The organism is Maritimibacter harenae (assembly GCF_009882975.1).
In the GTDB taxonomy this organism is placed as follows: domain Bacteria; phylum Pseudomonadota; class Alphaproteobacteria; order Rhodobacterales; family Rhodobacteraceae; genus Maritimibacter; species Maritimibacter harenae.
In genome coordinates this window covers 1-53,899 of the sequence record NZ_WTUX01000011.1, presented here as the reverse complement: position 1 = coordinate 53,899, position 53,899 = coordinate 1, and the positions used below count along the sequence as shown (strand labels likewise).

Here is a 53,899-nt window from a genome sequence, read left to right as displayed (position 1 = left end):
GAAAGCGCCCTCGTCGCGCACAGCAAGGTGGCCGAGGCCGCCGTCGTCGGCTTCCCGCACGACATCAAGGGCCAGGGCATCTATTGCTACGTGACCCTGATGGAAGGCGAGGAATACACCGACGAGCTCAAGACCGAGCTGCGAAACTGGGTGCGCCAGGAGATCGGGCCGATCGCATCGCCGGATTACATCCAGTGGGCCCCGGGCCTGCCCAAGACCCGGTCGGGCAAGATCATGCGCCGCATCCTGCGCAAGATCGCGGAAAACGACTACGGCGCCCTCGGCGACACCTCGACGCTCGCGGACCCGTCGGTGGTGGACGATCTGATCGCGAACCGAAAACAGGACTGACCCTCTCCCCGAGCGCCCTGCTCCGGCAGGGTCTCACCTTAGGGCCGGCGCCTTCGTGTGCCGGCCCTTTTTTGTGCGCAGTCGGCGGACACCCGCGCAACATTCGGCCGGATCGAGTCAATGTTACCGCGCAACTATCTGTTTTTTATGGATTTTCCAAATACCCGTCGGATCTGCATCTTTCGGGAACAATTCCGGCAAGGTCGGCATTGGTCGGTCAAGGCGCCGTGACGGCGCACCCAGACAAAGGAGATCCGAATATGAAACCGCTCAACAAGACCCTGATGACCTCTGCCGCCGCGCTCATGCTGGTGGCCGGTTCCGCCTTCGCGCAGGACACCTCGATCGAGAGCGACACCGACGTGTCTGGCGACCTGGCGACGGAAAGCACGACGATGAATTCCGACACTTCGTCGAGCACCGACATGGAGACGGACGACGAGGAGCTGACGGCGCAGAGCGAGACGGAAACCGAGACGGAACTCGAAACCGACCTCGAAACCGCGGCCGATGAAACCGGCGAAGCGATCGAGGACACCGCCGAAGACGTCGCCGACGCGACCGAAGACGCCGCCGAGGACATGGAAGAAGGCGCCGAGGAAATGACCGCGGAAGCCGAAGCCGAGATCGAAGGCGAAATGGAAAGCGCCTCGATCGACAGCGACCTGGAAGCCGCGGCCGACCTGGAAATCGCGTCGCTGATCGGCACCCCGGTCATTTCGCAGGAAGGCAATGACGTGGGCGAAGTCGACAACTTCGTCGAGATGGACAGCAAGATCTGGGCCGTCATCGGCGTCGGTGGCTTCCTCGGGATCGGCGAACAAGACGTCGCCGTGGACCTCGAGCACCTCGCCGTCGGCGAAACCGACGACGAAGGCAACGTCACCGAGTTCATGCTGACCGGCTACAGCGAAGCCGATCTGGAGCAGATGGAAGAGTTCGACGCCGAGACCGCGACGGTCATCGACACGAGCTCGAGCCTGCGGGCCGAGATGGGCTCGTAAGCCGGACCTGATCCGACCATGGGGCCGGTGCGCGTGGCGCGCCGGCCCTTTTCATGCGCGCTCACTTCCTGGCGTCGCGCGTGGCCAGCATCAGCTCGACACGGCGCAATTCGCGCAGGACACGGTCGGCCTGGATCTGCGGCATCAGGCTGAGTTTCAGGACGATCGCCATCAGCGCCAGCGTCGCCGCGCTGAGGCCCCATTTGAGCGCCACGAGCACGTCGGTCGCGGTATAGAATTCGTAGCCGCACCAGACGGCCAGCCCGAACATCACGGTCTGGACGATCATCACGACCCAGGTCACCCAGCCCAGCTTGCCGCGGAACTGGTCCAGGCCGAGCGCGAACCATCCGCGCTCCGCCGTGGCCTCCCGGATCATCCGGTCCTCCTCGGTCAGCGCTTCTTCGATCAAACGATCAAGTCTATCGGTCATCGTCGTCTCCTTCCAAGACAGAACGCAGCTTGCGCCGCGCATGCATGAGGCGGGTCTTCACGGTTCCCACGGGCACGTCGAGCGCCGTGGACACCTCGCCCACCGACATATCCTCAAGGTAGAAAAGCGCGATGGTCGCCGCCTGGTCGCGCGGCAGCGTCGCGATCGCGGCGCGCACGCGCGCCCCGTCGCTGGCCGCCGGACCCGCCTCGTCCACCGATGTCTCGGCCTCTTCGGCCCAGGCATCGGCAAGCCGCCGCCCCGATTGGCGCCGGCGGATGTCGCGTGCCACCCGCCGGGTGACGATCCGGAGCGCCCAGGGCAGGAAGGCGTGGTCGTCGCGCAGGTTGCCGAGACCGCGCAGGATCTCGACCCAGGCGTCCTGCACCACGTCGCGCGCGCCTTCACGGTCGCCCAGGAGCCGCACGGCATGCGCCCTAAGCCTGTCGCCGCGCAGGTCCACGAGCCGTCCCATCGCGCCCCGATCCCCGGTGCGCGCGGCGGCGACAAGATAGGCTTCGAGCGCCCTGATCCGGCTGTCCATCGCCACGTTTTCCCCTTTCAAGGTATCAGGTGCGCGGCGATGGGTTTTCGGTTCAATCCGTCACTGCGCGGTCCAGCCGCCATCGACCGGGATGGTGACGCCGGTCAGGTTGTGCGCGGCGGGCGAACACAGGAACGCGGCCAGCGCGCCCAGGTCCGAGGTCTGCGTCATGCGCAGCGACGGCTGCTTTTCCGAGAGAAGATCGGCAATGCCCGCGTCCCGGTCACCGCCGTGCTGATCGGCGCGCGCCTGGATCTGGCTTTCGATGAGCGCGGTCTCGGTGAAGCCCGGTCCGATGCAGTTCACCGTGACGCCGCCCTTCTTGGGATCGCCCTTCGAGGCATATTCCAGCGCCACGACCTTGGACAGGCCCACGAGCCCGTGTTTGGCCGCCACGTAGGGCGTCTTTTCCTTCGAGGCGACGAGCCCGTGCACGGACGCGATGTTGACGACCCGGCCATAGCCGCGCTCGGCCATCTTCGGCAGGGCGAATTTCATGGTGTGGAAACAGGCCGAAAGCATGATCGAGATGATCGCGTCCCACTTGTCGTCCGGCATGTCCTCGATCGGGGCCGTGTGCTGGATACCGGCGTTGTTCACCAGGATGTCGATCGGTCCCCAGGCCTCGACCTCGGCCATCAGGTCGCGCACGTTGTCCGCTTTCGACACGTCGGCGCCGAAGAATTTGACCTCGGGCGCGCCGGCCGCCTTCACCTGCGCAGCCGCGTCATCGGCGGCCTTGTCGCCGGGCAGCGAGTGAAGCGCCACGCGCGCGCCGCCGCGGGCCAGTTCCAGCGCGATCCCCAGCCCGATGCCGGAGGTCGAGCCGGTGATCAGGGCGGTTTTACCAGTCAGTGAAGTCATCCATCCATCTCCTTGAGCCGCTCGCGCAGCTCGGTTTTCAGAACCTTGCCGTAGTTGTTTTTCGGCAAGTCTTGGGTGAAAAAATACGCCTTCGGGCGTTTGAAACGTGCGATTTGTGCAAGAACATGCGCGTCCAGCGTCGCCGCGCCGACCCCGTCCGCGACGACGAAGGCCACCACGTCCTCGCCCCATTCGGCCGACGGGCGCCCGATCACGGAGACTTCGCGCACGTTCGGATGCGTGAGCAGGACTTCCTCGACCTCGCGCGGGTAGATGTTCGTCCCACCCGAGATGATCACGTCCTTCGAGCGGTCCTTCATCGTCAGGTAGCCGTCCGCGTCGAGCGCCCCCATGTCGCCGGTCATGAGCCAACCGTCACGGATCGTCTTGGTGGTGGCGGCTTCGTTGCGCCAGTAGCCCGGCATCACGGTGAGGCCGCGCACCATGATCTCGCCGGTCTCGCCGGGGGCGAGCAGCGTGCCGTCCGCGTCCCCGATGGCGACCTCGACCACGGACTGCGCGCGCCCCACGCCGGCCAGGCGCTCACGCCAGCGCGGGTGGCTGCGGTCCGCGACCTCGTCGCGCGACAGGGCGGTGATCGACATGGGACATTCGCCCTGCCCGTAGATCTGCACGAACTTCGGCCCGAACCAGTCGACCGCGTCCTCGATGTCGGCCACGTACATCGGCCCGCCGCCGTAGACGATGGTCTTGATCCCCGGGGCCCGGTCCCCCGCCGCGCGCGCCGCGTCGGTGATCCGGCGCACCATCGTGGGGGCCATGAACATGGACAGCGGCCCCTGCGCCTCGGCGGCCGCCAGCAGTTCGGCGGCGTCGAACCCGCCCGAGGCGGGGCAGACGTGGCGCGCGCCCTTGAGCACGTGGACCAGCGCGTAGAGCCCGGCCCCGTGACTCATCGGCGCCATGTAGAAGGCCCCGTCGTCGGGCGACACCTCGTCCACATCGGCGAGATAGGCCAGCGACATCGCCATCAGCATCCCGTGGGTGATGACCACGCCCTTGGGCCGGCCGGTGGTGCCGGAGGTGTAGAAGAGCCACGCCATGTCCTCGGGCGCGCGCGGCGTGACGGCCATCGGGGACGTGCGGGCCATCTCCTGCACCGCGGCGGGATCGAGGATCGGCACATCGGTCGCATCCGCGAGGTCGCCGGCCAGCCCGTCCGTCGCGAAGACCAGCACGGCGCCGGAATCCTCGAGGATGAAGGCCGCCTCGCGCGGGTGAAGCTTGGCGTTGATCGGCACCGCCGCGGCCCCCGCGATCCAGATGCCGTAAAGCGCGACGAGGTAGTCGGGCACGTTCTTCATGAAGATCGCGACGCGGTCCCCCGGCCCCACGCCGCGCGCGGCAAGCGCCGCGCCCACGCCCGCCGCCGCGCGCCCGAAGGCGGCGTAATCGGCCACCTGCGTGTCGCCGCGAAAGAGCGCCGGGCGCTCCGGGCTCACCGCCGCCGTCCGCTCCAGCCAATGTGCCAGGTTCATCTCGTGTGTCCTCCCGGCGCGCAGGTTAGGACCTGGGCGCGGGGGGCGCCAGTCCGTAAAGACCCGTAGTTGTTGAACACTTGGTCAAATCCGTGCAAATGTGAGCTTCCGGTCGCAGAAGGGACATCGGCATGACAGGGGCGAAGCCAGCCACGCGCATCCAGCGGCGCAACCGCGAAACCATTCGCGAGGCCGCGCTGGACGTGTTCTCCCAGCACGGGTTCCGGGGGGCGACGCTGGACCAGATCGCGCAGGCCGCGGGGCTCTCGAAGCCCAACCTGCTCTACTATTTTCCCTCCAAGGAAGCCATCCACGTGGAGCTTCTGGGGCACTTGATGACCGACTGGCTTGAGCCCCTGCGCGCGCTGGACGAGAACGGCGAGCCGGTCGAGGAGATCGTGGGCTACGTGCAGCGCAAGCTCGACATGGCGCGCGAACTGCCGCGCGAAAGCCGCCTATTCGCCAACGAGATCGTGCAGGGCGCGCCGCGCATCATGGAGATGATCACGGGCGAGTTGCGCGAGCTGGTGGAAGAGAAGGCGCAGGTGATCTCGGCCTGGAGCGCGACCGGGCAGATCGCCCGGGTCGATCCCTACCACCTGATCTTCTCGATCTGGGCCACGACCCAGCATTACGCGGATTTCGACGTGCAGGTGCGGGGCATCCTGAACCCCACCGGAAACGAGCATTTCGAGGATGCGCGCGTCTTCCTGACCCATCTCTACACCTCCGCCCTGACCCCGACGCAGTAAGACCGCGTTAACCACCGCACCCGATTTGCGTGGACAGAACCGGGGATCGTCGGGAATCCTTTTGCGCAGGAAAGCGATGGGGGCATCGCAGTTGGAGCATGGATATGGAGATTTCCGGACCAGCCCCTTTGGGCACGCGACCCGCGCTTGCGGTCGCGGTGCAGACCGACACGGCACCTGACACCCGGCCGGTCGAACCCGCGCCGGCCAGCGTGGACGCGGGGGCCGGCGCGCGCACCGACGCCCGCCAACATTCGGACCAGGCCGCGCAGGCTGCCGCATCGCGCGACATCCGGGAACTGCGCCGGGCCGTGGCCCAGGGCACCCATGCCGCCGGCCCGCCGCCTTCGTTCGAGGTGAGCCTTCTGGAGGTCGAGAGCGACCTTCAACAGAAGCTCGCCCGCATGGAAGCCGAGCGCAGCCAGGCGCGCGATGGGCACGCCGTCACGGGCGCCGAAGACTCCCGCGACACGGCACCGGACCCCGCGCCGGTACCGGCCGGCGTCACCGGCGACGGGCCCGCCCCGGACGCTGCCTGATCCCGGGCCGCGCCAGCACGGGACAGGGCCGACCTGCCCGCCCGCACCTCCACCGACCTGCCCGCTTCCCCCCGCCGAATCTGCCAAAATCGCAATGGGGCGCTTTTCTCGCCCCGCCTGCCGCTCTATAAGCGGGGAAATGACATGACCCCGCGCGAGACGGGGGATCTGGCTCGAGGACGGTATGACCAAGAAAACCCATGACAGCGACGTGGCCTTCATCCAGGCCCTGGCCGAGCTTCTGCGTGAAAACGATCTCACGGAGCTCGAGGTCAAACGGGAATACGGCGAAGCAGACCAGCTGAACGTGCGCGTGTCGCGTGCCACCACCGTGGTGACGCACGCGCAGCCCGCCCCGGCAGCACCCGCACCGGCCCCCGCCCCGGCGGCGAGCCCCGCGCCCACCGCAGGCGCGGCCCCGGCCCCCGCCGCCGACGACGATCCCGCCAGCCATCCGGGCGCCGTGACCTCGCCGATGGTGGGCACCGCCTACCTCCAGGCCGAACCGGGTTCGCCCGCCTTCGTGAAGACCGGCGACAAGGTGGCCGAAGGCGACACGCTGCTGATCGTCGAAGCGATGAAAACGATGAACCACATCCCGGCCCCACGTGCGGGCACGGTGAAGCGCATCCTCGTCGAAGACGGCTCGCCCGTCGAGTTCGGCGCGCCGCTGATGATCATCGAGTAAGGGGCCAGGATGTTCGACAAGATCCTGATCGCGAACCGGGGCGAAATCGCCCTGCGGGTCATCCGCGCGGCACGCGAAATGGGCATCGCCTCCGTCGCGGTCCATTCCACGGCCGATGCCGATGCCATGCACGTGCGTATGGCCGACGAAAGCGTCTGCATCGGGCCGCCCTCGGGCACGCAGAGCTACCTGCACATCCCCGCGATCATCGCGGCCTGCGAGGTGACGGGCGCCCAGGCGATTCACCCCGGCTATGGTTTCCTGTCGGAAAACGCGAATTTCGTGCAGATCGTCGAGGATCACGACCTGACCTTCATCGGCCCCTCGGCGGCGCATATCCGCATGATGGGCGACAAGATCACCGCCAAGGAAACCGCCGAGAAGCTGGGCATCCCGGTCGTGCCGGGCTCCCCCGGCGGCGTGCCGGACGTGGAGAGCGCGCGCAAGATCGCGGGCGACATGGGCTACCCGGTCATCATCAAGGCGACCGCCGGCGGCGGTGGGCGCGGCATGAAGGTGGCCGAGAACGAGGCAAAGCTGGAAAACGCGTTCCGCACCGCCCGCTCGGAAGCCAAGGCCGCCTTCGGCAACGACGAAGTCTACATCGAGAAATACCTCCAGAAGCCGCGCCACATCGAGGTGCAGGTCTTCGGCGACGGCCAGGGCAACGGTGTCCACCTTGCCGAGCGTGACTGTTCGCTCCAGCGTCGCCACCAGAAGGTCTTCGAAGAGGCCCCCGGCCCCGCCATCACCCCCGAGGAGCGCGCCCGCATCGGCAGCGTCTGCGCCAAGGCGATCGGGGAAATGGGGTATGCCGGCGCGGGCACGATCGAGTTCCTCTACGAGGACGGCGAGTTCTATTTCATCGAGATGAACACCCGCCTCCAGGTCGAGCACCCGGTGACCGAAGGCATCTTCGGCGTCGACCTCGTGCGCGAACAGATCCGGGTGGCCGAGGGGCTGCCCCTGTCCTTCACGCAGGACGACCTGACGATCAACGGGCATGCGATCGAGATCCGCATCAACGCCGAGAAGCTTCCCAACTTCTCGCCCTCGCCCGGGAAGATCACGCAATACCACGCGCCCGGCGGGCTCGGCGTGCGGATGGACAGCGCGCTCTACGACGGCTATTCCATCCCGCCCTATTACGACAGCCTGATCGGCAAGCTCATCGTGCACGGCCGCGACCGGCCCGAAGCGCTGGCGCGCCTGCGCCGCGCGCTGGGTGAGCTGGTGATCGACGGGATCGACACCACCATTCCGCTGTTCCACGCCCTGCTGTCGGAGGAGGACATCCTCACCGGCAAGTACGACATCCACTGGCTGGAACACTGGCTGGCCGAAAACATGGGCTGATGCGATGCCCGATGCGCCGGACAGGCTGACCCCGGAAATCCTGCTCCACGCCTACGCATCGGGCATCTTCCCCATGGCCGAAGAGGCCGGGGAAACCGGTGTCTTCTGGATCGACCCCAAGTTTCGCGGGATCCTGCCGCTCGACGGGTTCCACCTGTCGCGCTCGCTGGCCCGCACGATCCGCAACACCCGCATGCGTGTCACGCTGGACACCGATTTCACCGGCGTCGTCGACGGCTGCGCGGATCGCGATACCACCTGGATCAACAACCAGATCTTCGACGGCTACATGAAGCTGTACCAGTTGGGCTATGCCCATTCGATCGAGGTCTGGGACGGGGACGCGCTGGTGGGCGGCGTCTACGGCGTGACGCTGGGCCGGGCCTTCTTCGGCGAAAGCATGTTCTCGCGCCGCCGGGATGCCTCGAAGATCGCGCTGGCCACGCTGGTCGCGCATCTCGGGCTGTGCGGCTACGAGCTCTTCGACACGCAGTTCATCACGGGCCACCTGAGCTCTCTCGGCGGGGTCGAGGTGCCGCGGGCAGAGTATCACCGGATGCTCGAGGCGGCGCTTGCAGGACGGGCCGCGGACATCCGGTCACGCCCCCTGCCCGACCCTCACTCGGTCGTGCAGCGGATCACCCAGACATCGAAACGGGAATGATCCAGCGCCATCAGCGCCGGGGATGAGGCGATCATCCAGCCGTCGAAAAGCGGCTCTTCGGCGTCGCGGTCGCGGATCACCAGATGGGCGAAGGCATCGCCCTGCGGGTTCTCGATCGGGTAGCGGCATTCGGCCAGCGTGACCTGCAGCCACCCCAGCTCGCCCGTCTCGCCCTTGGCCAGCGTCAGGTCGATCGGTTCGCCCGCGAGCTTGTCGAGCCCGCGCAGGACGGCCCCGTTGCCCTGCTCGACCTCCGGGCCGGTCTGGACGGTCGTGACCGTGTCGCCCTCACCCTCGCGCAGCGGCGCGTTGGGGTCCTCGGGCAGCGGCTCTTCGGTGATCGGGTTGCCGTATTCGTCGAACGGCGCGTCCTCGTCGTAGACCTGGTCCTCGGGCGTGTCGATCGGCCCCTCGATGATGTCGAGCGGTTCGAACTGCCCGTCCTGGGCAAGCGCGGGGGCCGCGGCTGCCAGCGCTGCGGCGACGAGAGCGGGGATCAGGCGCATCAACGGCCCCCGTTCAGTTGATCTATCAGGAAATCGACAAGGCTGGTGTCCGGCGCCGCCGTGCGGAAACGCCCCCCGGCCTCGAGCGGAAAGGAGGAGCTGCCCGGCACGATCTCGACGTAACTGCCGCCCAGAAGGCCTTCGGACGACACGATCGCGAGGCTATCCTGCGGGAAGGCATAGTCGGGGTCGACCGACAGCTCGGTCTCGGCCGCGAAGGTTTCCGGGTTGAGCGAGAGCCAGCTCACGCGGCCCACCTTCACGCCCGCCACGCGCACGTCGGAGCCGACCGAAACGCCGCCGGCCGAAACCAGCGACACGCGGTATTCGCGGTTGTCCGCGCTGCCGCCGAACCACCCGATAGTGCCGCCGGCGTAGATGAGGAACCACGCGGCCACGGCCAGAACGACCGCGCCGGTGACGACCTCGGCAATCTCGCTGCGGCTGATCATGGGCGACCTCCCAGAGGCAGGCTCACTCCGGCTGCCAGGCCTCGTAGTCCGAGCGCTCCACCGGCTGCTCGCGGCGGATCGACCCGGCCGGGACATAGGCCATCGCGGTGCCGGTCAGGTTGTCGACATGCGGCTTTTCCCAGTCCTTGTGGGACAGCGGCTGGGACGCCGGGTTGTCGTCGAAGGTGCGGTGCAGCCAGCCGTGCCAGTCGGCGGAAATCCGGCTCGCTTCCGGTTCGCCCGCGTAGCAGACCCAGCGCTTCGTATCGTCCTTGTTGCGATAGAACTCGTTGCCTTGCGCGTCCTCGCCCACCTTGACGCCCTTGCGCCAGGTGTAGAGCCGGGTGCCGAGAGTTTCTTCATGCCACCAGGTCAGAAGGGACAGAATGAACCGCATGGGTGCCTCCGATTTTGTCCGTTCCCGTATGGCGCAACAGGGCGCGAAGGTCCAGCCCGATTGGCGGCGATGTGCCGAACCGGGCGGGCCCGGCCGCCCCTTCGGCGCGCGGTTTGCCGCCGGTCGGAGGCGCTCAGCCGGGCTGGCGTGCGACCACCTCGATCTCGATCTTCATCTCGGGGGTCATCAGCCGCGCTTCGAACATGGTGGCCGCGGGGCGCGCCGTGGCGAAGGCCGCCGACAGGACGGGCCAGCAGGCCTCGAAATCCGCGCGGTCGGGCAGGATGTAGCGCGCCTGCACCACGTCGTCGAGCGTGGCCCCCGCTTCGGCCAGCGCGCGCCCTATGGTGGCGAGCGTGTTGGCGCGTTGGGTGGCCACGTCATCGGGCATGGTCATCGTCTCGTAGTCGTAGCCCGTGGTCCCAGCCACGAAGATCCAGCCGTCGACCACCACCGCGCGGGAGTAGCCGATCTGCGTCTCGAAGGGCGAGCCCGAGGAAATATGCCTGCGGTCCATGTCCGTTCTCCCATGAAAAAGGCCACCCCGCGGGGTGGCCTGATCCTGTCACAACCTGTCGCGCGGCTCAGCCGGCGCTGGCGCCTTCGGCCCGGTCCTCGGCGTAGATGACCAGCGGCTTGGCGTCGGTGTTCGCGGCCTCCTCGTTCACGACGACCTCGTCCACGCCCTCGAGCGCGGGCAGGTCGAACATGGTGTCGAGCAGGATGTCTTCCATGATCGAACGCAGGCCACGGGCACCGGTCTTGCGCGCGATGGCCTTCTTCGCGATGGCCAGCAGCGCATCGTCGGTGAAGGTCAGCGTCGCATCCTCGATCTCGAACAGGCGCTGGTACTGCTTGACCAGGGCGTTCTTGGGCTGCGTGAGGATGGTGACGAGCGCTTCCTCGTCCAGGTCCTCGAGCGTTGCGATGACCGGCAGACGGCCCACGAATTCCGGGATCAGGCCGAACTTCAGCAGGTCTTCCGGCTCCAGCTCCTGGAACACTTCGCCGATCTTGCGCGCCTCTTCATCCTTCACGTCGGCGCCGAAGCCGATGGCCGACCCCTTGCCACGCTGGGCGATGATGCGGTCGAGACCGGCGAAGGCACCGCCGCAGATGAACAGGATGTTGGTCGTGTCCACCTGCAGGAATTCCTGCTGCGGATGCTTGCGCCCGCCCTGCGGGGGAACGCTCGCGACCGTGCCTTCCATTATCTTGAGAAGCGCCTGCTGCACGCCCTCGCCCGACACGTCGCGCGTTATGGACGGGTTGTCGGACTTGCGCGTGATCTTGTCGACCTCGTCGATGTAGACGATGCCGCGCTGCGCCCGCTCGACGTTGTATTCCGACGCCTGCAGGAGCTTCAGGATGATGTTCTCGACATCCTCGCCCACGTAACCGGCTTCGGTCAGCGTGGTCGCGTCCGCCATCGTGAACGGCACGTCTAGAATCCGTGCGAGCGTCTGGGCGAGCAGTGTCTTGCCGCAGCCCGTGGGCCCGATCAGCAGGATGTTGGATTTCGCCAGCTCGATCTCGTCGCCATGCTTGGCGGCGTGATTGAGACGCTTGTAGTGGTTGTGCACGGCGACCGAGAGAACCCGCTTGGCGTGGGCCTGTCCGATCACGTAGTCGTCCAGCACCTCGCAGATTTCCTGCGGGGTTGGAACGCCATCGGTGGACTTGAGCCCGGAGCCCTTGGTCTCTTCCCGGATGATGTCCATGCAGAGCTCGACGCATTCATCGCAGATGAACACGGTCGGCCCGGCGATCAGCTTTCGCACCTCGTGCTGGCTCTTTCCGCAGAACGAGCAGTAGAGGGTATTCTTGCTGTCACCACCGGAGGAATTGTTCGCCATATCGCCTTTCGGGGGCTGTCGCCCCGCTCCTTGCTGCCCCGCCCGGGGCATATCCGTCCGTCATTTCACCCAAGCTTAGGGCAGCCACTTGCCCCCCGCAATGTGATTCTGATCACGCCTGCGGGGGCGTGGCGGGCTTACTCTCCTTCGCCCACGCGGGACTCGAGAATCTCGTCGATCAGGCCCCAGTCCTTGGCCTGCTCCGGGTCCATGAAGTTGTCGCGCTCCAGCGCGTCCACGACCGCCTTAAGCTTCTGACCGGTGTGCTTGACGTAGATCTGGTTCAGCCGGTCCTTGAGCTTCTGGGTCTCCTGCGCGTGGATCATGATGTCCGTCGCCTGCCCCTGGTAGCCGCCCGAGGGCTGGTGGACCATGATGCGCGAGTTGGGCAGCGAGAAGCGCATGCCCGGCGCACCGGCGGTCAGCAGGAGCGAGCCCATCGAGGCCGCCTGGCCGATCACCAGGGTCGAGACCTTCGGCTTGATGTACTGCATCGTGTCGTAGATCGACAGGCCGCTGGTCACCACGCCGCCCGGCGAGTTGATGTACATCGCGATTTCCTTCGACGGGTTGTCCGCCTCCAGGAAAAGCAGCTGCGCACAGATCAGCGACGACATGCCGTCGTGCACCGGCCCGTTCAGGAAGATGATCCGTTCCTTGAGCAGGCGCGAGAAGATGTCATATGCCCGCTCCCCCCGGCTGGTCTGTTCAACGACCATCGGAACGAGGGTGTTCATGTAGGTTTCCATCGGGTCTTTCATTGTCGCCTGCCTCTGACTGTTCCGTGGGCCGGATGGCCCGTCGTGCAGAGCCTAGTCATGGTTCAGGGGGGCTTCAAGGGCTCCACCGCCGACGTTCGCCCCGGCATGCCCCGGAAAGGTTAACATTTCGTGCACAACGCGTGATCGGCAGCGCTCAGCTCACCTTGCGCACGAGGCCGGCCAGCATGTCGAGACAGGCCGAGATCTGGTCGAGCGAGACGAATTCGTCGGGCTTGTGCGCCTGCGCGATCGAGCCGGGGCCGCAAACCACCGCGCTCATCCCCATGCGCTGGAAAAGCCCCGCCTCGGTCGCGAAGGACACGAGACCGGCCGTGTTGGCCCCCGTCAGCTCGGCCACCAGCCGGCGCGCCTCGTTCTCGTCCATCGGCTCGAGCCCCGCCACCTCGCCGATCACCTCGGTCTCGATGCGCGCCTCGGGCTCGACCTTCTGCATCGCGGGCAGAAGCACGTCGCGGGCGTAGCGGTCCATCTCGGCCTTCACGAAGGTCATGTCGTCCTCGACCACCGGGCGAAATTCCCATTCGACTTCGGCCTTGCCGACGATCACGTTGTGCGCGACGCCCCCGTGCAGGCGGCCCACGTTGAGCGTGGTCCAGGGCGGCTCGAAGGCGCTGCCCTCCGGCACGCGGGTCTTGAGCTCTTCGCGCAGCTCCATCAGGCGGCTGACATAGCGCACGGCGTATTCTGCCGCGTTCACGCCCACGTCGGGGTCGGAGCCGTGGCCCTCGAGCCCGGTGAACCGGGTGGTGTATTCGCAGCAACCCTTGTGACCCTCGATGATGCGCATCTCGGTGGGCTCGCCGATGATCGCCATCGCGGGCTTGATCCCCCGCCCCTCGAGCGCGACCACCAGGTCGGCCGCGCCCAGGCAGCCGATTTCCTCGTCATGTGTGAAGGCGAAGTGAATCGGGCGCTTTAGCTCGGCATGGGCGAACTCCGGCGCCATCGCCAGAACGCAGGCGATGAACCCCTTCATGTCGCAGGCCCCGCGCCCGTAGAGCTTGCCGTCCGACTCGCGCATCTCGAACGGGTCGGAGGACCAGTCCTGGTCCTCGACCGGCACCACGTCGGAATGGCCCGACAGCACGATGCCGCCGTCCCCTTCGGGCCCGAGCGTGGCAAACAGGTTGGCCTTGCTCCCGGTCGCGTCGCGCAGCACCTCGACCCGCGCGCCCAGCCCATCGAGATAGCCCGCGATCCAGTCGATCAGGTCCAGGTTGCTCTCCGAGGACACGGTCGGGTAGGCGATCAGCCGGGACAGGATGTGGCGGGTATTGTCGAGCTTGGTCATGGCGCGACATTGCCACGCTCGCGCGGCCTTGCCCAGTGGCCCCGAACCCGCACGGGTCGTTGATGCCCCAAGGCTTCCCGGCTAACGTCGCGCCATGGCGAACAGGGTCCCCCACACGCACCGTTCCACCGCCCGCCGAACCGGCGGTCGCACCCCGCGCCGGGCATGAACGGGAGCGCCTGGCCCCTGATCCGCACCGTCGGGATCGACGGGATGCTCGTGAGCTTCGGCGACCGGCTGAGCGAACCGGCCAACCGCGCCGCGCTGGCCTTGCGCGATGCGCTGGAACGCGCGGCGCCCGACGGGGTCGAGGAGACCTCGACCTCACTCGTCTCCACCTACCTGCGCTTCGATCCGCTGCGTGTCCCGCACGAGACGATGCGCGCAGCGCTCGAGGACCTGCTGGCCACGCGCGACTGGTTCGACGCGGAGCTGCCCCACGGGCGGCGGCTCTGGCGCATCCCCACCGTCTTCGGCACCGAGCTCGCCCCGCAGCTGGAGGAGGCCGCGCAGGCCGCCGGCCTCTCCGCCGACGAGGCGATCCGCTCGATCTCCGAGGCGCAGGTGCGCGTGCAGACCATCGGGTTCGCCCCCGGCCAGCCCTACCTGGGCGAATTGCCCGAGGCGTGGGACATCCCCCGCCAGACCGATCTCACCCCGCGTGTGCCGGTGGGCGCGCTCACGGTCGCCATCCGCCAGCTCGTGCTCTTCTCCGTCTCCACGCCCACCGGCTGGCGCCACGTCGGGCAGACCGCGTTCCGGCTGTTCCGGCCCGAGGACGAGGCGCCCTTCCTCCTGCGCCCCGGCGACGAGGTGCGCTTCGACCCGGTCGCGCGCGAGACCTACGAGCGGCTGAAGGACGACCCGGACGGCGGCGCGACGTCGGAGCGGCTGGCATGAGCGCTGAACTCATTGTCCACCGGGCGGGCCCCGGTGTCAGCGTCCAGGACACGGGCCGGCCGGGCTTCCTGGGCTTCGGCCTGTCGCGCGGGGGCGCGGTCGACCCCTTGGCGCTGGCCGAGGGTGCGGCTTTGCTGGGCCAGCCCGGCGACTGCGCGGCGCTGGAACTTGCCGGCATGGGCGGCGAATTCGAGGCGACGGCAGACATCCGCATCGCGCTCACCGGCGCGCCGATGGCGGCGAGGCTGGACGGTGCCCGGCTGGCCTGGAACGCAAGCCACGACGTGCCCGCGGGGAGCCGCCTTTCGATCGGAGCGGTCGAGGCGGGCTACTATGGCTATCTCCACGTGGGCGGCGGCATCGACACGCCGGAGCGGCTGGGCGCGCGCGGCGTGCATCTGGCGGCCGGGATCGGGGACGTCATCGCGGCGGGCACGCGCCTTCCGCTGGGGGATGACGCGCGCCCGGAGCGCACCGGGCTCACCTTCGATCCCGCGCCGCGCTTTGCCGGCGGCGAGGTGCGGATCGTGGAAAGCCTGCAGACGGATTTCTTCACGAACGAAGAACGTGCCCGCTTCGAGGCGACGACTTTCCACCGCGATGCCCGGGGCAACCGCATGGGCGTGGCCGCCCGGCCCGAGGGCGAGGGCTTCCACAGCACCGAGGGGCTATCGGTCCTCTCCGAGGTCATCACGCCGGGCGACATCCAGGTCACCGGCGACGGCACGCCTTTCGTACTGCTGGCCGAATGCCAGACGACCGGGGGCTATCCCCGGATCGGCACCGTGATCCCGGCCGACCTGCCCATCGTGGCGCAGGCCCCGGCGGGCGCGGCGCTCAGGTTCCGGTTTGTGTCGCTCGCGGCGGCGGTCGAGGCCGAGGGCAAGGCCCGGGCGGCAAGGGACGCCCTGCCCCGGTCCCTGCGCCCCCTCGTGCGGCGCCCGGAAGACATTCCCGATCTTCTCGCCTATCAACTGATCAGCGGCGTCACCGACGGGCGCCCCGAGACCGGAGACGACACATGACACTGAGTGTGGACCTGAACGCGGACATGGGCGAAGGGTTCGGCCCCTGGCGCACGGGCGACGACGACGCATTGTTGGAGGTCGTGACGTCAGCCAACATCGCCTGCGGCTTCCACGCCGGCGACTGGGACGTGATGGCCAGCACCATGGCGTCGGCGGCCCGGCGCGGGGTCGGCATCGGGGCGCATCCCGGCCTGCCGGACCTTCAGGGTTTCGGCCGGCGGCGCATGGCGATCGGACCGGAGAGCGCGGGCAACCTCGTGCGCTACCAGCTGGGCGCGGCGCAGGCGATGGCGGCGGGCGTGGGCGCCGAGGTGCGCCACCTCAAGCTTCACGGCGCGCTTTACAACATGGCGGCCGATGACGAGACGCTGGCGCGCGCCTGTTTCGAGGCCGCGCTCTCGGTCGCGCCGGACATCACGCTCTTCGTCCTGCCCGCCACGGCACAGGAACGGGCGGCCCGCGACCTTGGCGCGCGCATCGCCTGCGAGGTCTTCGCGGACCGCGCCTACGGCGACGACGGCAGGCTCATGGACCGGGCCCGGCCCGGCGCGGTGCTCCACGATCCCGAGGACATCGCGGCGCGCGCGGTCGAGATGGTCACCAATGGCGCGATCACCGCCGCCTCCGGCAAGGTGCTGGAGACGCCGGTCGACACGATCTGCCTGCATGGCGACAGCCCCGAGGCGGTCACGGCCGCGCGCGCCGTGCGCGCGGCGCTGGAGGGCGCAGGCGTCACGTTGAGCCGGGTCTAGCCGCCGGTCTCGCGCGCTTCGACCAGCACCCCGTCCGAGACCCGGTCGCTGGGATGGGTGATGACCACCGCCCCCGGCTCCAGCCCCGACAGGACCTGCGCCTCGTCCGTGTTGCGCTGGCCGATCTCGATCGTGCGCAGTTCGGCCACACCGTCTTCGACCACGAAGACGGCCCAGGTCGACCCTTCCCGAAAGAGCGCCGAAATCGGCACGCGCAGCGCATCCTCCGCGGCCCATTCCACGATCCGCGCGTAGACACGGAAGTTGTGGCCCAGAGTGGGCACGTCCTCGCCCTCCGCGAATTCTAGCACCACGCGCACGCGCTGCTCCTCGATCCCGAGGGCGGAGATCTTGGTGAAGGCGGCCGGCTCGATCTCGCGCACGACCGCGGAGAGCGCCCGGTTCCCGCCCCAGCGCTCGATATGCGCCCGCGCCCCGGGCTCCAGGCGCACGGCGTCGGTGGACAGGAGCTCGACCACGATCTCCAGGTCGTCGGTCGGGCCGATGCTCAGAAGCGTGGTGCCGGCCGCGACCGGCCGCTCGGAGACCGAGGCGACCGAAAGCACCGTGCCGGAGACCGGGGCGTGAAGGCGGATGCAGCAGGCCTCCCCGTCGAGCGTTTCGCCCTCGCTGGGCTGGGTCAGCACCGCCTTGGCGGCCGCCAGTTCGCTTTCGCGCATGTCGAAGGTCGCGAACGCGCTGTCGAGCCGCGCGGCGGCGATGTTCACCGTCGTCTCCGCCTCTTCGACCTGCGCCACGGGCACCGTGCCGCGTTCGTGCAGGTCGAGGACGCGGTTCAGCACGCGCTGCGCGTTGGTCAGGTCGGCCTCGGCCACGGTGATCTGCGTCTGGGCGAGCGCCATCGCCGCCTCGGCCTGCGCAACCGCCGCCTCGGCCTGCTTGCGGGCGCGCTCGTCGAGAAAGGCGGGCTCGCCGGGTTCGATCCGCGCGATCACGGTTTCGCCTACGACGACCGGGTCTCCCACGTGCACCGGCGCGCGCAGGACCTTGCCCGACACCGGGGCCGCGACCTCGTAGACGTCGCGCACGCGGGTGGTGCCGTCAGCGTTCACCGTGACCTCCATCGGGCCGGACGTGACCTCGTCCATGTCGACCGGCACCACCTCCGGCTGCATCGAGACCCAGACCGCCCCGCCGATGGCAAGGATCGCCACCGCGCCGATCACGACGTTTCTCACTTTCATGGGTTACTCCCTTGTTTTCATGACGGCGACCAGGTCCATCCGGTCGATCCGGCGGCGCACGATCAGCGCCGAGACGACCGTGGCCCCGGCCACGACGCCGGCAGCCCGCCAGTAGGTTGTGTCGGTGACGATCAGCGGCAGCGCGTAGAGGTCCGACTTGAAGCTCTCGACCATCGCCGCGGCCATGCCGTAGCCCATGACGAGTCCGACGGGGATCGCCACGAGCGTGAGAATGAAAAGCTCGCCCAGGAGGATGTAGCTGACCTCGCCGCGCGTGAAGCCCAGGATGCGCAGGCTCGCAAGCTCGCGGGCGCGCTCGGACAACTGGATGCGGGCGGAGTTGTAGACCACGCCGATGGCGATCAGGGCCGCCATGAAGGTGTAGATCGTGAGCGTGATCCCCGCGCTTTCGGCAATGGTTTCGTCGAACCCTTCGCGCACTTCGGACATGTAGGTGATGCCCGAGATCGCGGGGCTGGCCTTGACCGCTTCGAACAGGTCCGCGCGTTGCGCGTCGTCGATCACCACGTTGGACAGGGTCACGCGCGGCGCCTGGCCCAGAAGGCGGCTTGCCGTCTCCAGGTCCATGTAGGCCGAGAGACCGAAGAACTGCGCCACGGTGCCCGTGACCGGCACGCGATAGCGCGTGTCGCCCTCCTGCAGGAACTCGATCTCGACCATGTCGCCCACGCCCACGTCGAGATGCCCGGCCAGGCGCTTGGCCAGCACGATCCCGTGTTCCGGGGCCACCTCGACCCGGTCGTCGCCGTCGAAGACCCGAACGAGGTCGTTGTCCGGCCGCGCGGCCTCGATCCCGATGGTGCGCGTGTAATGCCCGTGGTGGAGCCGCGCCGGGATCGACAGGCTGCCCTCGGCCACGAGGATGCCGGGCAGATCCTCGATCGCGTCCAGCACCTCCTCGGGCCGCTCGAGGGCGAACTCGAGGATCGCGTCCTGCCGGTTGGCCTGCACGAAGGCCACGTCGAGAAGCTCGTCGAAGCTGTCGAACATGAAGAGCCCCGCGACGATGATCGCCGCCGAGATCGAGATCCCGAAGCTGGTGAGCGCGGCGCGCAGAGGCCAACGGCCGATGGCGCGCATGATCATCATCGTGGGCTGCTCGGGTCGGAAGACGCGGATCAGCCGGTCGAAGAGCCCGCGGCGAAAGCGCGTGGGTGCCGGTGGCGACATGGCGACCGCGGGCGACAGCCCCACCACCCGGCGCACGGCCATCAAGGCGCCCGCGAGCGCCGCGATCAGCCCGGCCGCCGCGCCGATCACGTAGACCGACGGGCGCTGCACGAAGACGAGATAGGGGAAGTGGAAATATTCCACGTAGACCGAGGCCATCGCCTGTGACGCGATCAGCCCCATGAGCCAGCCCAGCGCGACGCCGAGCGCCCCGATCCCGAGCGACAGCTTGAGGTAATGCGCGGCGATCTCGCCGGTGGAATAACCCAGCGCCTTGAGAAGCCCGATCTGCTCGCGTTCGAGCTGGATCAGGCGGCCCAGCACCATGTTGACCAGGAAGGCGCTCACAACGAGGAAGATCGGCGGCACGATCCGCGCCATCACGTCGAGCTGCTCGAGCTCGCCGTCGAGAAAGGCGTTTGAGATCTGCTGTTCCCGGTCGTATGGCCCGGTCCCGCCGTAAGGTTTGAGCAGCGTCTCCAGTGCATCCTTGACCGGGGCAAGATCGGTGCCGCGCGTGACCGACAGGGTGACCGAGTTGAACGCCCCCGACAGGTTGAAGGCGGCCGCCAGAACGTCCTCGGCCATCCAGAGTATGCCGAACCGTTCGTCGTCGGGCATGATCGAGCCGGGGCCGATCGTGTAGATGAACTCGGGGCTCAGGACGACGCCCACGATGCGCACGTCGCGCTTCTGCCCGTTGAGCGTGACCGAGAGCGCGTCGCCCGGACCGTAGTCATGGGCCAGCGCGAAGGCTTCGTTGACGACCACTTCGTCACGTCGCCCGAAACCGGGGAGCCGGCCTTCCTTCACGATGAGCGCGTTCATCGCGGGTTCGCCCGAGGCGGGGATCGAAAGGATCTGGGCCATCGCCGGATCGTCCATGTCCGGCAGGTCCATCACGGCGTACTGGCTGATGCGCGGCTCGACACGCGCGACCCCGGGGATGGCGGCGATCTCTTCGACCAGCGTCTTGGGCGCCCGGGCCGCCTGGGACCAGATGTCCGCGAAGCGCGCCCGGTCGTAGAACGTATCGCGCGTCTCTGTCAGCGAACGCTGGGTGCCGAAAGCCATGACCATGATCATCACGCCAACAGACAGGACCGCCGCGATCGCCAGCGACTGCGCCCAGAGGCGGCGGATGTCACGGAAGAGCTTGCGGTCCAGCGCGCGCATGGTCACCACACGATCTCGGAGGCCGCGACGCGCGTGTCGTTGGTCGTCACCTCGGCGATGTTGCCGTCGGCAAAATGCACGACCCGGTGCGCCATCGCGCGGATGCCCGCGTTATGCGTGATGACGATGGTCGAGGTGCCGAGCTCGGCGTTGATCCTCTCGAGCGCGTCGAGCACCTGCACGCCCGTGCGGCTGTCGAGCGCCCCTGTGGGCTCGTCGCACAAAAGCACCTCGGGCCGCTTGGCGATGGCGCGCGCGATGGCCACGCGCTGCTGTTCGCCACCCGACATCTCTGCCGGAAAATGGTCGAGCCGGTGGGTCAGCCCCACACGCTCCAGCGCCTCTTCCGGTTTCATCGGCTGTTTCGCGATCTCTGTCACCAGCGCCACGTTCTCGCGCGCCGTGAGCGATGGGACGAGGTTGTAGAACTGGAACACGAAGCCCACGTGGTCGCGCCGGTAGCGCGTGAGCTCGCGTTCGGACATGGCGGTGAGCTCCATGTCGCGAAACCACGCCTCCCCCGCCGTCGCGTGATCGAGCCCGCCGAGAATGTTGAGAAGCGTCGACTTCCCGGACCCCGACGCGCCGAGCAGCACCGTGAATTCGCCGGCGTAAAGCTCGGCATCCACGCCACGCAGCGCATGCACCTCCACCTCGCCGGTGCGGTAGACCTTGGTTATGCCGGTCGTGTGAAAGACCTTGTCCATCCTGTTCGCCATGCGTTGACCTTACAGGAAAAGTGCCCGGTCACTTTGATCTGGTTCAACTGAAATCGGAATGGTGCGCGATCTGCGGGTCGCAGATGTGGACGTGGCGCACGGCGAACGAAAAACGCCGCCCCCGATGGGGACGGCGCAAGCTTCGCGTGCAGGCGTCGGGCGCCTGCGCCGGGGGTGGTCGCTCAGAGCGCGCCCACCTCTTCGTAGTAGCGGCGGGCACCGGGGTGGAGCGGCATGCCGAGGTCCTGCACCGCCGTCTCGATCGAGATCGCCTTGGCCCAGGGGGCTTCGGAGGTGATGCTCTGGAGGTTCTCCCAGAACGCCTTGGTGATCCGGTAGACGGTGTCCTCGTCCAGGTCCATGCGCACGCCGATGCCCACGTTGGTGTCGTGCGACATCACCGGCTCTTCGTTCACCTGGCCGTCATAGGCGCCCGGCTTCACCTCGGCGAGGTTGCGGAACTTGCCCAGGAACTTGTCGACGGCCTCGCCCGACCAGTCCTCGGGTCCGATGAAGCGGATGTCCTCGGTTTCGGTGATCTGCAGGAACTGCTGGCACGGGTCGAGGCAGCCGTTCACGTAGACGTCGATCTTGCCGTCGAGGAACGACTGGAAGCCGGTCGCCCAGTTGGCCGTGATCGCCTCGTAATCCTCGCCGGCGACAAGCCCGGTCGTCGCCTCGATCCAGCCCTTCGCGGTGGCATAGGCGCCGCCGCCGGCCGGGCCGATGAAGGCGGTCGCACCCTCGATGTCGTCCAGCGTCTCGATGCCGCTGTCGGGGCGCACCGTGTAGTGGTACTGGCCGTAGGGGAACCACATCAGGAGACCGAGGTTCTCCGACAGCTCCGGCGCCTCCGGCTCGTTGGCGTACATCGCGATGCCCTTCTGCATCAGCGGGTAGATCGACGGCGAGGTCATCGACATGTCGAGGTTGCCGCGCGCCACTTCGACCATGTGAAGCGTCGCCGCACCGCCGCCCGCGACCTCGATCTCGACGTCGTCGAGCTCGTCGTTCACGAGGTTGGCGAAGGTCGACATCACGATGGCCGGGCCCAGGCTGGGCTCGATCGTGGCCATCGTGAGCGTCTGGGCCGGGGCGGCGGCCCCGGCGAGCATGAGCGCGGAAGCGCCTGCGATGACGTGGTGTTTCATGGTTTTCCTCCCTTGGTATGCCCGTCAGGTCGCTGCCTTGACGGGGTTTCGTTGCGCGATGCGTTCGCGCGCGATGAGCAGCAGGCCCACGGCCACGGCGGGCCCTGCGATCATGAAGTTCGGCACCAGCGCGACCAGCCCGGCCACGACGCGCAGCGCACGCTCGACCGGCACGAGCCGCGCCCGGTCGAAGCCCGCGAGCCCCGAGGCAAGGAGCCACATGGCCAGCGTGAAGACCGCGACGATCCAGCCCAGGTCACCCCAGGTGACCGTGGTGATGTCGATCATCGCGCGGCTGGAGACGGGCTCCTCTCCGAACCACTCGAACAGCGTCTGCAGCTTGTAGAGGACCGCCGGGTGATAGACGAAGACGAACGGGATCAGGAAGCCCGCGAGCGCGATCTTGGCGGCCTCGAAGCCGGTGCGGATCGGGTTCGCCCCCGCGATGGGTGCCGCCGCGAAGGCGGCGAGCGCCACGGGTGGTGTCACCGTCGACATCATGGCGAAGACCACGACGAACAGGTGCAGCGTCAGCGGCGCGAGGCCCACGGTGTCGATGCCCGAGCTCAGGGCGATCACGATGATGAAGTAGGTGGCCCCCGGCGGCAGGCCCATGCCGAGGATGATCGACCCGAAGGCGACCACGAGCAGCACGATGGGCAGCGGCCCGTTGGCGACTTGCGCGAGCAGCAGCGACAGGCGCCCGGAGAAGCCCGACGACTGGATCAGCCCAACGATCAGGCCGATCGCGGTCACGACGACGATGATCGAGGCGCACATCCGGCCCGCGTCCACGAGCGCGCCCCAGACCTTGCGCACCGAGCGGAACTCGGGAAACAGGACCAGCGCGGCGCCCAGGGCGGCGATGATGCCGTAGAAGCCGGCCTTGGGCACCGAGGGCTGCGAGAACAGGAAGTAGCTCAGCGTGCCCAGCGGGACCACGAAGACGAGGCACTTGACCCATTCGGGCCGCGTGAGTGGTGGCCGCGCCTCGCGGGGAAGGCCGCCGACGCCAAGCCGGCGCGCCTCGAAGTAGACGGCAAGAAAGGTGCCGAGGTAATAGAAGACCGCCGGAACGATGGCCGCGACGACGATGTAGCGGTACTCGAGCCCGATCTGGCCCGCGACGAAGAAGGCGACGACGCCCATGACCGGCGGCATGATCTGCCCGCCGGTGGACGCGGCGGCCTCGACGGCGCCGGCGAAGGCGGGCTTGAAGCCCGAACGCTTGATCACCGGAATGGTCATGACGCCCGTCGAGACGACGTTGGAAATCGCCGCCCCCGACAACGTGCCGAAGAGCGCCGAGGAGGCGACCGAGGCATGCGCCGCGCCGCCGGTGAACCCGCCGGAGATGCGGTTGGCGATCTTCATCAGGAGATCCCCGGCGCCCGAGGCCATGAGGATCGCCCCGAAGACGATGAAGACGAGCACGTTCGCGGTCACGACCTGCACGGGCTGGCCGAACATGCCGCCAGTCTGGGCCCAGAAGTTCAGGATCATCGCGCGCAGGTTCTGCGTCACGGTGTTTTCCGATCCCGCGAGGATGCCGGTCCACTCGGGCAGCCAGCCGCGCACGAAGAAATAGACAACCCAGAACAGGCAGAAGCCCACGATGAAGCCGCCGAACATCCGGTAGGTCATGTAGAGCGTGAGCACAACGGCCACCGGGAAGGCGATGTAGTCGATCCCGCCGATCGAGGGCAGCATGCCGCCGTCCATCGCGAAGATCTTGACGATCCACACGGTGAAGGCGGCGATCGAGGCGAGCGCCATCAGCCAGTTCAGCCAGCGCAGGTTCTCCGACTGGTGGATCTTCAGCGCGGAGACCACGAAGGACAGGATGATCGGCAGGCCGATGATCAGCCCGGTGGGCCGCAGGAAGCCCTGTTCGAAGGCGCGGTGCGCCGCGCCCAGCCAGTGCTCGCGCATGTACATGCGCTGGTCACGGCGCGACATCTCTTCCCAGCCGTCGGCGGTGTTCTCGATGATCCAGGTCACCAGATCGTTGAGCGGCCCCGAGGCGGCATAGATCGTGGCCACCAGCGCAAGCGCGACGGCGACCACGTTGGCGACCTTGCGGTCGATCGGGTGTCCGGCGGTCTCAGCCATTTTCCGGGGCCTCCTGCTTGACGTGGATCTGGCGGGCGCGGCCACGGTACTTCTCGGTCCAGGCCTCGGGCACCTCGGAGCCGTCCACGAGGAACGGCAGGATGCCCTTGCGCGCCGAGGCGCCGCGCATCGCGTCGATGTCGGCGTCCGACCGCGTGACGCGCTGCGCGTTGCGCCGGCCCCATTCGGCCAGGTGGTCGTACATCCGTGCGATCACGTCGCGATAGGCGGGGTCGTCACCGCGGTCATGGAATTCGTCCGGGTCGGTTTCGGTGTCGAAGAGCATCGGCCGGAAGCCGCCCTCGGCGTGCATCAGCTTGTAGCGCCCGTCATAGACCATGAAGAGGCGCGCATCGTCCGCGCTCACGCCCAGCGTCTCGCGCATCGGGGTGACGGAGTAATCGTATTCGCTGATCACGTAGTCGCGCCAGGTCCCGGGCGTCTCGCCGCGCAGGAAGGGCATCAGTGAGCGGCCCTCGATGATGTGGCCGGGTACCTCGCCGCCGGCGGCCTCCACGAAGGTGGCGGCCAGGTCGATCTGCTCGACCAGCGCGTCGCAGGTGGTGCCGCGCGTCGCGTCGGCCTCGGCCCGGGGGTCGTAGATGATCATCGGCACCTTGACCGAGGGCTCGTGGAACAGGTCCTTCTCGCCCATCCAGTGATCGCCCAGGTAATCGCCGTGGTCCGAGGTCAGCACGATCATCGTGTCGGCCATCCTGCCCGTCGCCTCGAGATGATCGAGGAGCCGGCCGAGCTGGTCGTCGCATTGCTTGATCAGGCCCATGTAGGCCGGGATCACCTTCTCGCGCACCTCGTCGCGCTGGAACGCCGAGGCGATCCGGTTCGACATGTAGGCGGCATAGACCGGGTGCGGGTCTTCACGCTCCGCCGGGTGGCGCTTGGCGCCGGGAACGTGGTTGGCGCCGAACATGTCGTGGTAGGGCGCGGGCACGATGTAGGGCCAGTGCGGCTTGATGAAGCTCACGTGCGCCAGCCAGGGCCCCTCGGCCTCGTCCACGAAGCGTATCGTCTCGGAGGTGAGCCAGGGCGTTTCGCTGTCCTCCTCGCGGATGTTGGCCGGCTTGTCGGCATTCATGAACATCCAGCCGGAGGCAATGTTGCCATCGTCATCGACGCCCGCGTTGGCATAGTCGGCCCAGGGATTCTCGCCGTCGTAGCCCTTGGATTTCAGGTATTCGTTGTAGGGCGAACGCTTGCGGTCGTAGAACCCGTCCGGCCCCTGCCCCCACAGCCCGTCATCGCGCACCCAGGCGTCGAAGCCGCATTCGGCCTGGCGCGCGCCGATCACGCTGTCGGGGGCGAGCCCGAGGCGCTTCATGCCCTCGGCGTCCACGTTCATGTGGGTCTTGCCCAGCAGGTAGGCATTCATCCCGAGCTTGCGCAGGTGGTCGCCCAGCGTCACCTCGCCCACGCGCAGGGGAAAGCCGTTCCATTGTGCGCCGTGCGACGACGGGTAGCGCCCCGTGTAGGTCGACATGCGGCTGGACCCGCAGACCGGCGACTGGACATAGGCTTCGGTGAAGCGCACCCCCATCGCCGCGACGCGGTCGAAGTTGGGCGTGTGAAGATGCGGATGCCCCGCACAGCTCAGGTAATCGAACCGGAGCTGATCGTACATGACGAACAGAATGTTCACAGTGTCCTCCCCTGCCGGACCTCCATCCGGCACCGACGATCATAGGCGGGCACGAGATAACCTGTAAGAGAAAAATCTTCACTGATATGAATATTGGTTATGCGTCGCGCAGTTTCAGACGCTCCGCCTGGATCGTGACCGCGTCGCAGAACGCGCGTCCCGCGGGCGTCAGGGGCCTGTCCGAGCGCGTCATCAGCCCGATTTCGACCGGCGTCACCTCGTCCTCGAGCGGCAGGCGCGCCAGCTGCCAGCGCGGGGCGATTTCGTCCAGCAGGAAAGACGGGAACGAGCACAACCGGTCGCTCCCCTCGATCATGGCGAGCAGGCTGGTGATCGAATCCGAGGTCGTCACGGGCTCGGGCGGGACCAGCCCGAGTCGCCGGAAATCCTGACCGATGCCGAAGACGCGCTTGCGCGGTCCGATCATCACCCACTCCGCGTCGCACAGATCGGCGAGCCGCGTCTTGTCGCGCAGGCGCGATCGCCTGCCGGTGATCACCGAGATCGGCGACAGGAAAAGGCTGCGCACCTGGAGCCCCCCGCGATCCTCCAAAGCGGGCACCGGGCCGATGACGATGTCGGTGTCGCCCGACCGCAGCGTGGCCATCGTCGAGGGCGGATGACCGCCCGCGATCTGCACCTGCACGCCCGGAAAGCGCCGGCGGAACCGGTCGAGCGCGCGCGGCACGATGCGCACGGCGGCCAGCGGCGAGACGGTGATGTTGAGGTTGCCCGAACGCGCGCCCTGGATCTGGCGGACCTCTTCGTCGAGCTTGCGGAACTCGGTCTGGATGACGCGGGCGCGCGCGATGACCGCACGACCGATCTCGGTCGGCTCCACGCCGCGCGCCGCGCGCGTGAAGATCCGTGCCCCCAGGTCGTCCTCGGCCTGCTTGAGCGCCTTGGTGAGCGCGGGCTGGGTCTTGCCCAGCACTTCGGCAGCCGCCCGCAGGCTCCCCGCGTCGGCGATGGCCACGATGGTTTCGACATGTGCAGGTTTCACCGCGTCCTCCCTCGGCACGCACCGCGCCCGTCCATGAGACCCGCGATCAAGCCCGGGTGCAAGCCACGGCAGGCCGCGCGCTCAGAAGGAGCCTTGCGAAAACGGGTTCAGGAACATGCCACCGCCGTCCCCGTGGCGCGCGTATCGGGACCGGGGAAAGAGCGGCTCGGATTTCGCACCGGGCAGCCGGTAGGTCACCGCCATCGAGAGCGTCGCGAAATGAGAGCCCGCGGGGTTCGGGATGTAGCGCCCGGCCGCCGACACCGTGAGGTCCGTGCCCGGCAGGTCGTAGAGCACGCCCGCGCGCAGCATGCCCGCCGCCCGGAACGGGCCGTAGAGTTGTTCGCCGGGCGTCTGGCCCTGGTAGCCGTGCACGAACCCCAGGTCGACGCCGGCCAGAAGACCGAAGTCGCCCAGGAATTCCGGCCGGTACTGAAGCTCGAAATCCACCCCCAAGCTGAAGGACGGGACATCGAAGGAATTGACGAAGGACATGACCCCGAACCCGCCCGACAGTCTCAGAGACGGTGATATGTCGTAGAGGTTGCGGCAGGCGAAGGTGCGGCCGTGCTGCTGTTCGTTGAACTGCGGGTTGCCCTTGTTGAAGAAGTGGAAGCTCTGGTTGAACACGCCGACCGTGAAGCTGTCGCAGAAGATCGGCTCCTCGGCCTGGGCCTCGCCCGGCGCGGTCGCGAGGGTGCCCAGCGCAAGTGCGACGGTCAGCGCGCGGCCAAGCCGGCGCCCGCAAGCCCGCACAACGCGTGCGGCCGTCGACTGACGGACCCGTTCCGACTTTCCGATGCCCGTTCCATGCAATGGGGAACGTGGACAGCCCCGCTGTCCCTCGCCGGATCCCTGTCGCGCGCGCACGGCTCAGAACCGCGTGTTGGCGTAGCGGTTCGCCATGTTCGCCGGGATCGGCCCGCTCTTGCTCGAGAACAGCGGACGGCGGACGAGCGGCGTGATCTCGGCCGCTTCGAACTGGTAGGTCATGCCGACCGACACCGTCCCGAAGCTCGCCCCGAAGGGGCTCGGGATGAAGCGGAAGGCGGTGTGCGCCGAAATGTTGGTATCGGGAATGTCCCACAGCGCGCCGACGCGCATCATGCCGGCCGCGCGGAACGGCCCCCACAGCCAGGCTTGCGGCACGTGCCCCTGGTATCCCGTCATGAACCCGGCATCGCCGCCCAGGAAGACGCCGAAATTGCCCAGGAACTCGGGCCGGTACTGAAGCTCGAAATCCACGCCCGCGCCGAAGGAGCGGTCGTAGTGACTGTTCCTGAACGTCATCGCGCCGTAGCCCGCGAGGAGCCTGAGCGACGGGGTGATCGTGTAGACCTGGTCACAGGCGAGCACGAGTCCGGCCTGGTCGTTGTTGAAGGTTCCCTTCGGGAACGAGCCTGCGTGAAAGCTCTTGTGGAACACCTCGGCCCGGACCACGTCGCAGACCGGGGCGGCCTGCGCGGCGGGCGCGGAGAAGACGGTGGCGCCGACGGCAAGGCTCAGCGCGGCGACCGCGTTGCGCGCGCGCCGGGCCACGCCAAATTCAAGACTGGCACCCCGACGGCGCCGACCACCCAGCCAGGTCTGGATCATGCGGTTCGTTCCCTCGCTTCCCGCCCCGGCGATCGTCGCCGCGGCCCCCGTGTTGGCGTCAGCCATCGTTGCGCTGGCCGACCCCCACCCGGGTGCATGGCCGCACAGGCTGCGCCTGCCATCGCTTTTGCCCGAGCGCTTTCGGGCAATCAAGCCGATGACACGGCATTATTACCAAAGATGTTGTGGCGACACACCGTGAAGCCTCAATAGAGGGTACTGGCCCTCATGCCACGGGCTTGCTGATGCGTTTCACTTCGCAGACCGAGGCAAGCCGCCAGCTGCGCTCGGGCTTGCCCGGCCACAGTTCGTCCATCGAGGGCGTCCCGCTCAACCTGTCGACCTCGGCGAAGATGTAGCGCCCGCTTTCGCGCAAGCGCACCTCACCGGCCCCGTAGCTGTCCTTGAGGTGATCTTCCAGCGCGCGCGCGTCGTCGGCCATTTCGTTGGTGTCGAGCTTGCGCGGAACGCCGTCCACCAGCTCTGCCGTGGCGATGGCGAAGGTCTTGCGCCCGTCGTTGATGATGTCGAGCGAGATGACGAGCGCGGCGACCGAATCCGCCCACCACCAGCCCATGCCGACGCCGATCACGCCGAAGGCGCCGGCCAGCCCGGTCATCCAGTCGGCCTTCTGCATCAGCGCGTCGGTGAAAAGGACCTTGTCCTGGAGCCGCTCGGCCAAAGGTTTCTTGATCCGTCCAAGAATGACCGGCGGCACGACAGAATAGGCAAGGACGGCGACCATCACCCAGCCCATCCAGAGATCGGGCCCGACGAAGGGCGCCGGTCCGATCGTCGGATGCTCCATGTTGATGAGCTTCATCGACGAATCGTAGACGAGGAAAAGGCCCATCGCGAGCAGCGCGGAGGCCGCGATCAGGAAGGCGAAACTGTCGAGACGCGCGAAGCCGAAAGGGAAGCGTTCCGTCGGGTTCTTCTGCTCGAAGCGCAGTGCGATGAGGAACGTGGCGGCGGGCAGAAGCCCTAGGAAATCCTCGATCCAGGCCGACTTCATCGCCTGGCTCGATCCCATCGCGAAGAACATCACCGCCACGATGGTCGACTGCCAGAAGAGCGTCCACCATTCCAGCTTGCGCGCGCGGCGCAGGTCATCGCGGATCTCTTCAGGCACGTGCTTCACGGTCATGCTCCTTCGATCGCGCGCTCGATGGACAGCAGCCAGCGGTTCTCGCCAAGATGGACGGCCCCGCGCAGCACCGGCAGCTCCTTCTCAGGTTCGGCGGTCGCGAAGGCGCTGGTGAAGGCCGCTTGCTCGGCCCACGGCGAGGCCTTGGGAAAGACGCCGATGACCAGGTCGAGGTTCTCGCTCTCGAGCGCGCGCAGAAGCGACCCGGCGGCCCCCTCGGTGGCCTCGACCTCGACCCCGTGCGCCTCGGCGACACGGGCCGCGAAGCGTTCCATCTGCGCGGGATCGACGTCCTCCTCGGCCGAGACGAAGCCCACCTTCACGACGCCCGCCTCCTCGACCTTCCTGGTGGTCTCGAGGGGATCGGACGGGATCTCGTCGCAGGCGACGAGCAGAAGCGGCAAGAGGGTGGCCGTCATGAGCTTGAGAGGCCGTATCATGAAGCCGGAACGTGGCATGGCGCAGGGTCGTTCCGCGTCACGTCCGAAATAGCTGGTACCCGCGGCCGGACTCGAACCGGCACGGCATTCCTGCCTAGGGATTTTAAGTCCCCTGTGTCTACCATTCCACCACGCGGGCCAGCGCGGCGGACACTACAAGCGACGCGCGGCGAGGGAAACGGGAAACCGACGTGGCCGGGCCGCTTGACGGCCCTGCCCGCATCGGCTCCTGTGGCCCACATGTTCCCGATCCGCGATCACAACCCGTCCGAGCGCACGCCCTACGTCACCTACGTGCTCGTGGCGATCAACGTGCTGGTCTTCCTGGGCCAGATGTCGCTGGGCGAGCGCGCGCTGGCCGAGTTCTTCTATTACTGGGGCGTGGTGCCGGAACGGATCATGGCCGGCTACGGGTTCGAGACGCTGGCGACCTCGATGTTCATCCACTCTGGCTTCATGCACATCCTGGGCAACATGCTGTTTTTGTGGATCTTCGGCGACAACCTCGAGGACGAACTGGGCCACGGGGGCTTCCTGCTCTTCTACCTGGTCGCGGGGCTGGGCGCGGCGGCGGCGCAGATCCTGGCCAATCCCGCCTCCGGCATCCCGATGGTCGGCGCGTCGGGCGCGATCGCCGGGGTGATGGGGGGCTACCTGCTGTTCTTTCCCAAGGCGCGCGTGGACGTGCTGTTCATCTTCATCATCTTCTTCAAGGTCTTCCCCCTGCCCGCATGGATCATGCTGGGGGCGTGGTTCGCACTGCAGGTCTTCAACGGGGCCGCGACGCCGCTCGACGGTGGCGGAGTCGCCTACCTCGCCCATGTCGGCGGGTTCGTCGTCGGTTTCCTGTGGGTTCTGCCGAAATGGCTGCGCGAGGGCGGACCGGCGTTCTGGCGGCGCACGCATGGCCACCCGCCCCACCCGGACGCCACCTATCGCTTCACGCGCACGAACGTGCCCAGCGTCCGGCGGCGGCGCTGAGCGCGGCCCGGATCACTCGTCGCCGACCTTCGTGTTCGACAGGAACGAGCTCATCTTGTTGGCGAGCGTGGGCACGGAGCTTGAGACCGTGAAGCCGGTCACCATGCCCAGAAGCAGGATTCCCGCGGTCAGGGCGACCCAGTCGACCGTGACCGCCCCGTCCTCGTCGCGGCTGAAGCGATGAATCGTGCGAATTGGCAGCGGCATTGAACCTCCTATTGGGTAAATGCCCTGCCACAATCGCGATTAACTGCGGCGGAAATTGGGCTTGGTCGCGCCAAAAGCGCGAAATTTCGCCCGATTGCGTCTCAGTTCCGGATGATTTTGGCGAAATTGTCGAAAATCGCCTCGTTGGCGCAAAGCACCTCGCCGTCCGACAGGATGTCGCCCGCCGGGTCGATCGGTTCGACCAGCGCCCCCGCCTCGCGCAGGATGACGAGGCCGGCGGCCATGTCCCAGGCGTTCAGGCGGCGCTCCCAGAAGCCCTCGTAGCGCCCGGCGGCCACGTAGGCCATGTCGAGCGCGGCCGCGCCCCAGCGGCGCACACCGGCGCAGGCGGGCATCAGGCGCGCGAGGTCCTGGAGGGTGTCGGGCAGGTCCGCGCGGCCGCCGAACGGCAGGCCGGTCGCGAAGATCGACTCGATCATCTTGTGACGGCCGGAGACGCGCAGGCGCATGTCGTTCATCCAGGCGCCGGCGCCCTTCTCGGCCATGAACATCTCGTCCTTGGCGGCGTCGAAGATCACGCCCGCGACCACTTCGCCCTTGTGCTCGAGCGCGATGGAGATCGCCCAGTGCGGCAGGCCGTGCAGGAAGTTGGTGGTGCCGTCGAGCGGATCGACGATCCAGCGGCGCGTCGGGTCGTTGCCGTCTTCCCCGCCGCCCTCTTCGGCCAGCCAGCCGTAGTTCGGGCGCGCTTCCATCAGCTCGGTCTTGATGATCTCCTCGGCGGCGATGTCGGCGCGGCTCACGAAGTCGCCGGCCCCCTTCATCGAGACCTGGAGATTCTCGACTTCCCGGAAGTCCTTGACCAGCGACCGTCCGGCCTTGCGCGCGGCCTTGATCATGATGTTGAGATTGGCGCTGCCTTGCATGTCCCGGGGCTCCTTTGGATCAGGTCGGGCGTATACGTCGCGCGGCCCTGTTTGCCAAGCCTCGCCGGGCCGATTTTGGGCGCCCGGTCCGCCGCGTCGTCACGCGGGCCGAACCTGTGCGTCACGCGCGGTCATTTCAACGGGGCGCCGTCCCCGGCGAGCAATTCCTCCATGAAGACCGAGAAGAGCTGCGGTCGCCCCTCCACCCCGGCCTTGCGGAAGATGGCGGCGCACTGGGCGCGCACCGTGCCCGAGGCGGTGCCGCGCAGGCGCGCGATCTCGTCGTTCTCGATCCCTTTGAGCATCAGGAGCGCCACGTCGCGTTCGCTGGGCGTGAGCACCCAGTCGGCGAAGAAGCCGTCGATCACCTCGGCCATCTCGCCACGCGCCGCCTGTGTCGCGGTCTCGAGCATGCTCATGCGGCTGAGCACCCGGCGCAGTTCGATCATCAGGAACAGGATGCCGCCCACCAGCGCGATCGAGGCCAACGCCTCGAGCCCCATGTGCAGGTCCTCGAGCGCCCCGTCATGGGCGAGGTCCGCCACCACGTCGGCGACGAAGAACATGGCGGTCAGGGATTGCAGCACGATGACGGCGGCCAGAAGCACTGCCCGCCGCCTGTTCAGCATCCTGGCCATCGTGTTCAACGGGTCCGCTCCGATTGTTCCACGGGCTTCTTGCCATGGATCATCGCGGCGACCAAGGGCACACGGGTGACCAGGCTGTCGAGGATCACGCCGCCCAGGTGCAGCACGACCGAGATCATGAGCCAGGCGAAGAGACCCTCGTGCAGTTCCTCGACCCATTCGATCCCGAAATAGGCGGGCGTGGTCATCATGTAGCCGGTGATCCCCATGCCCAGGATCGTGGCCCACAGGTTGTAGGCCATGAGGGCGCCGGCGGGGTTGTGGCTGAGGTATCGGCGGTGGCGCCCGGACAGGTGGCCGGCGAGATGGCGCACGGCGGCGACCGGGTTCGGCGGGAAGGCCGAGAAGCGGGCGTGCGGCGTGCCCACGAGCCCCCACAACAGGCGCACGATGACAAGACCGACGGCGGTGTAGCCGATCACCTCGTGGGCGAGGCTTTCATCCTCGATGAAGGTGGCGTTGGCCAGGATCGCGGCGGCGACGCCCCAGTGGACGATGCGCACCAGCGGGTCCCAGACCGCGACGGGAGCGGGTCGGGGCCGCGTTTGCGCGGCCCCTGTTGCGGCGACCTCAGTCATCGCCGCCGACCCGCACGATCTCGCCGGTCTTGGGGTTGATGTAGACTTCGGCCATGTAGCGGTCCTTCACGACATAGGCCTCGAGCATCCCGTCGTCCGAGCCCACCTTGCGCACGTCGTAGCCCAGCGCGGTGAGCGCCTCGGTGATCGCGGCGGTGTCGGTGCCCAGCATCGTGCCGGCGGCCAGGTCGGCGGGGGCTGCGCTCATGGCGTCGTCCGAGGCGAAAGCGGGAATGGCGGTGAGCGCCAGCGCGGCTGCGAGAAGCGTCTTTTTCATGTCATGTCCTTTCGGGTTGCCGGCCCGACCCAGCGTCGTGCCGTGACCCGGACATGACCGCTTCCCCGCCCCACGGACATTGGCACCGCGCTTACGGGTGGCCCAATAAGCGCCTGCTTATGGCAGGTTTCGCAGGATCAGGCGCGTTGCAGCTTCACCGGCTCGGTGCGCGACAGGCGCATCATGTGGGCGATGTAGGGCTTGGCCACGTCCTCGTCCCGCGTGGCCGCGTACATCCGCTTGGTGAGCCCGCCCTCGGTGATCGGGCGGATGACGTAGTCGGGGTTCGACTTGTACTTGCCCAGCACCCAGTCGGGCAGCACCGTCACGCCCCGCCCCGCCGCGACCAGCATCAGGATCACCTCGGTCAGCTCCACCGGCCTTGTGCCGCGCGGCTCCACCCGCGCGGGCGTCAGGAGCTGGGTGAAGATGTCGAGCTTGGCGCGCTCCACCGGGTAGTGCAGCACGATCTCGTCGGCGAAATCCTCGGCCTCGATCCAGTCGTTCTCGGCCAGCCGGTGGCCACGCGCGCAGACGAACTTCGGCTCGTAGTCGAACAGCGGCGTGAAGGTCACACCGGGCAGCGCCACCGGGTCCGAGGAAATCACGAAATCCACCTCTTCGCGCCGGAGCGCCTCGATCGCGTCGAAGGCCAGGCGCAGGCGGATGTCCACGTCCACCTCGGGCCAGGCGCCCCGGAAGCTGTCCAGCACCGGGAACAACCAGTCGAAACAGGCGTGGCATTCGATCGCGATGTGCATCCGGCCCGAGCGGCCCGATTGCATGGCGCGGAATTCCTCTTCGGTCGCGGCGATCTCCGGCAGGATGCGCTCGGCCAACCGCAGGAGCTTGAGGCCTGCCGGCGACAGGCGCATGGGCTTGGATCGGCGCTGGAAGAGCTCCATTCCCACCTGGTCCTCGAGCCCCTTGATCTGGTGGCTGAGCGCGGACTGCGTGATGTTGAGGATATCGGCCGCCCGCGCCAACCCGCCCGCCTCATGGATGGCACGGATCGAGCGGAGGTGGCGGAACTCAAGATACATTGTGAATCATCCTCATATTCTTCCTGAGTATTATGAATTTGTCTCACCAATGCCAAGGGACTACCCATAAGGTCAAGCCAAGAGGATGATTCCACCATGCAACCGCCCCGCGTTTCCTTCGAATTCTTCCCGCCCAAGAACGTCGAGGCGACCTTTCGCCTGTCCGACACGGTCCGCGACCTTGCCCCGCTGGACCCGAGCTTCGTCTCGGTCACCTACGGCGCAGGCGGCACGACGCGCGACCTGACCCACGACGTGGTGACCACGATCCACCGCAATTACGGGCTCAACGTGGCCGCGCACCTGACCTGCGTGAACGCGACGCGGGCGGAGACGATGGAGATCGTGGACACCTACGCGCAGGCGGGCGTGACCGAGATCGTGGCGCTGCGCGGCGACCCGCCCAAGGGCGCATCGGGCTTCACCCCGCATCCCGACGGCTTCGCCAACTCGGTCGAGCTGATCGAGGCGATCGCGGCGCGCGGCGACATGAACATCCGCGTGGGCGCCTACCCCGACCCGCATCCCGAGGCGACCTCGGACATGTCGGACGTGGACTGGCTCAAGCGCAAGATCGACGCGGGCGCGACCAGCGCGATCACCCAGTTCTTCTTCGAGGCCGAGACGTTCTTCCGCTTCCGCGACAAGTGCGAAAAGGCCGGGATCGACGCCCCGATCATCCCCGGCATCCTGCCGATCCAGTCGTGGGCGGGCGTGAAGAAATTCGCCGCCTCCTGCGGCACCCCGGTGCCCGGCTGGCTCGACCAGGCCTTCGCGCGGGCCGAACGCGACGGGCGCGAGCGGCTGCTGTCGGTGTCCTATGCCTGCGAGCTTTGCACCGAGCTGATGGAAGGCGGTGTCGAGGCCCTGCATTTCTACACGCTCAACAAGACCGACATCACGCGTGACGTGGTCCACGCGCTCGGCGTCACGCCGCGCGTCCAACTGCAGAACGTCGCCTGACGCCACCACTCCATATTTCGTGAAGGCCGCGCCCGGAACAGGGCGCGGCCCCTTTCGTTCGCCCGACGGAACAACGAAAGGAACATCGTGTGAAGGACGCGGCCAGCAACGGCCGGATCACCACCATCGACCCGGCCACCGAAACCCCCATCGAAACCTACGATCTGATGACGCGCGACGAGGCGATGAGCGCGATCGAGCGCTGCCACGCGGCGTTCCTCGACTGGAGCACCAAGAGCCTCGAGGACCGGGCCGAAGTCATCGCGAAGATCGGCAAGGCGCTGCGCGACAACGCCGACGACTTCGCGGCCCTCATGACGCAGGAGACCGGCAAGCTCGTGAAGGACGGCCACTCCGAGGTGGAGCTCTGCGCGGCGATCTGCGACTGGACCGCGGCGAACGGGCCCACGGAACTGGCAGACGAAACGCGTGACGTGCCCAATGCCCAGAAGGGCGTCATCACATACGCCCCGCAGGGCGTGATCTACGGCATCCAACCGTGGAACTTCCCCGCCTACCAGGCGATCCGCTATACGATCGCGAACCTGATGGCGGGCAACGGCGTGCTCTTGAAACATGCCTCCAACTGCACCGGCTCCGGTCTCTTCCTGCGCGACGTGCTTGAAAAGGCGGGCCTGCCCAAGGATCTCTTCACCGTCCTGGTCATCGACCACGACACGTCGAACGAGGTCATCCGCCACCGCCACGTGCGCGGCGTGACCCTGACCGGCTCGGCCGCGTCGGGCGCCAAGATCGCGTCGATCGCCGGCGAGGAGCTGAAGAAGTCGGTGATGGAGCTTGGCTCCAACGACGCCTACCTCGTGCTCGAGGACGCGGACATCGACCTTGCGGTCAAGACCTGCGTGGTCGGCCGCATCTACAACAACGGCCAGACCTGCGTGAACGCGAAGCGGTTCATCGTGGTCGACGCGGTCTACGACCAGTTCGTGTCCGCCTATGTCGAGGCGATGTCGGCGCTCGCGATGGGCGATCCGCGCGACAAGGACACGAAGCTGGGCCCGATGGCGCGCGAGGACCTGCGCGACGACCTGCACGAACAGGTGACGCGTTCGATCGACCGGGGCGCGACGCTCGAATGCGGCGGCGCGGTGCCCGACCGGACGGGCTTCTTCTACCCCGCCACGGTGCTCACCAACGTCCAACCCGGACAGCCGGCCTATGACGAGGAGCTTTTCGGCCCGGTCGCGAGCGTCATCCGCGCCAAGGACGACGAGGACGCGATGCGGCTGGCCAACGACAGCCGGTTCGGCCTGGGTGGCGGCATCTTCTCGAAGGACAGCGAACGCGCGCTGAAGCTGGCCCGCGACCATTTCGACACCGGCATGGTCTTCATCAACGGGTTCAACGTGGCCACGCCCAACATGCCGTTCGGCGGTGTGAAGGACTCGGGCTACGGGCGCGAACACGGCGGCTTCGGGATGAAGGAATTCGTCAACGCCAAGGCGATGATCGTGAACTGAACCCGCAAGCGGATCAGGGGGCGTGCTCGGCGCGCCCCTTTTCCGTGAGATCGTAAAGCCCGGTGTCCACCCGGGCGAACCAGCCCAGGTGGTTGTGATACATGATCCGGGTGGCCCTCTCGACCCCAGTGGCTTTCGCGATGACGGCGCCCTTCGACGGCCCGTGCGCAGCAAGGTGCGCGGCGATGCGCGCGCAGTCCTGCTTGTAGGCGGTCATCACCTGCCCCCGGCTGCCCCCGGTGTTGGGATCACCCGAGCGCCGGGCGAACTCGGACAGAAGCCGGTCGCGCCGCACCTTGGACTTGCGGGGCCGGAACTCGGACGGGTCGGCATGCACCTGCACGAAACCGTCCTCCGCGCGCACCGACAGAACCCCGAGCCCCAGGCGCTTGCATAGCCCCACGTTGCCCTTGAACGCGCGGTAGCCCGCCCGGCCCGTCCAACGCGGGACGGCGACGTAGACCCAATCGCTCACCGACTGGCGGGCCACGGCCTGTTGCAGGAGCGTGAGGGAGAAGCCGGTCTTGAGCTCGACCACGACCGGCTCGGCGCCCTTGCGCAGGGCCACCACGTCGGCCGGCCCGATCTCGGCCTTCACCTCGTAGCCCAGCCCCTCGAGCCAGGATTTCACAGGGTGATAGAGATCGGTTTCGCGCCCGCGTGCCATGCCCTTTCCTAGCGCGGCGGCCGGGTGCGGCAAAGGGGGTGGTGACATCGCCCCCTGCCCCCCCTATAAGGCGCGCGACATTTTCAGCCCACAGGGGACGACGCCACATGATCACTCTCGTATTCGGCCACAAATCGCCCGACACGGATTCCACCGGATCGCCGCTGATCTGGTCCTGGTACCTCAACGAGATCAAGGGCGAGACCGCCAAGGCGGTCCTGCTCGGCGAACCCAACACCGAGGCCGCCTTCGTGCTCAAGCGCTGGAACCAGGCCAAGCCGGAGATCGTCGACGGCGTCACCGCCGGCCAGCGCTGCGTCGTGGTGGACACCAACAACCCCGCAGAGTTGCCCGAGACGATCAACGACGCGGACGTCGTGCAGATCATCGACCACCACAAGCTGGTGGGCGGGCTCGAGACCAAGGGGCCGATCGACATCACCATCCGCCCGGTCGCCTGCACCGCGACGATCATGTACGACCTGATGGGCGAGGACACGGTCAAGATGCCCGAGGAGATCAAGGCGCTCGCCCTGTCGTGCATCCTGTCGGACACGCTGGAGTTCCGCTCGCCCACCACGACCGACCGCGACGTCGAGGTCGCCAAGATCCTCGCCGGTGAGCTGGGCGTGTCGATCCCGGACTACGCGAGCGAGATGTTCGCGGCCAAGTCGGACGTGTCGGCCTACTCGGATGCCGAACTGATCCGCATGGATTCCAAGCAGTACGAGGTCGGCGGCACCAAGTTCCGCGTCTCGGTGCTGGAAACCACCGCGCCGGACATTCCGCTGGGCCGCAAGGAAAGCCTGATGGAAACGATGAAGCAGGTCGCGCAGGAAGACGGCGTGGACGAGGTGCTGCTCTTCATCGTCGACATCCTCAAGGAAGAAGCGACGCTGCTCATCCCCAACGACCGGGTGAAGGCCGTTGCCGAGAAGAGCTTCGCGACCTCCGTTTCCGGCGACACCGCCGTGCTGCCGGGTATCGTGAGCCGCAAGAAGCAGATCATCCCGAACCTGGCCGTCTGATCCGGGCCGGATACAAGATGCGAAGGGCGCCCGCCGGGCGCCCTTTTTTCGTTCCGGGGTGTGCGGGTCCCACCCGGGCCACCTCCGGAAGGGGCAACGTTGCATGGACAATGAACAACCGGCTGGTTAACCATTGTGTACAAATTAGTTTGTACTCAAAAACCCGGAGGCCGGATGACCTCGCACAACACGCACATCACCGACTACATGGTCTTGGAGGCAGACAGCGCGGAAGAGCTTTCAAACGCGGTGGTCGAGGCGATCCACAACCGCTGGCAGCCCTTCGGCAACATGGCCATCGTGCCGAAACACGACGGTTCGCAGGAGCGGACCGTCCTGCTTCAACCGATGATCCTGCAGGCGGAGTGGTTTCGCTGATCATCCTGCCCGGTCGCGCGCCGGCGCGACTGGATCGACGCGCGCGCCACGGCCCGGCGAACTTTCAATTCAATTCGGCGGGATGTCAGCCGGCGGGCACCGTTCGGTAGCCGCTCGCGATCACCCGCTTCATGCCCCCCTCGATCGACACGATCCGGTTCGGAATGCGCCCCTGGATCGCCTGGGCCGCGGCCCGCGTGCGGTTGCCGGAGCGGCACACGAGGATCAGGTCGCGCCCGTCGGCCAGCGCCGGGGCAAGTTGGTCGAGGAACCGGTCAGGGCCGGTGAAGGTCAGAAGCACCGCGTCGTCGATGACACCCGTCTCGGCCCATTCCGGGGGCGTGCGGATATCGACGATCAGTCCGCCGGTCGCCTTCATCTCGTCCACCGTGAGAAAGGTCTGTTCGAACCCCGGGTCGCGGCCCGCGGCCACCAGCCCGACGCCTGCGCCCAGGGCCAAGAGAGCGGCCCCGCCGCCGATCAGGACCGCGCGTCTCGAGTGCTGTGTCATCTGCGCCTCCAATTATATTCAAATCACGATATGTGTCCTGCCCCCGCCCCCGGCAAGCGGCAACGCCACCGCCCGACCGCGGCCTTCGGTCACATCCGCGCGCGCCGCGCATTGCGCCTCGCATCGCGCCGGGGCAGCGGATAAGAGGGGCGCATCAAGCAACCGGAGGCCCGCATGACCCAGATCGTCCCGTCGCTCGCCGACATTTCCGACACGTACGACGTGCTGCTGTGCGACCTGTGGGGCTGCGTGCACGACGGGGTGAAGCCCTTCGCCGCCGCCATCGCGGCGCTTCAGGGCTTCCGGCAGGCGGGCAAGACGGTGGTGCTACTGACCAACGCTCCGCGCGACCGCCGCTCGGTCGAGGCGCACCTGACCTCGATGGGCCTGCCCACGGACACCTGGGACACGATCGCCACCTCCGGCGACGCCGCGCGGGCGGCGATGTTCACGGGGGCGGTCGGGGAAAAGGTCTGGTTCATGGGCGAGGATCGCGACCGCGACTATTTCCGCCCGATGGAGATCATCGAGAACCCGGTGGACCTCGAACGCGTCGAACTGGACACGGCGGAGGGCATCGTCTGCTGCGGCCCCTTCGATCCGCTGGCCGATCCCGAGGCGCTGCGCCCGCAGTTGATGCGGGCCAGGGAGAAAGGGCTGAAGCTGCTCTGCGCCAACCCGGACATCGTCGTCGACCGGGGCGAGACCCGCGAATGGTGCGCGGGCGCCGTTGCCGCACTCTATACGGAGATCGGGGGCGAAAGCCTCTACTTCGGCAAGCCGCACCCGCCGATCTACGACCTCGCCCGCCGCAGGTTGGCCGCGCTCGGCGTCGAGGTGCCCGCGCACCGGATCCTCGCCGTGGGTGACGGCATCATGACCGACATCAAGGGCGCTGAGGACGAGCACATCGACTCGCTCTTCATCACCGGCGGGCTCGCGCGGGCCGAGACGCGCACCACGGATCAGCCGGAGCCGGAGGCCCTGGAGCGCTATATCGCCGACCACGGAGTGACGCCGACCTATGCCATAGGCGCTCTGCGCTGACTTTTCGTGCCTTTTGCGCAGGGAAGCGGCGCAGGAGGCCTTTTCCGGGTTGATTTCTGCAGTCGCAAAGTAATATTGTTACGCGAAAGCGTCTCAATGGCGACATTTGTTACCCGGAGGATTCCATGTTGGACAACTTCCCGCGCGGGACGATCTGTATCGAGGATCTCGAGATCGGCATGTCGCGCCACCTCACCAAGGAGGTGACCGACCGGGATATCGAGCTCTTCGCCGAAGTCTCGACCGACCGGAACCCGGTGCACCTCGACGACGACTACGCGATGGATACGATCTTCGAGGGCCGGATCGCCCACGGGATGCTGACCGCCGGGCTGATCTCGGCGGTGATCGGCGAACAGCTTCCGGGTCACGGCACGATCTACATGGGGCAGGAGCTGAAATTCCTGGGCCCCGTGCGCCCCGGCGACGTGGTTCGCGCCGAGGTGACGGTGCTGACCATCGACTACGGCAAGCGCCGGGTGACGCTGGCCACCCAGTGCACCGTCGGCGGAAAGCCGGTGCTGAAGGGCGAGGCCACCGTGCTCGCCCCTTCGAAAAAGTTCGACTGAGCCCCGGCGCGGGCACGCGAGCGCTTGCAGCCGCTGGCGGCTTGTCCGATCATGCCCGCATGACAAAAGGCCCCCGTTTCACCCCGCTCGTCGATCGCCTGCCCGCCGCCGTCCCCTTCGTCGGCCCGGAAACGCAGGAACGCGAACGCGGCCGCCCCTTCGTGGCGCGCCTTGGCGCCAACGAAAGCGTCTTCGGCCCCTCGCCCCGCGCGCGCGAGGCGATGGCGAACGAAGCCGCCGAAACGTGGAAATACGGCGACTCCCTGTCCTTCGACCTGCGCACGGAACTGGCCGCCGGGCTCGGCATCGCGCCGGAGAACGTGCTCGTGGGTGAAGGGATCGACGGCCTTCTGGGCTACCTCGTCCGTCTCACCGTGGCCGAGGGCGACAACGTGGTCACGTCGCTGGGGGCCTACCCCACCTTCAACTACCACGTCACGGGCTACGGCGGCGAGCTGATCAAGGTCCCCTACCGCGACGATTGCGAGGACCCCGACGCACTGCTCGCGGCCGCGCGCGAACATGACGCGAAGCTCGTCTACATCGCCAACCCAGACAACCCGATGGGCAGCTGGCATTCCGCCGAGCGTATCCAGGCGATGATCGAGGCGGTGCCGGACGGCACGCTGCTCGTCCTCGACGAGGCCTACCTCGAATTCGCCCCCGAAGGCACGGCGCCCGCCGTCGACCCGGACGACCCGCGGGTCATCCGCATGCGCACGTTTTCCAAGGCCTACGGGCTTGCGGGTGCACGGGTCGGATACGCCATCGGGGCCGCGCCGCTGATCGAGGCGTTCAACAAGGTGCGCAACCATTTCGGCATGGCCCGGATCAGCCAGGCGGGCGCGTTGGCCGCCTACCGTGACGCCGCCTACCTGGCCGAGGTGCAGGAGAAGGTCGCGGCCGGACGCAACCGGATCGCGGCCATCGCGCAGGCCAACGGGCTCTCGACGCTCCCGTCGGCCGCGAACTTCGTTGCGGTCGATTGCGGTGCGGACGGCGACTTCGCGCGCCGCGTTCTTGCCGAGCTCATCGCGCGCGACATCTTCGTGCGCATGCCCTTCGCCGCCCCGCAGGACCGCTGCATCCGCGTCTCGGTCGGCACAGAGCCGGAGCTCGACGCCTTCGAGGCCGCCCTGCCCCAGGCGCTCGCCGCCGCGCGCGGCTGACCTCAGCCCTTCGAGATCACCTCGGCCGCCGCCGACAGCGCGCCCGCGCCGTGCGGAATGTCGAGCGCCTTGAGGCCGGCCTCGATCACGCCGAGCGCGCCCAGCATCATGTGCGGGTTGATGTGCCCCATGTGGCCCAGCCGGAAGAAGCCGTCGCCCTTGGGATCGCCCGGCGCCGACATGCCCAGCCCGATGCCCAGCGTGAGGCCGCCGTTGGCCTCCACCCAGCGTCTCAGCCGGGTGCCGTTGTCCGCCCCGAGCGACAGGGCCGTCACGGCGCGCGACCGCTCCGCCGGGTCGGCGATGTTGATCTTCATGGGCCCGCCCTGACCCCAGGCCTCGAACGCCGCCCAGGCGGCGTGGGCGAGGACGTCGTGGCGGTGCCAGACCGCCTCGATCCCGCCCTCCTCGGCAATGAGGTCGAGCGCGGCGCGCAGGCCCAGCAGGTGGTGCGTGGGCGCGGTGCCGCCGAAGTATTGGTAGAACCCTTCCGGATCGATGCGCGGACGCCAGTCCCAGTAGTAGCTCACGCGTTCGTTCTGGGCCGCCTTCGCCTTGTCGTTGAGGAAGACGAAACCCAGCCCGGGCGGCGTCATCAGCCCCTTCTGGCTGGCCGCCACGGTCACGTCCGCGCCCCAGGCGTCCATCTCGTAGGTATCGCAGCCCAGCGAGGCGATGCAGTCGACCATGAGAAGCGCCGGATGCCCCGCCGCGTCGATCGCTGCGCGAAGCGCCGCGATGTCGTTCAGTACGCCCGTGGCGGTGTCCGTCTGCACCGTCAGCACCGCCTTGATCCGCCGTTCGGTGTCGGCGCGCAGCGCCTCTTCGACGCGGGCCGGATCAACGCCCGAGGTCTTGCCGAAGTCGATCACCTCGGTCTCGATCCCGATACGGTTGCAGATCGTTCCCCAGAGCGCCGCGAAGCGCCCGGTGGCCAGCACCAGCGCGGTGTCCCCCGGGGCAAGCACGTTCATCGCCGCGCCTTCCCATGCGCCGTGGCCGTTGGCGATGTAGATCGCCACGTCGCCTGACGTGCGCGCCACGGCCTTCAGATCCGGGATCATGTCCGCGACCATGTCGACCAGCCCGCCCTCGTAGATGTTGGGCGCAGAGGTGTGCATCGCGTTCAGCACCCGCTCCGGCGAGACGGAGGGACCGGGAATGGCAAGGTAATTGCGACCGAAAGACAGGGTCATGGGGCAAACTCCAACACTAACGGCAAAATCGGTAGAACCCCGCGCCGGGATCGTCAATCGCGCCCATAGCCACGCGCGAGCCGGGCGGGGTCCGCGCCCATGAGAAAGCGCGCCTGTCGCACGAGGTTGCCCGCCCCCTGCCGGGCCCACCGGCCCTCGTAGCGCGCCCAGCCGGTCTCCAGCCGTGCCTCGAGCGGGCGAAGCCGCGGCAGCGCGCGGGCGAGCGCCACGTCCTCCATCAGCGGGATCTCGGGGTATCCCCCCGCCGCGTCGTACATCGCGCGCGGCACCAGCAGGCCCTGGTCGCCGAACGGCAGACCGAGGGCCCGGGCGCGCAGGTTGGCCCAGCCGGCCACGACACGGGGGCCCAGTCCGCGGGCGCGAAAGCGCAACGGGAAGTAGGCCGGGCCCCCGCGGGCCATCCCGCGCTCGACAGCCTCGACCCAGCCGGGGCCCAGCACGCTGTCGGCATGGAGGGCGAGAAGCCAGTCGCCCCCAGCGCGTTCCACCCCGCGCGCCAGTTGTCCGCCGCGTCCCGGCGGCCCCTCGACCCAGCGCGCGCCCACTTCGTCCGCGATGGTGCGCGTCGCGTCCGAAGAGCCCCCGTCGCTCACGATCAGCTCGCGCACCAGCCCCGCCTCGACACCCTCCATGAGCGAGATCAGGCAGGCCGGAAGCACGGGTTCCGCGTTCAGGGTCGGGATGACGATCGACAGGGCGGCGCGCATGGGGTTTCCACTTCTGACAGCGTGCATATATTAGCCACAACATGGACAGGGGAAAGCAATGACCGGCGAAACCCATGAAAACCGGGCGATTTTCAGGATCACGGGCGGTGCGCGCGTGGATTTCCTGCAAAACCTCGTGACCAACGACGTGACGCGCGGCGGGCTGATGTACGGCGCGCTGCTCACCCCGCAGGGCAAGTTCATCGCGGACTTCTTCCTGCTCGACGAGGGGGACGCGTTCCTGATCGACACCGACGCGGCGCTGGCGCCCGCGCTGATCCAGAAGCTCAACATGTACAAGCTGCGCGCGGACGTGCAGATCGAAGAGACCGACCTTCACGCCCTGCGCGGACGCGGCGAGGCGCCCGAAGGCGCGCATCCCGACCCGCGCCACCCGGAGCTTGGGTGGCGGCTCTATTCCGACACGCCCGGCACCCCGGCCGAGACCGACTGGGACGCGCTGCGCGTGGAGTTGGGCATCCCCACGGCAGGCGAGGAGCTCACCGCCGACACGCTGATCCTCGAGGCGGGGTTCGAGCAGATGAGCGGCGTGGACTTCAAGAAGGGCTGCTTCGTGGGCCAGGAAGTGACCGCGCGCATGAAACACAAGACGCAGCTGCGCAAGGGCGTGGTCCCGGTCGCCGTCGAGGGCGAGGCCGAGCCCGGCACCGAGATCCTGACCGAAGAGGGCAAGCCTGCCGGGCGCCTGCATACCCGTGCCGGGGACCGCGCGCTGGCCTACCTGCGTTTCGACCGCGCCGAGGGGCCGCTCACCGCCGGCGATGCCAGGGTGACATGGATCCGCTAGACGCGATCACCCGCACGCTCGCCGGCAGCGGCATCGCCGCGCGTCGGCCGCTTCATGGCGGGGATCTGAGCGAGGTCACCCGGCTGACGTTGGAGGACGGGCGCGATATCGTGGCCAAGACCGGCCCGATGGTCGACCGCGAAGCCCGCATGCTGGGCGCGATCCGCGCCGCGCGCGCCCCGGCCCCTGCCGTGATCGGCGTATCGGACGACGTGCTCCTGATGGAGGCGCTGGACGAGGCGGGCCCCGGCGACGGGTCCTGGGCCGCGGTGGCCAAGGCGCTCGCCACCCTGCACGCCGACACGGGCGAGGACTACGGCTGGGACGAGGACTATGCCTTCGGCCGGGTCGAGATCGTGAACGCCCCGCGCGACGACTGGCCCGCTTTCTGGGGCGAGAACCGGCTTCGCGCCCACCTGCCCCACCTGCCCGGCGCGCTGTCCACCCGCCTCGAGGCGCTGATCGCACGGCTTGCCGACATCCTGCCGGAACGCCCGCGCCCCGCGCTCCTGCATGGGGACCTGTGGACCGGGAACCTGTTGTTCGGACCGGCGCCCGCGGTGCATTTCATCGACCCGGCCTGCTACTATGGCGACCCGGAGGTCGACCTGGCGATGCTGCACCTCTTTGGCGCGCCGGGGCCCGGGTTCGATGCGGCCTATGGCCCGCTCGACCAAGGCTGGGAGGAACGGCGCGCGGTCTACACCCTCTGGCCCGCGCTCGTGCACCTGCGCCTCTTCGGCGCGGGATACCGGGGCCTCGTCGAGCGGCTGCTGGACGAGTTGGGGCACTAAACGCGAAAAGGCCCCGGGCGATGCCGCGGGGCCTTTGAAGTCACTGTCGGCGGGGATCAGGCCCGTTCGACGTATTCCATCGTTTCCGTGTTGACCACGATCGCCTCGTCCTGCCCGACGAAGGGCGGGACGGTGATGCGAACGCCGTTGTCGAGCACGGCCGGCTTGAAGCTGTTGGCGGCGGTCTGGCCCTTCACGACCGGCTCGGTCTCGGCCACGGTGCAGGTCACTTTCTGCGGCAGCGACGCGTTCAGCGCCTCGCTTTCGTAGAACTCCACCACGATGGTCATGCCGTCCTGAAGGAACGGGCGCCGGTCGCCCAGGATGTCCGCGGGCAGCGCGACCTGGTCGAAAGTCTCGGCGTCCATGAAGTTCAGCATGTCGTCGGCTTCGTAGAGGAACTGCATGTCCTTCTGCTCGAGACGCACGCGCTCGACCTTGTCCGCGGAGCGGAACCGTTCGTTAAGCTTCGACCCGTTACGAAGGTTGCGCAGCTCGACCTGGGCGAATGCCCCGCCCTTGCCGGGCTTCACGTGATCGACCTTGACCGCGGCCCAGAGGCCATCGTTGTGCTCGAGCACGTTACCGGGACGGATCTCGTTTCCGTTGATTTTGGGCATGTGGTGAAACCATGACAGGAGGTTGACGATAATTCGGCCGCACCTATATCCGGGGGACTTGCCCCATGCAAGCCAACTAGAATTTGTGTGTCTTCACCCGGTGATATGCGGTAAACGCATGGCAGCCATGCGACTGGGCCAATATCGAATCGCTCTCGATCGCTGATATTGGCCCCTACACCAGTGAGTGCAAGACAAGAACGACAAAAGGACTGGGAATGCTCGACAACGTCGACGGTACTGCCTTCAACCATGAACAAGGAAATCGGGCCCGCAAGCTGTTTGCTGCGGTTGTCCTCGCCGCCCTCGACGACGCGATCGCGGACGACAAGAAATACGGGAACGGCCCTGACCAGATCGCCCGCTGGGCACGTTCGCGCGATGGGCGCGAAGTGCTGTCCTGCGCGGGTATCGACCCCAACGAACGGGTCGTGTCTGGCCTGATGGAATTCGTGGCCAAGGGTGTGCGCACCTCGGTCGCGCTGTCCCGTGAAGAAAGCGAGCGTCGCCACGCTGCGGAAGCTGCCGAAGCCGCCTGACCCCAGCGTCAGCGGTATCAGAAAAGCGCGTCCCCTGGGGGGCGCGCTTTTCTGTTGCGCGCGGGTCCTGCGCGCCCTTCCCTCACGCCGAAAAGCGCGCTAACCGGGGCCATGACCAGGGCGATCATGATCCAGGGTGCGGGCTCCAACGTGGGCAAGTCGCTGCTTGTCGCGGGGCTTGCGCGCGCCGCGCGGCTGCGGGGGCTATCGGTCGCGCCGTTCAAGCCGCAGAACATGTCCAACAATGCCGCCGTCACCGTCGACGGGGGCGAGATCGGGCGCGCCCAGGCGCTACAGGCGCGTGCGGCGGGGCTGGAGCCGGTGGTCGACATGAACCCGGTCCTGCTCAAGCCCGAAACCGACACCGGCGCGCAGGTCATCGTGCAGGGGCGCCGCGTGGCCACGGTGAAGGCGCGCGACTACGGGCGTCACAAGGCCGAGCTTATGCCGCGCGTGCTCGAAAGCTTCCACCGGCTGGGCACGGGCGCCGACCTGGTGCTGGTCGAGGGTGCGGGCAGCCCCGCCGAGGTCAACCTGCGGGCGGGCGACATCGCCAACATGGGCTTCGCCGAGGCCGCCGACGTACCCGTCGTGCTGGCCGGCGACATCGACCGGGGCGGCGTCATCGCGCAGCTGGTGGGCACCCACGCGGTGCTCCCCGCCCCCGACCGCGACCGGATCGGGGCCTTCCTGATCAACAAGTTCCGGGGGGATCCACGGCTTTTCGACGACGGGCTGACCACGATCACCGATCACACGGGCTGGCCGTCGCTGGGTGTCGTCCCGTGGTTTCCCGAGGCCTGGCGCCTGCCCGCCGAGGACATCATGGATCTCGCCACCCCGCGCCCCGGCGGCACCTTCCGCGTCGTGGTGCCCCGGCTGAACCGGATCGCGAATTTCGACGACCTCGACCCGTTGGCCGCCGAGCCGGACGTGAGCGTGGAGATCGTGCCCGCGGGCCGCCCCCTGCCCGCGGATGCCGACCTGGTGCTGATCCCCGGGTCCAAGTCCACCATCGCCGACCTCGCCGATTTCCGCGCCCAGGGATGGGACGTCGACCTTGCCGCCCACATCCGGCGCGGCGGGCACGTGATGGGGCTGTGCGGCGGCTACCAGATGCTCGGGCGCGAGATCGTGGATGCCGACGGGCTCGAGGGCCCGCCGGGTGCGGTTCCGGGGCTGGGGCATCTCGACGTGGTGACGCGGCTGGAACCGGAAAAGCACCTGTCGCGGACCACCGCGCAGGACCGCGACAGCGGCGAGCCGGTCACGGGCTACGAGATCCACCTGGGCCGCACCGCCGGGCCGGATACCGCGCGCGCCTGGCTCACCATCGGCGACCGCCCCGAGGGGGCCGCGGACGCCAGCGGCCGGGTGCGGGGCAGCTACCTGCACGGATTGTTCGAATCCGACGGGTTCAGGCGGGCCTACCTTGCCGGGCTCGGGGGGGAAATGTCCGAATTGTCCTATTCTTCACAGGTGGATGAGACGCTCGACGCGCTCGCCGCGCATCTCGAGACGCATCTCGACATAGACGCGCTCTTCGCGATGGCGCGCTGAACCGTCCGAATGGATGGGTGTCAGTCCAGGTCCTTGAGCGCCATCGCGCGCGCAATCTCGCGCCGGACCATGCGGCGCAGGTTGCGGGTGATGCGTTCGCCCATCGTGCCCTGAAGCTCTTCCCGCACGAGCCGCCCGACGATTTCGCGCAGCATGTCCTCGTCGATCACCATGTCGTCGTCCACCTCGGCGGGCGCACGGTAGCTTTCGCTCAACTCATGGATCTCGGCGCTGTAGTCCGTGTCTTCGTAGCTGTCGTCCGCCTCGTCCGAAGCGGTGCGGAAGGTCGGCGTATCGTCACCCTCCTCCACGTCTTCCCAGGCCTGGACGTCGATCTCGACCGCCTCGCCCACGCCGACCGGGTCCGGATCGGGCGCTTCGACCATGTCGGCCATCGGCGCTTCGTCCGCGTCACCGCCGCGATGGGCGAAAAGCCGGTGCAGGCCCGCTGTCGGTGCCTCTTCCGTCTCGTCCTCTTCGGCGTCCCACTCTTCGTCCTCGGAGCTGGTCACGACCGCCTCGAGCTCCGCGATGCGGTCCTCGAGCGACATGTCTTCCCCGGAGTCCTCCTCCCGGACGCTTTCGTCCTCGGCCGGCTGTGCCTGCGCCGGCGCATCATGGTCCGCCCCGATCGCGTCCTGAACGAGCGATTCGAGCGACGAGGCATTGGGATCACGCGGGGCGGGGTCCGGATCGGCAGACGGTTCCGGCGTCTCGTCCAAGTCCACGCGGAAGGCGGGCGTCAGCACCAGCTTGCCGATGCGCCCCGATGGCGCCTCGTCGTGCCGTGTTTCGCCGCCCGAGGTGACGAGCCGACGGACCGCCGTCAGCACGTCTTCGATTTCCGCATTGGTCACTGGATCCGACATGGATTCGTTCTGTCCCGATAAAGCCTCGTCTTACAGGATACCCAGCCGGACGCGTTCGGGCAATCCGCCGGCGCAGATTAACCGCGAACCGGTGCAGGCGTGCCGATGAAGTTACTGTTTTCCCAGAACTTCGAGAATGTGGTCGAGCTTCTCGCCCTGCGGGCTCACGACGCGGGTCGGCGCGCCCTGCACGGCGTTGTAATACGCCTCGGGGTCATAGGTCCGGATGCCGAGCCCCAGGTGATCGGCGGTCAGAAGGCCCATAGCGGACAGGAGCCCGTAGATCGCGGCGTACTGGTCCGAACGCGCCTGGATCTGCGAGGCGAGCGCATCGAGCAGTTCCTGCTCCGCGTTGAGCACGTCCAGCGTGGTGCGCGCACCCAGCTCGGCCTCTTCGCGTGCGCCCCTGAGCGCCACGCGGCTTGCCCGGATCTGCCGGTCGGTCGCCTGCAGGCTCGCGGTCGCGATCGAAAGCTGTGCCCAGGCGTTGCCCACCGCCTGGTCGATGCCCTGCGTGGCCAACAGCAGCGCCGCGCGCGAAGCTTCGGCCTGCGCCCGCGCCTGCCGGTAGAGCGCCGAGAGCCGGCCGCCGGTGTAGATCGGCCCCGAGAGCGACACGCCGGCCGACAGCGTCCCGTTGGTGCCTTTGCTGGTGACGGTCGGATTGTAGACGGTGCGCGAATTGGCCGTCGCGGTGGCCGAGGCGTTCGCCGACAGCGTCGGCAACATGTCCTTGCGGGCCAGTTCGATCGCCATTTCGGCGACCTTCACGGAGCGCTGCGCGGCCTTGATGTCGGGGTGACGCTCGCGCGCCTGGGCCTTCGCTGCCTCGACCGTGTTGGGGATGCGCGGCGGCGCGGGCGGCGGGGCGACGGCGCCCGGGTAATGGCCGACGGCGGCCTTGTAAGCCTCGCGCGCGACCATCAGGCTGCCTTGCGCCGCGGCCTCGGCCGAGCGGGCGGCGGCCAGCCGTGCCTCGGCCAGCGACACGTCGGTCTGGGTGATCTCGCCCACCTCGAACCGATCGCGGGCGGCGCGCAGTTCCTGCGTGATGAGGCGCACGGAATTGGCCTGAAGCGCCACGTTCTCGTTCGCCGAGATCACGTCGAGATAAGCGTTCACGGCGTTCAGGAGCACGTTCTGCTCCGCCCCCACGAGCGAGTCCCGCGCCATCATCACGTTTTCCCGCGCGATGGCGATCCGGGTCTTGGTCGCCCCGAAATCGTAAAGCAGCATGCTGGCGGTCAGCTGGAGCGAGGCCGACAGGCTGTCACTCAGCGCGGGCGTGGTCGGCGAGCTCGGGGAATTCGCGCTGCGCTGCGCATTCACGGAGGCCGAATAGTTCAGCATCGGGCGCAGGCCCGAAACCGCCACGGCGACGTTTTCATCCTCGGCACGCAGAAGCGCGCGCTGCTGGTCGAGAAGACCGGAATTCTTGTAGGCCGACACCATCGCGTCCGGCAGCGTTTCGGCCATCACGGCCCCGGTCCAGAGCGCGAAGAGCGCGGCCAGCGCGGTACCCACACCGCGCCGTGCCAATCCCGAAAGTGCCTGTCGCATGTGGTGCCCGTCCTCGCCTGTTCTGTTTTTCGACGTCAGAGGGCGAAATCCTTCGCCCGTTCAAATCCCGGCAGCGTCGGCGCCGACGCGTTGAACGCGAAACGCCAGTTCACCGCCCCGTCGATCTTGCGTCCGATCCTCACGATTCCAAGACTGCCCTCGGAAAAAAGTGCAACAATGCGACCATTTTCACGCAGTTGGTCGGTGATGGTTTCGGGCAGGTTCTCGACCGCGCCCTCGACCAGGATCACGTCGTAGGGGCCATGCTTGGCCGCGCCCTCGACCAGCGGGCCGGTGATCACGGCCACATTGTCGACCCCCTCGCCCGCGAGCCGGCTCTCGGCCTCGCCCGCGAGATCCTCGTCCTCTTCGAGCGCCACGACGAAATCGCCCAGGCGGGCGAGAACCGCGGCGCCGTAGCCAAGACCCGCGGCCAGGTCCAGCACCACCTCGTCGGGCTGGATCGAGAGCGTGTCGAGCATCTTGGCGAAGGTGCGCGCCTCCAGCAGGACACGGCCCGGGGCGAGTTCGATCTGCTCCTCGGCATAGGCCGCTTCGCGTTGATCGTCCGGCACGAAGTCTTCGCGCGGCACGGCGAGCATGGCGTCGATGATCGGGTATTTCGTCACGTCCGAGGGGCGCACCTGCGTGTCCACCATCATCGTGCGCCGGGTCTGGAAATCGCTCATGGGATCCCGTCCTGTCTGGGTCTGTGGCTGCGTGCGTCTCTTGCCACATAAACCCGAAGGCCGCAATAACGCGGAGCCGCCTCTACCCCCTTGCACGCCCCGTTTCCATGAGCTATCTCCGCTGCACCCTTCGGCGAGTTGGCGGAGTGGTGACGCAGCGGATTGCAAATCCGTGTACACCGGTTCGATTCCGGTACTCGCCTCCATTACCTTTCAATGACTTAGCGGATGTTTCGGCCCGAATTTCGGGCCGAATGCGCGTGGTTTACAGTTTGGTTTACAGTTTCGCACGAAGTCCTGGGGAGCGATGCTCCACCGAACCCAGACTTTGGTGCGGTCGCGGCACTCAACTCGTATGATGGATCGGGCGGATTTTGTTGAAAAAATCGGCCTGAGAACACGTCTTGAGCTGCGCTTAGCCTTGGATGTCGCCGTTTGGTTCGGGCAATCGCCCGTCGCGCCGCTTCGTGGCTACTATTGGGCCACTTAGATCATGCCGTGGCCTCCGAACTGGGGCACTGAGGCCGCAGCTTTGCGAGCTTTCGGAGGTTCTGGGCGATGGCGGCGAGGAGGAATTCGTCTTTGGCACCATTTGGGCCGCGCAGGCGTAGTCGGTTCAGCCCGAGAATGCGCTTCAAGTGGGCGAAGAGCATCTCTACCTTCTTCCGCTTGTCTCGGGATACCTTGTAGGCCTTGGTCTTGCGGCATGCGCGGGCGAACTCGCGTGCTTCCTCGTGGGGTTCACGGGTGACGTATCGGGCCTCCGCTTTCGGGCAGCAAATCTCCTTGGATGGACAGGCCTGACATGTCGCCTTCAAGGCGCGATATTTCTTCCGCCCACCGGTGTCCTGACCCCGGTTCGGATCGGAGTAGTTCCGGCGGTATTGCCTTAGGGCATGACCCTCGGGGCAGATGTATTGATTGTTCGCCTCGTCCCATTCGAAGTCGGATCTGGACCAGGTGCCATCGGTCCGCTCCGACTTGTCGATAACCGGGATGAAGGGGATTATGCTGCGCTGCTCGACCAGCCAGCCGAGGTTCTCGGCGTTGCCGTATGCCGTGTCGGCGGCCAGCCAATCCGGCCTAATCCCGAACCGTTTCTCGGTTCTGTCGAGCATCGTGCGCGACGCCCCGACTTCGGCCTGGCGAATGGCGCGCGTCGCCTCAACATCCATGATTACCGAGCTCTTGGTGTCGATCAGGTAGTTGGTGGCGTAAGCAAAATAGGGGCGACTTTCCTCGGCGCGGGTCCATTGTGCGGCTGGATCGGACTTGGCCACGAACTTCGGCTGGGTCGGTGACGCGGCGCCGAAGGCGGCATCATCCAGCGTTTCCAGATATTCCCGCGCCGCCCGGTTGCCAGCCTCATGTGCGACATCAGGGCTCCAGTCCTCGGCTGCGATTGAGCGAGCCTTGTTGGCGTCAGCGGAGATCAGGCTGGCATCCACGGCAAAGCCCTCGCCGGACACCAAGTCCTCCCTAAGGCACCGCTCGACCGTGGCTTCGAAAACCTGTCGCAGCAGATTGCTTTCGCGAAACTTGCCGTGGCGATACCGCGAGAACGTCGAGTGATCCGGAACCTTTCCCTCCAAGCCCAGCCGACAGAACCACCGATAGGCGAGGTTCAAATGGACTTCGGCGCAGAGGCGACGTTCCGATCGGATGCCCATGACGTAACCGATGACCAACATGCGGATGATCAATTCTGGATCGATCGAGGGACGGCCGAGGTGGCTGTAGAAGGGGCGCAGAGCCTCCCGCGTTCCATCCACGTCGAAGAACCGGTCGATCTCGCGGAGCATATGAGCGGAAGGAACATGACGCTCCAGATCGAAGTCATAGAACAGCTGCGCCGGTGCTTCCTGCCTGCCCATCATCGCGAAATCCTCCCAGACCTTCATAATCGAGTGAATCGAAAGACTTGCCGCGCCGCAACAAAGACTTTTTCAACAGCATCGGCGTATTCCGTTGAAAAACTCGCGCTTGATCGAGGGTCATCCTGCTGATTCAATTCCTGCAAGGTTTGGGGGGACTGGCGATGATGGGAC

At 67.5% G+C, this 53,899-nt stretch carries 59 protein-coding genes and 2 tRNA genes (1 of these 61 cut by a window edge); 23 read left to right on the top strand and 38 right to left on the bottom strand.

Going from position 1 to position 53,899, the window contains the following annotated elements; all coding sequences use genetic code 11:
- A protein-coding gene (gene acs, locus GQE99_RS06950) for an acetate--CoA ligase (RefSeq protein WP_161350882.1) crosses the window boundary here: on the top strand, nucleotides 1-351 show its 3' portion. It extends 1,587 nt beyond the left edge of the window; the window shows 351 of its 1,938 coding nt (coding positions 1,588-1,938); its start codon lies beyond the left edge, outside the window; the stop codon is at nucleotides 349-351.
- Nucleotides 352-611: 260 nt separating this feature from the next.
- Entirely contained in the window at nucleotides 612-1,355 is a 744-nt protein-coding gene (locus tag GQE99_RS06945) for a PRC-barrel domain-containing protein (RefSeq protein ID WP_161350881.1), read from the top strand.
- Between the two features lie 61 nt (nucleotides 1,356-1,416).
- Here GQE99_RS06945 and GQE99_RS06940 read toward each other — a convergent pair whose 3' ends face one another.
- From GQE99_RS06940 to GQE99_RS06925, 4 genes are read right to left on the bottom strand one after another with little or no spacing between them, the layout of a single operon-like run.
- Nucleotides 1,417-1,788 carry a DUF6768 family protein gene (locus GQE99_RS06940; RefSeq protein WP_161350880.1) on the bottom strand — a complete coding sequence of 124 codons (372 nt, stop codon included), beginning with the start codon at nucleotides 1,786-1,788 and terminating at the stop codon, nucleotides 1,417-1,419.
- Nucleotides 1,778-2,353, bottom strand: coding sequence for an RNA polymerase sigma factor (locus tag GQE99_RS06935; RefSeq protein ID WP_235917153.1), 576 nt, complete (start codon nucleotides 2,351-2,353; stop codon nucleotides 1,778-1,780). The genes GQE99_RS06940 and GQE99_RS06935 overlap by 11 nt, the downstream gene beginning before the upstream one ends.
- Nucleotides 2,354-2,392: 39 nt before the next feature.
- A complete protein-coding gene (locus GQE99_RS06930) occupies nucleotides 2,393-3,196 on the bottom strand; it encodes a 3-hydroxybutyrate dehydrogenase (RefSeq protein WP_161350879.1) in 804 nt (267 codons plus the stop codon).
- Nucleotides 3,193-4,695, bottom strand: a complete 1,503-nt coding sequence (locus GQE99_RS06925; RefSeq protein WP_161350878.1) for an AMP-binding protein — start codon at nucleotides 4,693-4,695, stop codon at nucleotides 3,193-3,195. The genes GQE99_RS06930 and GQE99_RS06925 overlap by 4 nt, the downstream gene beginning before the upstream one ends.
- Before the next feature lie 131 nt (nucleotides 4,696-4,826).
- On the opposite strand from GQE99_RS06925, the gene GQE99_RS06920 reads away from it, so the two are divergent.
- The 5 genes from GQE99_RS06920 to aat all read left to right on the top strand — a co-directional run bounded on the left by GQE99_RS06920 (nucleotide 4,827) and on the right by aat (nucleotide 8,694).
- Nucleotides 4,827-5,447 carry a TetR family transcriptional regulator C-terminal domain-containing protein gene (locus GQE99_RS06920; protein WP_161350877.1) on the top strand — a complete coding sequence of 207 codons (621 nt, stop codon included), beginning with the start codon at nucleotides 4,827-4,829 and terminating at the stop codon, nucleotides 5,445-5,447.
- Nucleotides 5,448-5,551: 104 nt separating this feature from the next.
- Nucleotides 5,552-5,986, top strand: coding sequence for a hypothetical protein (locus GQE99_RS06915; RefSeq protein ID WP_161350876.1), 435 nt, complete (start codon nucleotides 5,552-5,554; stop codon nucleotides 5,984-5,986).
- A 184-nt stretch (nucleotides 5,987-6,170) separates the two neighbouring features.
- Nucleotides 6,171-6,674, top strand: a complete 504-nt coding sequence (gene accB / locus GQE99_RS06910; RefSeq protein WP_161350875.1) for an acetyl-CoA carboxylase biotin carboxyl carrier protein — start codon at nucleotides 6,171-6,173, stop codon at nucleotides 6,672-6,674.
- A gap of 9 nt (nucleotides 6,675-6,683) precedes the next feature.
- Complete coding sequence (accC, locus tag GQE99_RS06905; protein WP_161350874.1) at nucleotides 6,684-8,030, top strand: acetyl-CoA carboxylase biotin carboxylase subunit; 1,347 nt, start codon at nucleotides 6,684-6,686, stop codon at nucleotides 8,028-8,030.
- Nucleotides 8,031-8,034: 4 nt separating this feature from the next.
- Nucleotides 8,035-8,694 carry a leucyl/phenylalanyl-tRNA--protein transferase gene (gene aat / locus GQE99_RS06900; RefSeq protein WP_161350873.1) on the top strand — a complete coding sequence of 220 codons (660 nt, stop codon included), beginning with the start codon at nucleotides 8,035-8,037 and terminating at the stop codon, nucleotides 8,692-8,694.
- Here aat and GQE99_RS21850 read toward each other — a convergent pair.
- The 7 genes from GQE99_RS21850 to argE all read right to left on the bottom strand — a co-directional run bounded on the left by GQE99_RS21850 (nucleotide 8,649) and on the right by argE (nucleotide 13,978).
- The gene (locus tag GQE99_RS21850) at nucleotides 8,649-9,200 is read right to left on the bottom strand and encodes a DUF2155 domain-containing protein (RefSeq protein WP_161350872.1); all 552 of its coding nucleotides are present in this window, start codon (nucleotides 9,198-9,200) and stop codon (nucleotides 8,649-8,651) included. The genes aat and GQE99_RS21850 overlap by 46 nt on opposite strands.
- On the bottom strand, nucleotides 9,200-9,652 hold the full coding sequence (locus GQE99_RS06890) for an MlaD family protein (RefSeq protein WP_161350871.1): 453 nt from the start codon (nucleotides 9,650-9,652) through the stop codon (nucleotides 9,200-9,202). The genes GQE99_RS21850 and GQE99_RS06890 overlap by 1 nt, the downstream gene beginning before the upstream one ends.
- A gap of 22 nt (nucleotides 9,653-9,674) precedes the next feature.
- Complete coding sequence (locus GQE99_RS06885) at nucleotides 9,675-10,049, bottom strand: NADH:ubiquinone oxidoreductase subunit NDUFA12 (RefSeq protein WP_161350870.1); 375 nt, start codon at nucleotides 10,047-10,049, stop codon at nucleotides 9,675-9,677.
- Nucleotides 10,050-10,182: 133 nt separating this feature from the next.
- Complete coding sequence (locus tag GQE99_RS06880; RefSeq protein WP_161350869.1) at nucleotides 10,183-10,566, bottom strand: RidA family protein; 384 nt, start codon at nucleotides 10,564-10,566, stop codon at nucleotides 10,183-10,185.
- A gap of 67 nt (nucleotides 10,567-10,633) precedes the next feature.
- A complete protein-coding gene (gene clpX / locus GQE99_RS06875) occupies nucleotides 10,634-11,905 on the bottom strand; it encodes an ATP-dependent Clp protease ATP-binding subunit ClpX (protein ID WP_161350868.1) in 1,272 nt (423 codons plus the stop codon).
- A gap of 137 nt (nucleotides 11,906-12,042) precedes the next feature.
- Nucleotides 12,043-12,666, bottom strand: a complete 624-nt coding sequence (locus GQE99_RS06870) for an ATP-dependent Clp protease proteolytic subunit (RefSeq protein ID WP_161350867.1) — start codon at nucleotides 12,664-12,666, stop codon at nucleotides 12,043-12,045.
- Nucleotides 12,667-12,820: 154 nt separating this feature from the next.
- Nucleotides 12,821-13,978 (bottom strand): acetylornithine deacetylase, encoded by a 1,158-nt coding sequence (gene argE, locus GQE99_RS06865; RefSeq protein ID WP_161350866.1) that lies wholly within the window; start codon nucleotides 13,976-13,978, stop codon nucleotides 12,821-12,823.
- Nucleotides 13,979-14,143: 165 nt separating this feature from the next.
- Here argE and GQE99_RS06860 point away from each other — a divergent pair, with 165 nt between their 5' ends.
- The 3 genes from GQE99_RS06860 to GQE99_RS06850 are packed head-to-tail and all read left to right on the top strand — an operon-like array spanning nucleotide 14,144 to nucleotide 16,658.
- On the top strand, nucleotides 14,144-14,878 hold the full coding sequence (locus tag GQE99_RS06860) for a 5-oxoprolinase subunit B family protein (protein ID WP_161350865.1): 735 nt from the start codon (nucleotides 14,144-14,146) through the stop codon (nucleotides 14,876-14,878).
- A complete protein-coding gene (locus tag GQE99_RS06855) occupies nucleotides 14,875-15,903 on the top strand; it encodes a 5-oxoprolinase subunit C family protein (RefSeq protein WP_161350864.1) in 1,029 nt (342 codons plus the stop codon). Before GQE99_RS06860 ends, GQE99_RS06855 begins: the two co-directional genes overlap by 4 nt.
- Nucleotides 15,900-16,658 carry a LamB/YcsF family protein gene (locus GQE99_RS06850; RefSeq protein ID WP_161350863.1) on the top strand — a complete coding sequence of 253 codons (759 nt, stop codon included), beginning with the start codon at nucleotides 15,900-15,902 and terminating at the stop codon, nucleotides 16,656-16,658. Before GQE99_RS06855 ends, GQE99_RS06850 begins: the two co-directional genes overlap by 4 nt.
- On the opposite strand, the gene GQE99_RS06845 is transcribed toward GQE99_RS06850, so the two are convergent.
- The 12 genes from GQE99_RS06845 to GQE99_RS06790 form a co-directional block, all read right to left on the bottom strand.
- On the bottom strand, nucleotides 16,655-17,863 hold the full coding sequence (locus GQE99_RS06845; RefSeq protein WP_161350862.1) for an efflux RND transporter periplasmic adaptor subunit: 1,209 nt from the start codon (nucleotides 17,861-17,863) through the stop codon (nucleotides 16,655-16,657). The two genes, GQE99_RS06850 and GQE99_RS06845, sit on opposite strands and share 4 nt — an antisense overlap.
- A gap of 3 nt (nucleotides 17,864-17,866) precedes the next feature.
- Nucleotides 17,867-19,435, bottom strand: coding sequence for an ABC transporter permease (locus tag GQE99_RS06840; RefSeq protein ID WP_407943788.1), 1,569 nt, complete (start codon nucleotides 19,433-19,435; stop codon nucleotides 17,867-17,869).
- A 797-nt stretch (nucleotides 19,436-20,232) separates the two neighbouring features.
- Nucleotides 20,233-20,949 (bottom strand): ABC transporter ATP-binding protein, encoded by a 717-nt coding sequence (locus GQE99_RS06835; RefSeq protein WP_202530608.1) that lies wholly within the window; start codon nucleotides 20,947-20,949, stop codon nucleotides 20,233-20,235.
- A gap of 182 nt (nucleotides 20,950-21,131) precedes the next feature.
- A complete protein-coding gene (locus GQE99_RS06830) occupies nucleotides 21,132-22,100 on the bottom strand; it encodes a TAXI family TRAP transporter solute-binding subunit (RefSeq protein WP_161350860.1) in 969 nt (322 codons plus the stop codon).
- Between the two features lie 24 nt (nucleotides 22,101-22,124).
- The gene (locus tag GQE99_RS06825) at nucleotides 22,125-24,212 is read right to left on the bottom strand and encodes a TRAP transporter permease (RefSeq protein ID WP_161350859.1); all 2,088 of its coding nucleotides are present in this window, start codon (nucleotides 24,210-24,212) and stop codon (nucleotides 22,125-22,127) included.
- Nucleotides 24,205-25,869, bottom strand: coding sequence for a sulfatase-like hydrolase/transferase (locus GQE99_RS06820; protein ID WP_161350858.1), 1,665 nt, complete (start codon nucleotides 25,867-25,869; stop codon nucleotides 24,205-24,207). Before GQE99_RS06820 ends, GQE99_RS06825 begins: the two co-directional genes overlap by 8 nt.
- A 97-nt stretch (nucleotides 25,870-25,966) precedes the next feature.
- Nucleotides 25,967-26,872 (bottom strand): LysR family transcriptional regulator, encoded by a 906-nt coding sequence (locus GQE99_RS06815; RefSeq protein WP_161350857.1) that lies wholly within the window; start codon nucleotides 26,870-26,872, stop codon nucleotides 25,967-25,969.
- Between the two features lie 81 nt (nucleotides 26,873-26,953).
- Nucleotides 26,954-27,628 (bottom strand): hypothetical protein, encoded by a 675-nt coding sequence (locus tag GQE99_RS06810; RefSeq protein ID WP_161350856.1) that lies wholly within the window; start codon nucleotides 27,626-27,628, stop codon nucleotides 26,954-26,956.
- Between the two features lie 117 nt (nucleotides 27,629-27,745).
- Entirely contained in the window at nucleotides 27,746-28,534 is a 789-nt protein-coding gene (locus tag GQE99_RS06805) for a hypothetical protein (protein WP_161350855.1), read from the bottom strand.
- Nucleotides 28,535-28,694: 160 nt separating this feature from the next.
- The gene (locus GQE99_RS06800) at nucleotides 28,695-29,615 is read right to left on the bottom strand and encodes a cation diffusion facilitator family transporter (protein WP_161350854.1); all 921 of its coding nucleotides are present in this window, start codon (nucleotides 29,613-29,615) and stop codon (nucleotides 28,695-28,697) included.
- Nucleotides 29,612-30,034: a hypothetical protein gene (locus GQE99_RS06795; protein ID WP_161350853.1), complete on the bottom strand. Its 423-nt coding sequence runs from the start codon at nucleotides 30,032-30,034 to the stop codon at nucleotides 29,612-29,614. Before GQE99_RS06795 ends, GQE99_RS06800 begins: the two co-directional genes overlap by 4 nt.
- Before the next feature lie 74 nt (nucleotides 30,035-30,108).
- Nucleotides 30,109-30,194: transfer RNA gene (locus GQE99_RS06790), tRNA-Leu, on the bottom strand.
- Between the two features lie 101 nt (nucleotides 30,195-30,295).
- Here GQE99_RS06790 and GQE99_RS06785 point away from each other — a divergent pair.
- Complete coding sequence (locus GQE99_RS06785; RefSeq protein WP_161350852.1) at nucleotides 30,296-31,036, top strand: rhomboid family intramembrane serine protease; 741 nt, start codon at nucleotides 30,296-30,298, stop codon at nucleotides 31,034-31,036.
- 12 nt (nucleotides 31,037-31,048) lie between these two features.
- On the opposite strand, the gene GQE99_RS06780 is transcribed toward GQE99_RS06785, so the two are convergent.
- From GQE99_RS06780 to GQE99_RS06755, 6 genes are all read right to left on the bottom strand, one after another.
- A complete protein-coding gene (locus GQE99_RS06780; RefSeq protein WP_161350851.1) occupies nucleotides 31,049-31,243 on the bottom strand; it encodes a Flp family type IVb pilin in 195 nt (64 codons plus the stop codon).
- Between the two features lie 101 nt (nucleotides 31,244-31,344).
- Nucleotides 31,345-32,130 (bottom strand): inositol monophosphatase family protein, encoded by a 786-nt coding sequence (locus GQE99_RS06775; protein ID WP_161350850.1) that lies wholly within the window; start codon nucleotides 32,128-32,130, stop codon nucleotides 31,345-31,347.
- Nucleotides 32,131-32,261: 131 nt separating this feature from the next.
- Nucleotides 32,262-32,759 (bottom strand): helix-turn-helix transcriptional regulator, encoded by a 498-nt coding sequence (locus GQE99_RS06770; RefSeq protein WP_235917152.1) that lies wholly within the window; start codon nucleotides 32,757-32,759, stop codon nucleotides 32,262-32,264.
- Nucleotides 32,760-32,773: 14 nt separating this feature from the next.
- Nucleotides 32,774-33,355: a cytochrome b/b6 domain-containing protein gene (locus GQE99_RS06765; protein WP_161350849.1), complete on the bottom strand. Its 582-nt coding sequence runs from the start codon at nucleotides 33,353-33,355 to the stop codon at nucleotides 32,774-32,776.
- Entirely contained in the window at nucleotides 33,348-33,632 is a 285-nt protein-coding gene (locus GQE99_RS06760) for a PepSY domain-containing protein (RefSeq protein WP_161350848.1), read from the bottom strand. Before GQE99_RS06760 ends, GQE99_RS06765 begins: the two co-directional genes overlap by 8 nt.
- Nucleotides 33,633-33,769: 137 nt before the next feature.
- Nucleotides 33,770-34,675 carry a LysR family transcriptional regulator gene (locus GQE99_RS06755; RefSeq protein ID WP_161350847.1) on the bottom strand — a complete coding sequence of 302 codons (906 nt, stop codon included), beginning with the start codon at nucleotides 34,673-34,675 and terminating at the stop codon, nucleotides 33,770-33,772.
- Nucleotides 34,676-34,771: 96 nt separating this feature from the next.
- On the opposite strand from GQE99_RS06755, the gene metF reads away from it, so the two are divergent.
- Both metF and GQE99_RS06745 read left to right on the top strand, forming a co-directional pair.
- A complete protein-coding gene (gene metF, locus GQE99_RS06750; RefSeq protein WP_161350846.1) occupies nucleotides 34,772-35,638 on the top strand; it encodes a methylenetetrahydrofolate reductase [NAD(P)H] in 867 nt (288 codons plus the stop codon).
- A gap of 89 nt (nucleotides 35,639-35,727) precedes the next feature.
- Nucleotides 35,728-37,119, top strand: a complete 1,392-nt coding sequence (locus tag GQE99_RS06745; RefSeq protein WP_161350845.1) for an NAD-dependent succinate-semialdehyde dehydrogenase — start codon at nucleotides 35,728-35,730, stop codon at nucleotides 37,117-37,119.
- A gap of 13 nt (nucleotides 37,120-37,132) precedes the next feature.
- Here GQE99_RS06745 and GQE99_RS06740 read toward each other — a convergent pair whose 3' ends face one another.
- Entirely contained in the window at nucleotides 37,133-37,786 is a 654-nt protein-coding gene (locus tag GQE99_RS06740) for a DUF2161 domain-containing phosphodiesterase (protein WP_161350844.1), read from the bottom strand.
- Nucleotides 37,787-37,893: 107 nt separating this feature from the next.
- Here GQE99_RS06740 and GQE99_RS06735 point away from each other — a divergent pair, with 107 nt between their 5' ends.
- Both GQE99_RS06735 and GQE99_RS06730 read left to right on the top strand, forming a co-directional pair.
- A complete protein-coding gene (locus tag GQE99_RS06735) occupies nucleotides 37,894-38,814 on the top strand; it encodes a manganese-dependent inorganic pyrophosphatase (RefSeq protein WP_161350843.1) in 921 nt (306 codons plus the stop codon).
- 174 nt (nucleotides 38,815-38,988) lie between these two features.
- Nucleotides 38,989-39,192 carry a hypothetical protein gene (locus GQE99_RS06730; RefSeq protein ID WP_161350842.1) on the top strand — a complete coding sequence of 68 codons (204 nt, stop codon included), beginning with the start codon at nucleotides 38,989-38,991 and terminating at the stop codon, nucleotides 39,190-39,192.
- An 85-nt stretch (nucleotides 39,193-39,277) separates the two neighbouring features.
- On the opposite strand, the gene GQE99_RS06725 is transcribed toward GQE99_RS06730, so the two are convergent.
- On the bottom strand, nucleotides 39,278-39,703 hold the full coding sequence (locus GQE99_RS06725; RefSeq protein ID WP_161350841.1) for a rhodanese-like domain-containing protein: 426 nt from the start codon (nucleotides 39,701-39,703) through the stop codon (nucleotides 39,278-39,280).
- Between the two features lie 174 nt (nucleotides 39,704-39,877).
- On the opposite strand from GQE99_RS06725, the gene GQE99_RS06720 reads away from it, so the two are divergent.
- The 3 genes from GQE99_RS06720 (at nucleotide 39,878) to GQE99_RS06710 (ending at nucleotide 42,488) form a co-directional block, all read left to right on the top strand.
- Nucleotides 39,878-40,750, top strand: coding sequence for a TIGR01459 family HAD-type hydrolase (locus tag GQE99_RS06720; protein WP_161350840.1), 873 nt, complete (start codon nucleotides 39,878-39,880; stop codon nucleotides 40,748-40,750).
- 125 nt (nucleotides 40,751-40,875) lie between these two features.
- Nucleotides 40,876-41,319, top strand: coding sequence for a MaoC family dehydratase (locus tag GQE99_RS06715; protein WP_161350839.1), 444 nt, complete (start codon nucleotides 40,876-40,878; stop codon nucleotides 41,317-41,319).
- A 59-nt stretch (nucleotides 41,320-41,378) separates the two neighbouring features.
- A complete protein-coding gene (locus tag GQE99_RS06710) occupies nucleotides 41,379-42,488 on the top strand; it encodes a pyridoxal phosphate-dependent aminotransferase (protein WP_161350838.1) in 1,110 nt (369 codons plus the stop codon).
- Between the two features lie 2 nt (nucleotides 42,489-42,490).
- On the opposite strand, the gene GQE99_RS06705 is transcribed toward GQE99_RS06710, so the two are convergent.
- Nucleotides 42,491-43,684, bottom strand: coding sequence for a pyridoxal-phosphate-dependent aminotransferase family protein (locus GQE99_RS06705; RefSeq protein ID WP_161350837.1), 1,194 nt, complete (start codon nucleotides 43,682-43,684; stop codon nucleotides 42,491-42,493).
- Nucleotides 43,685-43,737: 53 nt separating this feature from the next.
- Nucleotides 43,738-44,412 carry a glycosyltransferase gene (locus tag GQE99_RS06700; protein ID WP_161350836.1) on the bottom strand — a complete coding sequence of 225 codons (675 nt, stop codon included), beginning with the start codon at nucleotides 44,410-44,412 and terminating at the stop codon, nucleotides 43,738-43,740.
- Between the two features lie 58 nt (nucleotides 44,413-44,470).
- On the opposite strand from GQE99_RS06700, the gene ygfZ reads away from it, so the two are divergent.
- Together ygfZ and GQE99_RS06690 are read left to right on the top strand one after the other, a co-directional pair.
- Nucleotides 44,471-45,220, top strand: coding sequence for a CAF17-like 4Fe-4S cluster assembly/insertion protein YgfZ (ygfZ, locus tag GQE99_RS06695; protein WP_161350835.1), 750 nt, complete (start codon nucleotides 44,471-44,473; stop codon nucleotides 45,218-45,220).
- Nucleotides 45,208-46,014, top strand: coding sequence for a fructosamine kinase family protein (locus GQE99_RS06690; RefSeq protein WP_161350834.1), 807 nt, complete (start codon nucleotides 45,208-45,210; stop codon nucleotides 46,012-46,014). The genes ygfZ and GQE99_RS06690 overlap by 13 nt, the downstream gene beginning before the upstream one ends.
- A 56-nt stretch (nucleotides 46,015-46,070) precedes the next feature.
- Here GQE99_RS06690 and efp read toward each other — a convergent pair whose 3' ends face one another.
- Complete coding sequence (gene efp, locus GQE99_RS06685) at nucleotides 46,071-46,634, bottom strand: elongation factor P (protein ID WP_161350833.1); 564 nt, start codon at nucleotides 46,632-46,634, stop codon at nucleotides 46,071-46,073.
- A gap of 218 nt (nucleotides 46,635-46,852) precedes the next feature.
- Here efp and GQE99_RS06680 point away from each other — a divergent pair, with 218 nt between their 5' ends.
- Nucleotides 46,853-47,173 (top strand): DUF6280 family protein, encoded by a 321-nt coding sequence (locus tag GQE99_RS06680; RefSeq protein ID WP_161350832.1) that lies wholly within the window; start codon nucleotides 46,853-46,855, stop codon nucleotides 47,171-47,173.
- Nucleotides 47,174-47,284: 111 nt separating this feature from the next.
- Nucleotides 47,285-48,733, top strand: coding sequence for a cobyric acid synthase (locus GQE99_RS06675; RefSeq protein ID WP_161350831.1), 1,449 nt, complete (start codon nucleotides 47,285-47,287; stop codon nucleotides 48,731-48,733).
- Between the two features lie 20 nt (nucleotides 48,734-48,753).
- Here the strand turns inward: GQE99_RS06675 and GQE99_RS06670 are convergent, their stop codons facing one another.
- From GQE99_RS06670 to GQE99_RS06660, 3 genes are all read right to left on the bottom strand, one after another.
- On the bottom strand, nucleotides 48,754-49,602 hold the full coding sequence (locus GQE99_RS06670; protein WP_161350830.1) for a hypothetical protein: 849 nt from the start codon (nucleotides 49,600-49,602) through the stop codon (nucleotides 48,754-48,756).
- Between the two features lie 111 nt (nucleotides 49,603-49,713).
- Nucleotides 49,714-51,162: a TolC family outer membrane protein gene (locus GQE99_RS06665; protein ID WP_161350829.1), complete on the bottom strand. Its 1,449-nt coding sequence runs from the start codon at nucleotides 51,160-51,162 to the stop codon at nucleotides 49,714-49,716.
- Between the two features lie 35 nt (nucleotides 51,163-51,197).
- On the bottom strand, nucleotides 51,198-51,851 hold the full coding sequence (locus tag GQE99_RS06660) for a protein-L-isoaspartate O-methyltransferase family protein (protein WP_161350828.1): 654 nt from the start codon (nucleotides 51,849-51,851) through the stop codon (nucleotides 51,198-51,200).
- 132 nt (nucleotides 51,852-51,983) lie between these two features.
- On the opposite strand from GQE99_RS06660, the gene GQE99_RS06655 reads away from it, so the two are divergent.
- Nucleotides 51,984-52,057: transfer RNA gene (locus GQE99_RS06655), tRNA-Cys, on the top strand.
- Between the two features lie 285 nt (nucleotides 52,058-52,342).
- On the opposite strand, the gene GQE99_RS06650 is transcribed toward GQE99_RS06655, so the two are convergent.
- Nucleotides 52,343-53,728, bottom strand: coding sequence for a transposase (locus GQE99_RS06650; protein ID WP_161351489.1), 1,386 nt, complete (start codon nucleotides 53,726-53,728; stop codon nucleotides 52,343-52,345).
- Nucleotides 53,729-53,899: the final 171 nt, after the last annotated feature.

Coding starts and splice junctions, on each gene's coding strand:
- aat (WP_161350873.1), top strand. CDS start 8,035: ATGCCCGATGCGCCGGACAGGCTGACCCCGGAAATCCTGCTCCACGCC.
- GQE99_RS06870 (WP_161350867.1), bottom strand. CDS start 12,666: ATGAAAGACCCGATGGAAACCTACATGAACACCCTCGTTCCGATGGTC.
- GQE99_RS06720 (WP_161350840.1), top strand. CDS start 39,878: ATGACCCAGATCGTCCCGTCGCTCGCCGACATTTCCGACACGTACGAC.
- GQE99_RS06795 (WP_161350853.1), bottom strand. CDS start 30,034: ATGACGGCCACCCTCTTGCCGCTTCTGCTCGTCGCCTGCGACGAGATC.
- GQE99_RS06890 (WP_161350871.1), bottom strand. CDS start 9,652: ATGATCAGCCGCAGCGAGATTGCCGAGGTCGTCACCGGCGCGGTCGTT.
- GQE99_RS06680 (WP_161350832.1), top strand. CDS start 46,853: ATGCTCGACAACGTCGACGGTACTGCCTTCAACCATGAACAAGGAAAT.
- GQE99_RS06665 (WP_161350829.1), bottom strand. CDS start 51,162: ATGCGACAGGCACTTTCGGGATTGGCACGGCGCGGTGTGGGTACCGCG.
- GQE99_RS06740 (WP_161350844.1), bottom strand. CDS start 37,786: ATGGCACGCGGGCGCGAAACCGATCTCTATCACCCTGTGAAATCCTGG.
- GQE99_RS06805 (WP_161350855.1), bottom strand. CDS start 28,534: ATGGCTGACGCCAACACGGGGGCCGCGGCGACGATCGCCGGGGCGGGA.
- GQE99_RS06715 (WP_161350839.1), top strand. CDS start 40,876: ATGTTGGACAACTTCCCGCGCGGGACGATCTGTATCGAGGATCTCGAG.
- GQE99_RS06855 (WP_161350864.1), top strand. CDS start 14,875: ATGAGCGCTGAACTCATTGTCCACCGGGCGGGCCCCGGTGTCAGCGTC.
- ygfZ (WP_161350835.1), top strand. CDS start 44,471: ATGACCGGCGAAACCCATGAAAACCGGGCGATTTTCAGGATCACGGGC.
- GQE99_RS06835 (WP_202530608.1), bottom strand. CDS start 20,949: ATGGCGAACAGGATGGACAAGGTCTTTCACACGACCGGCATAACCAAG.
- GQE99_RS06735 (WP_161350843.1), top strand. CDS start 37,894: ATGATCACTCTCGTATTCGGCCACAAATCGCCCGACACGGATTCCACC.
- GQE99_RS06770 (WP_235917152.1), bottom strand. CDS start 32,759: ATGCTGAACAGGCGGCGGGCAGTGCTTCTGGCCGCCGTCATCGTGCTG.
- GQE99_RS06860 (WP_161350865.1), top strand. CDS start 14,144: ATGAACGGGAGCGCCTGGCCCCTGATCCGCACCGTCGGGATCGACGGG.
- GQE99_RS06940 (WP_161350880.1), bottom strand. CDS start 1,788: ATGACCGATAGACTTGATCGTTTGATCGAAGAAGCGCTGACCGAGGAG.
- GQE99_RS06845 (WP_161350862.1), bottom strand. CDS start 17,863: ATGAAAGTGAGAAACGTCGTGATCGGCGCGGTGGCGATCCTTGCCATC.
- GQE99_RS21850 (WP_161350872.1), bottom strand. CDS start 9,200: ATGCGCCTGATCCCCGCTCTCGTCGCCGCAGCGCTGGCAGCCGCGGCC.
- GQE99_RS06780 (WP_161350851.1), bottom strand. CDS start 31,243: ATGCCGCTGCCAATTCGCACGATTCATCGCTTCAGCCGCGACGAGGAC.
- GQE99_RS06880 (WP_161350869.1), bottom strand. CDS start 10,566: ATGGACCGCAGGCATATTTCCTCGGGCTCGCCCTTCGAGACGCAGATC.
- GQE99_RS06660 (WP_161350828.1), bottom strand. CDS start 51,851: ATGAGCGATTTCCAGACCCGGCGCACGATGATGGTGGACACGCAGGTG.
- GQE99_RS06700 (WP_161350836.1), bottom strand. CDS start 44,412: ATGCGCGCCGCCCTGTCGATCGTCATCCCGACCCTGAACGCGGAACCC.
- GQE99_RS06670 (WP_161350830.1), bottom strand. CDS start 49,602: ATGTCGGATCCAGTGACCAATGCGGAAATCGAAGACGTGCTGACGGCG.
- metF (WP_161350846.1), top strand. CDS start 34,772: ATGCAACCGCCCCGCGTTTCCTTCGAATTCTTCCCGCCCAAGAACGTC.
- GQE99_RS06675 (WP_161350831.1), top strand. CDS start 47,285: ATGACCAGGGCGATCATGATCCAGGGTGCGGGCTCCAACGTGGGCAAG.
- GQE99_RS06730 (WP_161350842.1), top strand. CDS start 38,989: ATGACCTCGCACAACACGCACATCACCGACTACATGGTCTTGGAGGCA.
- GQE99_RS06920 (WP_161350877.1), top strand. CDS start 4,827: ATGACAGGGGCGAAGCCAGCCACGCGCATCCAGCGGCGCAACCGCGAA.
- GQE99_RS06945 (WP_161350881.1), top strand. CDS start 612: ATGAAACCGCTCAACAAGACCCTGATGACCTCTGCCGCCGCGCTCATG.
- GQE99_RS06710 (WP_161350838.1), top strand. CDS start 41,379: ATGACAAAAGGCCCCCGTTTCACCCCGCTCGTCGATCGCCTGCCCGCC.
- accC (WP_161350874.1), top strand. CDS start 6,684: ATGTTCGACAAGATCCTGATCGCGAACCGGGGCGAAATCGCCCTGCGG.
- efp (WP_161350833.1), bottom strand. CDS start 46,634: ATGCCCAAAATCAACGGAAACGAGATCCGTCCCGGTAACGTGCTCGAG.
- GQE99_RS06885 (WP_161350870.1), bottom strand. CDS start 10,049: ATGCGGTTCATTCTGTCCCTTCTGACCTGGTGGCATGAAGAAACTCTC.
- accB (WP_161350875.1), top strand. CDS start 6,171: ATGACCAAGAAAACCCATGACAGCGACGTGGCCTTCATCCAGGCCCTG.
- GQE99_RS06825 (WP_161350859.1), bottom strand. CDS start 24,212: ATGGCTGAGACCGCCGGACACCCGATCGACCGCAAGGTCGCCAACGTG.
- GQE99_RS06705 (WP_161350837.1), bottom strand. CDS start 43,684: ATGACCCTGTCTTTCGGTCGCAATTACCTTGCCATTCCCGGTCCCTCC.
- GQE99_RS06785 (WP_161350852.1), top strand. CDS start 30,296: ATGTTCCCGATCCGCGATCACAACCCGTCCGAGCGCACGCCCTACGTC.
- GQE99_RS06725 (WP_161350841.1), bottom strand. CDS start 39,703: ATGACACAGCACTCGAGACGCGCGGTCCTGATCGGCGGCGGGGCCGCT.
- GQE99_RS06915 (WP_161350876.1), top strand. CDS start 5,552: ATGGAGATTTCCGGACCAGCCCCTTTGGGCACGCGACCCGCGCTTGCG.
- GQE99_RS06650 (WP_161351489.1), bottom strand. CDS start 53,728: ATGATGGGCAGGCAGGAAGCACCGGCGCAGCTGTTCTATGACTTCGAT.
- clpX (WP_161350868.1), bottom strand. CDS start 11,905: ATGGCGAACAATTCCTCCGGTGGTGACAGCAAGAATACCCTCTACTGC.
- GQE99_RS06840 (WP_407943788.1), bottom strand. CDS start 19,435: ATGGCGCGGATCGTGCCGCCGATCTTCCTCGTTGTGAGCGCCTTCCTG.
- GQE99_RS06760 (WP_161350848.1), bottom strand. CDS start 33,632: ATGAAAAAGACGCTTCTCGCAGCCGCGCTGGCGCTCACCGCCATTCCC.
- GQE99_RS06925 (WP_161350878.1), bottom strand. CDS start 4,695: ATGAACCTGGCACATTGGCTGGAGCGGACGGCGGCGGTGAGCCCGGAG.
- GQE99_RS06800 (WP_161350854.1), bottom strand. CDS start 29,615: ATGACCGTGAAGCACGTGCCTGAAGAGATCCGCGATGACCTGCGCCGC.
- GQE99_RS06765 (WP_161350849.1), bottom strand. CDS start 33,355: ATGACTGAGGTCGCCGCAACAGGGGCCGCGCAAACGCGGCCCCGACCC.
- GQE99_RS06690 (WP_161350834.1), top strand. CDS start 45,208: ATGGATCCGCTAGACGCGATCACCCGCACGCTCGCCGGCAGCGGCATC.
- GQE99_RS06930 (WP_161350879.1), bottom strand. CDS start 3,196: ATGACTTCACTGACTGGTAAAACCGCCCTGATCACCGGCTCGACCTCC.
- GQE99_RS06775 (WP_161350850.1), bottom strand. CDS start 32,130: ATGCAAGGCAGCGCCAATCTCAACATCATGATCAAGGCCGCGCGCAAG.
- GQE99_RS06755 (WP_161350847.1), bottom strand. CDS start 34,675: ATGTATCTTGAGTTCCGCCACCTCCGCTCGATCCGTGCCATCCATGAG.
- GQE99_RS06830 (WP_161350860.1), bottom strand. CDS start 22,100: ATGAAACACCACGTCATCGCAGGCGCTTCCGCGCTCATGCTCGCCGGG.
- GQE99_RS06850 (WP_161350863.1), top strand. CDS start 15,900: ATGACACTGAGTGTGGACCTGAACGCGGACATGGGCGAAGGGTTCGGC.
- argE (WP_161350866.1), bottom strand. CDS start 13,978: ATGACCAAGCTCGACAATACCCGCCACATCCTGTCCCGGCTGATCGCC.